At 63.0% G+C, this 46,102-nt stretch carries 41 protein-coding genes and 1 pseudogene; 14 read left to right on the plus strand and 28 right to left on the minus strand.

The features are described 5' to 3' along the window. Positions 1-120: 120 nt before the first annotated feature. From M0D67_RS37690 to M0D67_RS37710, 5 genes are all read right to left on the minus strand, one after another. Positions 121-1,074, minus strand: coding sequence for a patatin-like phospholipase family protein (locus M0D67_RS37690; protein ID WP_171929487.1), 954 nt, complete (start codon positions 1,072-1,074; stop codon positions 121-123). A 21-nt stretch (positions 1,075-1,095) separates the two neighbouring features. After that, positions 1,096-1,647, minus strand: coding sequence for a hypothetical protein (locus M0D67_RS37695; RefSeq protein ID WP_168435927.1), 552 nt, complete (start codon positions 1,645-1,647; stop codon positions 1,096-1,098). 125 nt (positions 1,648-1,772) lie between these two features. Next, entirely contained in the window at positions 1,773-2,033 is a 261-nt protein-coding gene (locus tag M0D67_RS37700; RefSeq protein ID WP_154565694.1) for a hypothetical protein, read from the minus strand. 253 nt (positions 2,034-2,286) lie between these two features. Beyond that, complete coding sequence (locus tag M0D67_RS37705) at positions 2,287-3,477, minus strand: acyl-CoA dehydrogenase family protein (protein WP_154565693.1); 1,191 nt, start codon at positions 3,475-3,477, stop codon at positions 2,287-2,289. Between the two features lie 22 nt (positions 3,478-3,499). Then, positions 3,500-4,486, minus strand: a complete 987-nt coding sequence (locus M0D67_RS37710) for an ABC transporter substrate-binding protein (RefSeq protein ID WP_154565692.1) — start codon at positions 4,484-4,486, stop codon at positions 3,500-3,502. Between the two features lie 197 nt (positions 4,487-4,683). Here M0D67_RS37710 and M0D67_RS37715 point away from each other — a divergent pair, with 197 nt between their 5' ends. Next, the gene (locus M0D67_RS37715) at positions 4,684-5,595 is read left to right on the plus strand and encodes a LysR family transcriptional regulator (protein WP_154565698.1); all 912 of its coding nucleotides are present in this window, start codon (positions 4,684-4,686) and stop codon (positions 5,593-5,595) included. Between the two features lie 19 nt (positions 5,596-5,614). Here the strand turns inward: M0D67_RS37715 and M0D67_RS37720 are convergent, their stop codons facing one another. From M0D67_RS37720 to M0D67_RS37740, 5 genes are all read right to left on the minus strand, one after another. Further along, positions 5,615-7,216, minus strand: coding sequence for a rhodanese-related sulfurtransferase (locus M0D67_RS37720; RefSeq protein ID WP_171929486.1), 1,602 nt, complete (start codon positions 7,214-7,216; stop codon positions 5,615-5,617). Continuing rightward, the gene (locus M0D67_RS37725; protein ID WP_171929485.1) at positions 7,213-7,821 is read right to left on the minus strand and encodes a cysteine dioxygenase; all 609 of its coding nucleotides are present in this window, start codon (positions 7,819-7,821) and stop codon (positions 7,213-7,215) included. Before M0D67_RS37725 ends, M0D67_RS37720 begins: the two co-directional genes overlap by 4 nt. Before the next feature lie 33 nt (positions 7,822-7,854). Further along, complete coding sequence (locus M0D67_RS37730; RefSeq protein ID WP_171929484.1) at positions 7,855-8,916, minus strand: ABC transporter substrate-binding protein; 1,062 nt, start codon at positions 8,914-8,916, stop codon at positions 7,855-7,857. Positions 8,917-8,928: 12 nt separating this feature from the next. Beyond that, on the minus strand, positions 8,929-9,735 hold the full coding sequence (locus M0D67_RS37735; protein ID WP_171929488.1) for a class II aldolase/adducin family protein: 807 nt from the start codon (positions 9,733-9,735) through the stop codon (positions 8,929-8,931). A 212-nt stretch (positions 9,736-9,947) separates the two neighbouring features. Next, on the minus strand, positions 9,948-11,027 hold the full coding sequence (locus M0D67_RS37740) for an LLM class flavin-dependent oxidoreductase (protein ID WP_171929606.1): 1,080 nt from the start codon (positions 11,025-11,027) through the stop codon (positions 9,948-9,950). A gap of 1,173 nt (positions 11,028-12,200) precedes the next feature. Between M0D67_RS37740 and M0D67_RS37745 the strand changes: the two genes are divergently transcribed. Beyond that, on the plus strand, positions 12,201-13,196 hold the full coding sequence (locus tag M0D67_RS37745; RefSeq protein WP_154565688.1) for an LLM class flavin-dependent oxidoreductase: 996 nt from the start codon (positions 12,201-12,203) through the stop codon (positions 13,194-13,196). A gap of 115 nt (positions 13,197-13,311) precedes the next feature. Here the strand turns inward: M0D67_RS37745 and M0D67_RS37750 are convergent, their stop codons facing one another. Beyond that, complete coding sequence (locus M0D67_RS37750) at positions 13,312-14,466, minus strand: alpha/beta fold hydrolase (protein WP_171929241.1); 1,155 nt, start codon at positions 14,464-14,466, stop codon at positions 13,312-13,314. A gap of 462 nt (positions 14,467-14,928) precedes the next feature. Between M0D67_RS37750 and glgC the strand changes: the two genes are divergently transcribed. The 5 genes from glgC (at position 14,929) to M0D67_RS37775 (ending at position 21,229) form a co-directional block, all read left to right on the plus strand. Beyond that, positions 14,929-16,194, plus strand: a complete 1,266-nt coding sequence (gene glgC / locus M0D67_RS37755; protein WP_154565687.1) for a glucose-1-phosphate adenylyltransferase — start codon at positions 14,929-14,931, stop codon at positions 16,192-16,194. A gap of 106 nt (positions 16,195-16,300) precedes the next feature. Next, positions 16,301-17,761 carry a glycogen synthase GlgA gene (glgA, locus tag M0D67_RS37760; protein WP_266242384.1) on the plus strand — a complete coding sequence of 487 codons (1,461 nt, stop codon included), beginning with the start codon at positions 16,301-16,303 and terminating at the stop codon, positions 17,759-17,761. A gap of 218 nt (positions 17,762-17,979) precedes the next feature. After that, positions 17,980-18,849 carry a pyridoxal kinase PdxY gene (pdxY, locus tag M0D67_RS37765; RefSeq protein WP_154565685.1) on the plus strand — a complete coding sequence of 290 codons (870 nt, stop codon included), beginning with the start codon at positions 17,980-17,982 and terminating at the stop codon, positions 18,847-18,849. 219 nt (positions 18,850-19,068) lie between these two features. Further along, positions 19,069-19,530 carry a hypothetical protein gene (locus M0D67_RS37770; protein ID WP_154565684.1) on the plus strand — a complete coding sequence of 154 codons (462 nt, stop codon included), beginning with the start codon at positions 19,069-19,071 and terminating at the stop codon, positions 19,528-19,530. 547 nt (positions 19,531-20,077) lie between these two features. Further along, positions 20,078-21,229, plus strand: a complete 1,152-nt coding sequence (locus M0D67_RS37775) for a branched-chain amino acid ABC transporter substrate-binding protein (RefSeq protein ID WP_266242388.1) — start codon at positions 20,078-20,080, stop codon at positions 21,227-21,229. Positions 21,230-21,325: 96 nt separating this feature from the next. On the opposite strand, the gene M0D67_RS37780 is transcribed toward M0D67_RS37775, so the two are convergent. Both M0D67_RS37780 and M0D67_RS37785 read right to left on the minus strand, forming a co-directional pair. Further along, on the minus strand, positions 21,326-23,230 hold the full coding sequence (locus M0D67_RS37780; RefSeq protein WP_266242390.1) for a DUF3857 and transglutaminase domain-containing protein: 1,905 nt from the start codon (positions 23,228-23,230) through the stop codon (positions 21,326-21,328). Continuing rightward, positions 23,227-24,126 (minus strand): helix-turn-helix transcriptional regulator, encoded by a 900-nt coding sequence (locus tag M0D67_RS37785; protein WP_266242392.1) that lies wholly within the window; start codon positions 24,124-24,126, stop codon positions 23,227-23,229. The genes M0D67_RS37780 and M0D67_RS37785 overlap by 4 nt, the downstream gene beginning before the upstream one ends. Before the next feature lie 115 nt (positions 24,127-24,241). Between M0D67_RS37785 and M0D67_RS37790 the strand changes: the two genes are divergently transcribed. Continuing rightward, entirely contained in the window at positions 24,242-24,781 is a 540-nt protein-coding gene (locus tag M0D67_RS37790; RefSeq protein WP_266242394.1) for a hypothetical protein, read from the plus strand. Positions 24,782-24,843: 62 nt separating this feature from the next. Here the strand turns inward: M0D67_RS37790 and M0D67_RS37795 are convergent, their stop codons facing one another. Next, positions 24,844-25,509, minus strand: a complete 666-nt coding sequence (locus M0D67_RS37795; RefSeq protein ID WP_154565679.1) for a hypothetical protein — start codon at positions 25,507-25,509, stop codon at positions 24,844-24,846. 318 nt (positions 25,510-25,827) lie between these two features. On the opposite strand from M0D67_RS37795, the gene M0D67_RS37800 reads away from it, so the two are divergent. Then, the gene (locus M0D67_RS37800) at positions 25,828-25,962 is read left to right on the plus strand and encodes a hypothetical protein (protein WP_266242397.1); all 135 of its coding nucleotides are present in this window, start codon (positions 25,828-25,830) and stop codon (positions 25,960-25,962) included. A gap of 330 nt (positions 25,963-26,292) precedes the next feature. Here M0D67_RS37800 and hutG read toward each other — a convergent pair whose 3' ends face one another. The 8 genes and pseudogenes from hutG to M0D67_RS37840 form a co-directional block, all read right to left on the minus strand. Continuing rightward, positions 26,293-27,111, minus strand: a complete 819-nt coding sequence (hutG, locus tag M0D67_RS37805; protein WP_154565678.1) for an N-formylglutamate deformylase — start codon at positions 27,109-27,111, stop codon at positions 26,293-26,295. Positions 27,112-27,219: 108 nt separating this feature from the next. Continuing rightward, the gene (locus M0D67_RS37810) at positions 27,220-28,605 is read right to left on the minus strand and encodes a formimidoylglutamate deiminase (RefSeq protein WP_154565677.1); all 1,386 of its coding nucleotides are present in this window, start codon (positions 28,603-28,605) and stop codon (positions 27,220-27,222) included. A gap of 10 nt (positions 28,606-28,615) precedes the next feature. Continuing rightward, positions 28,616-29,839 carry an imidazolonepropionase gene (hutI, locus tag M0D67_RS37815; RefSeq protein WP_171929239.1) on the minus strand — a complete coding sequence of 408 codons (1,224 nt, stop codon included), beginning with the start codon at positions 29,837-29,839 and terminating at the stop codon, positions 28,616-28,618. Positions 29,840-29,948: 109 nt separating this feature from the next. Then, entirely contained in the window at positions 29,949-30,551 is a 603-nt protein-coding gene (locus M0D67_RS37820; protein ID WP_266242400.1) for a HutD family protein, read from the minus strand. A 20-nt stretch (positions 30,552-30,571) separates the two neighbouring features. Next, complete coding sequence (hutU, locus tag M0D67_RS37825; protein ID WP_154565674.1) at positions 30,572-32,260, minus strand: urocanate hydratase; 1,689 nt, start codon at positions 32,258-32,260, stop codon at positions 30,572-30,574. A 79-nt stretch (positions 32,261-32,339) separates the two neighbouring features. Next, complete coding sequence (gene hutC / locus M0D67_RS37830) at positions 32,340-33,035, minus strand: histidine utilization repressor (RefSeq protein ID WP_054040559.1); 696 nt, start codon at positions 33,033-33,035, stop codon at positions 32,340-32,342. A gap of 37 nt (positions 33,036-33,072) precedes the next feature. Further along, entirely contained in the window at positions 33,073-34,596 is a 1,524-nt protein-coding gene (gene hutH / locus M0D67_RS37835; RefSeq protein ID WP_171929237.1) for a histidine ammonia-lyase, read from the minus strand. 414 nt (positions 34,597-35,010) lie between these two features. Next, positions 35,011-35,130 (minus strand): annotated as a pseudogene (locus M0D67_RS37840) (LysR family transcriptional regulator); the annotation flags it as partial. Between the two features lie 115 nt (positions 35,131-35,245). On the opposite strand from M0D67_RS37840, the gene M0D67_RS37845 reads away from it, so the two are divergent. Together M0D67_RS37845 and M0D67_RS37850 are read left to right on the plus strand one after the other, a co-directional pair. Then, entirely contained in the window at positions 35,246-36,151 is a 906-nt protein-coding gene (locus tag M0D67_RS37845) for an NAD-dependent epimerase/dehydratase family protein (protein WP_266242403.1), read from the plus strand. Between the two features lie 206 nt (positions 36,152-36,357). After that, positions 36,358-36,540, plus strand: a complete 183-nt coding sequence (locus M0D67_RS37850) for a hypothetical protein (protein ID WP_154565672.1) — start codon at positions 36,358-36,360, stop codon at positions 36,538-36,540. Between the two features lie 93 nt (positions 36,541-36,633). Here the strand turns inward: M0D67_RS37850 and M0D67_RS37855 are convergent, their stop codons facing one another. Beyond that, a complete protein-coding gene (locus M0D67_RS37855) occupies positions 36,634-38,001 on the minus strand; it encodes an APC family permease (RefSeq protein WP_266242405.1) in 1,368 nt (455 codons plus the stop codon). Positions 38,002-38,199: 198 nt separating this feature from the next. After that, on the minus strand, positions 38,200-39,036 hold the full coding sequence (locus tag M0D67_RS37860) for a carbon-nitrogen hydrolase family protein (RefSeq protein ID WP_154565670.1): 837 nt from the start codon (positions 39,034-39,036) through the stop codon (positions 38,200-38,202). Positions 39,037-39,213: 177 nt separating this feature from the next. On the opposite strand from M0D67_RS37860, the gene M0D67_RS37865 reads away from it, so the two are divergent. Continuing rightward, entirely contained in the window at positions 39,214-40,059 is an 846-nt protein-coding gene (locus M0D67_RS37865; RefSeq protein WP_266242407.1) for a helix-turn-helix transcriptional regulator, read from the plus strand. Between the two features lie 28 nt (positions 40,060-40,087). On the opposite strand, the gene M0D67_RS37870 is transcribed toward M0D67_RS37865, so the two are convergent. From M0D67_RS37870 to M0D67_RS37885, 4 genes are all read right to left on the minus strand, one after another. Continuing rightward, positions 40,088-40,822, minus strand: coding sequence for a thioredoxin family protein (locus M0D67_RS37870; protein ID WP_154565668.1), 735 nt, complete (start codon positions 40,820-40,822; stop codon positions 40,088-40,090). A 53-nt stretch (positions 40,823-40,875) separates the two neighbouring features. Further along, entirely contained in the window at positions 40,876-41,214 is a 339-nt protein-coding gene (locus M0D67_RS37875; RefSeq protein WP_233465048.1) for an SRPBCC domain-containing protein, read from the minus strand. Continuing rightward, entirely contained in the window at positions 41,211-41,636 is a 426-nt protein-coding gene (locus tag M0D67_RS37880) for a helix-turn-helix transcriptional regulator (RefSeq protein ID WP_154565666.1), read from the minus strand. The genes M0D67_RS37875 and M0D67_RS37880 overlap by 4 nt, the downstream gene beginning before the upstream one ends. A 244-nt stretch (positions 41,637-41,880) precedes the next feature. Then, entirely contained in the window at positions 41,881-43,263 is a 1,383-nt protein-coding gene (locus tag M0D67_RS37885) for an NCS2 family permease (RefSeq protein ID WP_154565665.1), read from the minus strand. A 518-nt stretch (positions 43,264-43,781) separates the two neighbouring features. Here M0D67_RS37885 and M0D67_RS37890 point away from each other — a divergent pair. Together M0D67_RS37890 and M0D67_RS37895 are read left to right on the plus strand one after the other, a co-directional pair. Then, complete coding sequence (locus M0D67_RS37890) at positions 43,782-44,750, plus strand: PRC-barrel domain-containing protein (protein ID WP_266242412.1); 969 nt, start codon at positions 43,782-43,784, stop codon at positions 44,748-44,750. Next, on the plus strand, positions 44,747-46,000 hold the full coding sequence (locus M0D67_RS37895; protein ID WP_171929430.1) for an MFS transporter: 1,254 nt from the start codon (positions 44,747-44,749) through the stop codon (positions 45,998-46,000). The genes M0D67_RS37890 and M0D67_RS37895 overlap by 4 nt, the downstream gene beginning before the upstream one ends. Positions 46,001-46,102 lie beyond the last annotated feature (102 nt).

The following is a 46,102-nucleotide window of genomic DNA, read 5'->3' on the forward strand; positions in this document are numbered from 1 at the left end:
CCGGCAAAGAGAAGTAGGTGCCGCCCCGCACAGGGGCAACACTAATAGACCACTAGCAATTCAAGGAAAGGCCAAAGCCATAAGAACACTGACAAAAAGCGCCACGCAGGCAAAAACCCATTATTCAATCCCCAGCCGAGCCCGAATCGCCGGCAACATATACTCAACCGCCGCGCGCCCCTCTTCTATAGCCGGCCCCGCCCGGTGAAAATCAAAAATCCCCATCCCGCCCAGCCGCGGCTGAATCAGAATATCCGCTGGCTCACCCGCCAGCCGGCTCCGCGAAATCCGCACCTGCATGATGTCGATGCTCTGCGCGATCGAACTCAGCATCGACGGCACGCGCGCACTCGGCGCCGGCGCCACGCGCACGTCATCGGAAGCGCGCCCTTCGGCGGGTGCCAGCCAGCGTGGCCAGGGCTTCCCATTACGCCGCAGCGCGACCGGCGGCGGCGCATCCGGATCGAGCGCCGGCGTGTCGACCGCCGCACCACCGAAATCGCGGCCATTCAGAATATCGTTGTTCAGATCGACCGCAATCACGCAGTCCGCCCGCATGCCGCGCGCCACCGAGACCGGCACCGGGTTGCTCAAACCGCCGTCCACCAGCCACACGCCGTTGTGAAACACCGGCGTGAAAATCCCCGGAATCGCAATCGAGGCGCGCACCGCGTCCACCACGCTGCCGTCCTGCAACCAGCTCTCGCGGCCCGAATCGAGTTCGGTGGCCACCGCCGCAAACGGCATGTTCAATTGCGCGATCGAGCGGCCGGCGAATTTGTCCGCGAATATCTGGATCACCTTGCGCCCGCCCAGCAGGCCGCCCGAAAAACGCAGATCGAGCAGCCTCACCACAGTTTGCCAGGTGAGCTTCGAAACCCATTCTTCGAGCCAGTCGAGATCGCCGTTGGCATACACGGCACCCACCAGCGCACCGATCGACGTGCCGCACACCACATCCGGCTTGATGCCCGCGTCGTGCAACGCGCGGATCGCACCGATATGCGCCCAGCCACGTGCTGCACCGCCCCCCAACACCAGCCCGATCCGGCTGTATCGACGTCGATTTATCATGTGTTCCCCGCCTTTTATCGGCTAGCGCCCGCGTATCACGTCCGAGCGCGATGTCGTGTACACCTTCTGATATTGGTCGAAGTGCACGTTGAAAATGCCTTCTTCGGTCACGCCGCCCTCGCGCCACTTCCAGCTCCACACGGTTTCCGGTTTGAGCGGAAACACGGCGGTCTGGCCTGGCTTGCCGAGCAGGCGGCGCACTTCGTCTTCAGTCATGCCGATGCGAACCTTCCCGAAGTTGTCGGCGGTCAGCACCTGCGTGATGGATTGCAATTTGCCGTCACGGTCGATGTCGACCATGTACGTGTTGAGCCCCTGCGGGCCACGCGGATATTCGAAACGCTTGGATCCGTCGGTAAACGTGCGCTCGGTTTCCGGCTTGCCCATCTGATCGCGGATCTGCGCTTCGGTGGTAATGCCCGGCGTCATATTCTTGAGTAGCAACGCGTCCGGCTTGACGGCGTTGAAGAATTCCTTGAGTTTTTGCACGGCGCGGTCGCTCTGTTGGTCGTCGCAACCGGTCAGTGCAACGCACGCGGCCAGCATGGCGATAGTAAGCAGTTTGAGGCTCACAGCGAGTTTCCTGTACGGACACGAAGCGGCAATTCGCCCGCATCCTTTTGTGTAGCGCGTACTACAGGATAACCGCGTGCGGAAAAAACCGCGAGCGAAGGCAACAAGGCGGCTGTGGGCCGTCGTCATGCAGCGTGGTTTGCGGTGGAATGCGATTGCGCGACGAGGTTGCGAAAAAAACCGGGGAAAGCCACAGGAAAAACCACCAGCGAAGACGTCGCACATCGCGCCGCAACAGGCGCGGCAAGAGGGCGGAAAATCCGCAGTGAACCCGAGAAAGCCGTCGCCACAAGCAAAAAGGCGACGCTGTGCAAAGCGTCGCCAAGTCGGTCGATGGTCAAACCGGAAAACAGACAGCGGCTGAACAGCCGCTTGAAACGCAGCATCACGGACGACGCGCAGCGGTCCGGTCCCGGGCGAAGCGGTGAGAGACCTTGACCTCTGACCTTGCGCCGTCGCCGGAATGGCGGACCGCTGCTTGTTTGGCCGCCCTGGTCCCTCGATAAGCCTTCCAAGTGCAGCTAATCTAAACGGATTGGCCGATTTAAACGAGAGCGCGTTTACACCGAATCGGCAGAGGATTTGCAGTGTGCTGCGCAGGCGCTGCACCCGGTTTGCGTGGCGGTCGCGCAGTTCTCCCTACGCGCGGACAAACGCGGCAAAACCCGCACGCCCTGCCCCCTGCAGCACCGAGTCGTTCTGCGGCGTATGAATCCGCGCGCACAGCACATCGCGATAGTGGCGCTCGAGCGCATTGTCACGACTCAGACCGGGATTGCCGCTCGCCTCGACGGCCAGTTGCACCGCCTCGATGGCCTGATTCGCCACCATGTATTTGACGAGCGGCGCTTCGTTGAGTGTCACGCGTTCAGCATGCACGCTTGCGTCGAGCAGCACGCGATTGCTGAACAGCAGCGCGTCGATGCGGCCGAGCGTCTGCTGAAACGCGGGCAGGCTCGCGAGCGGCGCGCCGAGATTGCCAGGTGTGCGTTCAGCGGCCCATTGCGCGAACCAGTCGCGCGCCGCCCGTGCGACGCCGTCGTACACCGCCGACAACAGCACGCTCATCCAGGCGAAGCCGAGTGCATCGAGTCCCGCACCCGGCTCGCCGGGCGGATGGACGTCAACCGCATGAGCGGCCGGTACGAACACGTTGTCGAACACGAGCTCGTGACTGCCCGTGGCGCGCATGCCAAGATGATTCCACTCGCTGCCGACTCGCACGCCCGGGGTGTCCCGATGTACCAGCCACACGCCGACGCGCGGCGGCGTCTCGTCGCTGCGCGCCCATACCGCAAGCCAGGTGAGGCCGGGGCTGCCGGTCGAGTACAGCTTGCTGCCGTCGATGATCCAGCCATCGGCACTGCGCCTCGCAAGCGTCGACGGCAAGCCGCCGCGTGCCGGCGTGCCCAGCTCGGGTTCGACGCGCAGCGAGTTGATCAATGCGCCATCGCGTACCGCTTCACGCGCCACACGTTCACGCAGTTCGACAGGCCAATGCGGGTTGCCCTGCAAGCGATGATGAAACAGGTATTGCATCACCAGCACCAGTGCCGTGGACGGCTCGCCGCGCGCCACTGCGCGCACCACCTTCAAGGCCTGCGGCAAGCTCGCACCCGCGCCGCCAAGCAATGCGGGCACCGTCAGCGAGAGCAGATCGAATTCGTGCAGGCGCGCCAGGTTGGCGTGAGGAAATTCGGCCGTGCGGTCGTAGTGAGCCGCACCGGCAGCGAACTCGCTCGTGAGCCGCCCGAGCAGTGCGTCGAACGCAGCGCTATCGAGCGGTGGATGACGGCGTGTCACCGCGCTATCGGCAATCGGGGCATTCATGCGAGGACTCCGGCAGGCCGCATCAAGGCAGCGGGAAGCTGCGATCGAAGCTCGTCCGCACGTCGAGATGCGCACGGATCACGTTGGCGGCTTCGTAGGTATCGGCAGTGCGCTGCTGCGCGCTGACGACGCTGTCGTCGATCGCAACCGGATGCACCTGGCCGCGCTGATAGACGGTTTTCAGCACATCGGTCGGCAGACCGGTGACTTTTGATTGCATCGCCGCCACTTCATCGGGATGCGAAAGCGCCCAACGCTGGCCGATCGCCACGCGTCGCAGGAAGTCGGCGAGTTGCGCGCGCTTGTCCGCGATCGCACGTTCGGTCGCAACCTGATAGCTAAGCCCTTCGGACAGGCCCACGCCGTTGGCGATGATGCGATCGTGATCGCGCGCTTCGCCGAGTGCCGTGTACGGGTCCCACACCGACCATGCGTCGACACTGCCCGACGCCAGCGCCGCCTTCGCATCGGCGGGTGCGAGGAACACGAACGTGACGTCGCTGACCGGCACATTGGCCTTCTTCAATGCGGCGAGTGCGAGATAGTGGCCGATCGAGCCACGCGTCGTGGCGATACGTTTACCCTTCAGGCTCGCTGCATCGTTCAACGGCGATTGCGCGCCGACGACGATCGCCAGATCCAGCGGATTCGACCGAGTCGCTGCGACCGCACGTACCCGCGCGCCGGCTGCGAGCGCGAACACGAGCGGCGCATCGCCCAGTCCGCCGACATCCACCGCGCCGGCGTTCAGCGCTTCGCCAAGCGGTTGCGCGGCAGGAAAGTTGAACCACTCGATCTTGTACGGCAGGTCTTTGAGTTGTCCGGATGCTTCGAGAATGCCGCGTGTTTGCAAGGACTGGTCGCCGACTTTGAGCACGGGTAGATCCGCTGCATAAGACTGCGTTGCGCAAAGCGTCGCGCACAGTGCGAGCACCGCCGCGCCGAGTGGTTTGAGCAACGCGCGTTGCAAGACGGATGAAGCGGAGAACGAAGAACTAGAAGTCGTCATGGCGGCGATTACGTCGAGGCATTCAGATAATGTGCTATCGACGATAAGGCACGCATCTGTATAAGACAAACGCATTATTCTGCTAAGCAAATATGCGAATTTTCTTGCCCGGTGAGGCGTGCGCGCACATCGATACGGGTATCATCGAACGCACGAATCTTGCGCCTCGCTGCGCACTCATCAAGTCACCGCTCATCATGAAGATCGACGAAATCGACGCCTACGTCACCGTCATTCGCTGTCAGTCATTGCAACAGGCGGCGCTCTCACTCGGCCTCACGCAGCCGGCGATCACGCGCCGTCTGCAGAATTTCGAAGAGGCGCTCGGCGTCGAATTGCTCGACCGCAATACACGTCCGCTCAAGGCGACGGCAACGGGCCGCATCGTCTACGAACAATGCCGCGTGATCCAGCGTGAACTCGACGTGCTGCGCGAGATCGTCGCCACCGACACGCCGCCCGTGGGCACGCTGCGCCTCGGCGTCGCTCAGACAATTGCCGATATCGCGCTGACCGATGCGATGCGCGGCCTCAAGTCGGCTTATCCGGATCTGCAGGCGCGTGCGTCGACCGGTTGGGGCAGCCAGCTTCTGCAACGCGTCGAACAGGGCGAACTCGACGCCGCCGCAATCCTGCTGCCGAGCAACAAGACCTTCGACGAGATCTTGTTGGCGCGCTCGCTTGGCCGCATCAAACTGGCCGTGGTCGCGCAGAAAGGCATGTTGAAAAAACGCACGCACGCGCTGGCGGAATGCCAGTCGATCGGGTGGGTGTTGAATCCGGATGGATGCGGCTTTCGCGATGGCCTGCAACGCACGCTGACAGGTCTCGGACTCGCGCTCAAGCTCAATCTGGAAACGCTCGGCACCGAACTGCAATTGCAACTGGTCGCCGACGGCAACGGTCTCGGCCTCGTGCCCTTACCGCTGCTGCACGCCAGCGCTCACGCGGACGCACTCGATATCGTGTCGATCAGCGACTTCAAGCCACTCATCGACATCTGGCTCGTGCATCCGCGCGTGCTGGGTAAATTGCAACAGCCGGTCGAGCGCTTCGGCGCGGCGATCGAGCGGCAATTCAAGGAAGCGCGAGCGCAGCGCGCGGCTTGAGCCACGCGCCGCTTGCCCATCAGATCACGCGAAAACCGTGTGTACCATCGCGCCCAAGCTGAGCAACGAGGCCGTACTCCCACTCCAGATAGGCGTTCATCGCTTCGCGCGCGTTGTCGGTTCCCTCATACGGACGACGATACCGATCGATGCGCGGAGACGCCAGCCGCGTCTCACCGCTCTCCACGGCAAAGCCCGCTTCGATCCACGCGTTCGTGCCGCCGGCCAGCACCTGCACCGGCTTGCCCGTCAGTGCCGCCAACTCAGGCGCGGCAAAGCGCGCAAGCAGACTGCTGCCGCAGGTCACCACATAACGCTGCGCATCCGGCAGCTTGCGCAACGCTTCGTCGAGTTGCCCACGAATCGCGAACCATGCGCCCGGAATATGGCGCTTCACATAGTTCGCGCTGGTCGTGAAATCCAGCACGACGGTGCCCGGTGATTGCAGCAGCGTCACCAGTCCGGCCGGTGTGATCTCATCGGCAGCAGGCGGCGTGGGCGCAAAGCGCGCGGCGGGCGCGGCGCCCTTTTCGCTGAAGTCCGCGTTGCCCAGGCCGTCCACCACATACACCTCGACGTTCATCTGCGCGAGCCACGACGCGGTCATGTTCGCGCGCACGCCGTCGTTATCGGCGAGGATCACGCGCGCGCCGCGCACCGGCGCAAACATGTCGGTCTCCTGCACGAGCTGACCGCCCGGCGCATTGCGAAAACCGGGCACGTGGCCCGCTTCGTATTCTTCCGGCGTACGTACGTCGAAACGATAAACGGTGCGCACCGCTTCATCGGCCCAGCGACGCGCTTCGTCACGCGAAGTGCGGCCTACCCTGGCGCGATCCGCCACCGCGCGCGCGGAATCAGCGGCGGCGAGGCGAAGCGTGTCGTCGACAATCGGCTCGAAGCGACGCGAGCTGCCATGCGCGAGCGCCTGACCGGCAAGCGTCCAGCCGATGGTGCCATTGCGAAGCGCCGCGACCGGATTCGGCACGCCCGCATTGATCAACGACTGCGCACCGATGATGCTGCGCGTGCGCCCCGCGCAATTGACGATGATCCGCGTGGCGGGATTCGGCGCGAGCTGCCGCGCACGCAGCACCAGTTCCGCGCCCGGCACGCTGATGCTGCCGGGAATATTCATGGTCTGGTATTCGTCGAAACGGCGTGCGTCGAGCACCACCACATCGGCTTCATGATCGAGCAGCGCGAGCACTTGCGGCGCGCCGAGCGACGGCGTATGGCGTTCGCTTTCGACCAGTTCGCCGAACGCCTTGCTCGGTACATTGACGTCCTGGAACAGCTCGCCGCCCGCCTCACGCCAGCCTTGCAAACCGCCATCGAGCAGCGCGACATCGGTATAGCCCAGCTCGTTCAAGCGGCGTGCGGCGCGTTCGGCAAGCCCGTCGCCATCGTCGAACACGACGACCGGCACGTCGCGGCGCGGCAAGCGCACCGGCGCTTCCAGTTCGAGCCGCGAGAGCGGCAGGTTGGCCGCGAACAGCGGATGACTGCGTGCGTGCGGATCCTCCTCACGCACGTCGACGAGCGCGATTTCCTCGCGCTCGAGCAGTGCGCGGCGCACGTCTTTGAATGATCGGGTACGGAATTCTGTAGCGAAACTCATGAGATCAGGGACTCCTTCGAAACATTCCAGATATTCGGCAACACATCGTTCGAGTAGCCGGAGCTAAAGGTTTTTCGGCCTCCGCCGGCCGGATAGACGGAACGCGTCACCGCGCCAATATTTCCACCGTACACGTGAATGCTGATCGACGTACGATCGTCAAAAGCATTACTGACACGATGGATATCGCCAATGCGCGGCGACACGGCATCCACCGCGCCGGCATCGAGGCGCTTTGCCGCCCCCTTTTCTTCCAGCGCGCCGTCTGGCGTGATGCGATATCCCTGAGCAATTTCCGCACCACGCAACACACCGATCAAACCCCATACGGTGTGGTCATGAACCGGCGTCGACTGGCCCGGTCCCCATACAAAACTTACGATTGAAAAACGCTGCTGCGAATCCGCGTGCAGCAGGAATTGTTGATAGCGCTCGGGATCGGGCTGCGCGAAGGCGTCGGGCAACCAGTCGTCGTGGGCGATCAGTTCGCGCAGCGCGGCGCCGCCGGCTTCGAGCAGATGCACCTCGGGCGCGCGTTCGTCGACGAGCGACGCAATCCGGCCAACAAACGCGCGCAGCCGGTCCGGTCTCAAGGCTTGAGTCATCGAATGTTCAGAATGTAGGTTGACTTGAATTTGTCACGCACCGCGGGCGAGCGCGGCGTTGAAGGTGTCGGTCCATAACGGTGCGACGTCGACATGCCGGTCGATGACCGCGGCGCGCGCGAACGTGTCGGCAACCTGCTGCTCGCTGGCAATGTCCGCCGCCGTGACGCCGGCCACGCGGCGCGCCTGGCTCTGGTTGCGATACAAGGAACGGATCGCCTCCTCGGGCACCCGCAACTCCGCTGACAATACCTTCGCGTAGGCGTCCTGATGCTGTCCGAACCACGTGCAGGCGCGTTGCAGCCGCACCAGCAGATCCGCGGACGCGGCCCGCCGTTGCGGATCGGCGAGTACCGACGGATGACCGTAGTACAGGTAATTGCCGGACAAATAGCCGTTGGCGTTTTTCAGCACGCGCGCGCCAGCTTGAGAGATCGCAAGCGGCACGTTGTAGCCGTAGATCGCCCAGGCATCGAGCGAACCGGCGTTGAAAGCGGCGAAACCGTCGCGCGGCGCGAGCGAGGTGGCCTGAATATCGCTGAACGATAGCCCCGCCTCTTCGAGCATGCGCAGCAGGTAGTAGTGCGTCGTGGTGGCGCGCAGATAGCCGACGCGTTTGCCCTTCAGATCGGCGATCGAGCGGATCGTCGAGCCCTTCGGGACCAGCACCACCTGATTGTTGACGTCGTCCTTGTAGACGGCGATCACGCGCAACTGGGCGTTCTGCAGCCGCGCGAAGATCGGCGGGATTTCGCTGCCGGAGGCGATATCGAGCGAGCCGCCGTTCATCGCCTCGACCATCGCGTTGCCGGACTGGAATTCGGACCAGTCGATGGTGTATGGCGTATCGGCGAGGCCTGCGGTTTTCAGTAGCGTCGCGTCGCCGCCTTTGTAGGTTGCGACGCGCAAACGGACTTTGCTGAGATCGACAGGCGGATCGGTTTTCTCGCTTGCTGCCGGTGTGGCTGCTGCGGCGGCTGTCGAAATCAAACCTGTGCCTGCTGCGCCGAGAAATGAGGCTGAAAGCGCGGCTGACAGCGCGGACACGAGCCGGCGGCGCCGGAGCGAAACCGGCGAATCGAAACGTTGGGTCATCTTATGGGGTGCTCAGGTAAGGACGTCAGGCTCGGCTTCAACCAGCCCTTCCAGCAGGCTCTGGAACGCAAACAGCGCACCGCCAGGGCGGCCGACCTGCTCGTGCGTGAGCGTGGCGACGTCGTGCGGGATGGCTTTTGGCGTGCCGGCGGCTTCGGCGAGCAATTGCGCATGGCAGGCGTTATCGAGCGCGATATACCACCAGGCCGCCGCTTCGACGCTCGGACCCGCCGTCAGGATGCCGTGATTCTTCAGGATCACCGCCTTTCGTTCACCCAGCGCTGCGGCGATGCGCGCGCCTTCATCGGTATCGAGCACCACGCCGCGGAAATCGTCGAACAAGGCGTGGTCCTGATAGAACGCGCACGAGTCCTGCGTCAACGGATCGAGCGTGCGGCCGAGCGTCGACCATGCCTTGCCGTAGAGCGAATGCGTGTGCGCGGCGGCGATTACATCGGGGCGCGCCTCGTGAATCGCCGCGTGAATCGCGAAGGCCGCCTGATTCACCGGACCCTCGCCGACCACGATCTCCCCTTCTGCATTCACCAGCAGCAGATCGGACACGCGAATGCGGCTGAAGTGCTTGCCGAACGGATTGACCCAGAAGTGATCGGGCCACTCCGGATCGCGCGCGGTGATATGGCCGGCGAGACCCTGATCGAAACCATAGCGGGCGAACAGGCGAAACGCCACGGCGAGCCGTTCCTGCCGATAGCGACGTTCGGCCGCGATGCTGGCGCGCGGCGGGACGTCGTCGAACCAGAATTTGCGCAGCGGCGCGTGACGCTGGAGCGGAGGCGTATCTGCGGTGTTTTGCAGCGTGGGGGCACTTTGTCGAGCTGGAGCGTCTTGCAGCGCGTGCTTGCTTAGCGGCTCTGGGGTGCCTTGCAACGCGCTGGTGCTTAGCGGCACCGGGGTGTCTTGCGGCGCGTTAGTGCTTTGCGGCTCTGGGGTGCCTTGCAACGCGTTAGTACTTTGCGGCTCGGGGGTGTTTTGCAACGCGGCGGACAGATCGGTCATCGTGGCTCCGTTCAGGCGGCTACGCGTTCGACGCGCGCGATCCGTTCGCGAGTGGCCGGAATCAGCTCGCGGCCATAGTCGACGGCGTCTTCGAGCGGATCGAAGCCGCGCACGAGGAAGGTCGACACGCCGAGCGCGTAATACTCCGCCAGCGTTTCGGCGACCTGCTCCGGCGCGCCGACCAGCGCGGTCGAATTCGAGCGTCCGCCGATTTCCTTGGCGACGCCGGTCCACAGACGTTCATCGACGCGATCCGACTCACCCGATGCCGCGAGCAGCCGCCGCGCGCCTTCGCTTTGCGCCGGGCCGCCGACGCCGAGTCCTTGCGCCGCGCGCAGCCGCCGGGTTTCCTCGAGGATGTGCTCCGCGCGTTCCCACGCGGCTGCTTCGGTAGCCGCGAGGATGGGCCGGAACGATACGGAAAAGCGCACGTTACGGCCGTGTTTAGCGGCTTCGGCACGCACGCGGGTGACCTGTTCGCGCACTTGCGCCTTCGATTCGCCCCAAAGCGCGTAGACATCGGCATGACGTCCGGCGATTTCGAGCGCGGGCGCGGATGCGCCGCCGAAGTACACGGGGATATGGGGTTGCTGCACCGGCTTCACTTCGGAGAAGCCTTGTTCGAAGCGGTAGTACTGACCGCTGTGATCGAAGGGTTTCGCTTCGGTCCAGATGCGGCGCAGGATGTGCAGGTATTCGTCGGTGCGGGCATAGCGTTCGTCATGCGACAGGTAGTCCCCGTCGCGGCGTTGTTCCGCGTCATCGCCACCGGAGATGATGTGGACGGCGAGACGGCCGCCGGAATAGTGATCGAGGGTTGCCAGTTGGCGCGCGGCGAGCGTGGGCGAGACGAAGCCCGGGCGATGGGCGAGCATGAAATGCACTTTGCTCGTGACGCTGGCCGCGTGGGCGACGGTGAGGAGCGCGTCGGGACTCGTCGAATGATGCGGCACGAGGATGCGGTCGAAGCCCGCGGCTTCGTGAGCGCGGGCGAATTGCTCCACGTAGTCGATGTCGATGATTGGCCCTTGCGGGGCGTGGGTCTCGGACACCTTGCGGGTCTGGATCATGCCGATGAATTCGATGGACACGGTGGTGTCTCCCAAGGTGGTTTTTTGCCCGGCGGGGCGGTGGCTTTCTTGATTGGATGCGGTGCTCTGTTCGAGGGGATTAAGGTAGCAGCGCTACATGCGGATGTTAAATATTGATCGGACATATCTATATCGGGATTGCATGTAAAGATGGGGGGTTTGGCTACGCCGGGATTTTTTTTGTGTGTGCTTAGTGCTTTGGGATTTTCTTGATCTTGTTTGCCTGCTCGGCGCTTTTGTCAGTGTTCTTAGGGCTTTGGCCTTTCCTTGTTTTGTTAGTGGTCTATTAGCGTTGCCCCTGTGCGGGGCGGCACCTACTTCTCTTTGCCGGCTGCAAAGAGAAGTAGGCAAGAGAAAGCAGCTCAAACCGCTACTACTAAGTGAGCACCGTGGTCTGCTGCGGGTAGTGGTGCATCTGGAATCCGTGTTCTCTCACATTCCGCGTTAGTGACAAAGGACTCATCAGCTCCCACTCCGCACTACGTGCGTCGCGGACGGGTCTGCATGGGAAACCAGGGGCTTCGGCTGAGCTCTGTGAGGGCCGTCGGCTTCGCCTCGGCGACACGCCTCTGCATTCACCCGGGAACCCCTACCTCAAATGATTTGTCGGTGCCCCGCAATCACCGTCACCGTCACCGTCACCGTCACCGTCACGGTCACGGTCACGGTCACGGCTGCGGTGGCGGTGGCGGTGGCGGTGGCGGTGGCGATGCAATGACGAGCCACGGTCCGGTGGCGAGACGTGGGCGTCAAAACGCAGGGATCGGTTTTTGAACTGCTCTTCGGCGCGCGCAGCGCCGCCGGAAGTATGACGCCCTTGTCACTGGCGCATGCAGGGGCACGAACACAGATTCCAGATGCACCACTACCCGCAGCAGACCACGGGCCCCACTTAGCAGTAGCGGTTTGAGCTGCTTTCTCTTGCCTACTTCTCTTTGCAGCCGGCAAAGAGAAGTAGGTGCCGCCCCGCACAGGGGCAACGCCAATAGACCACTAACAATTCAAGGAAAGGCCAAAGCCCTAAGAACACAGACAAACAACCCCCGCCGGAGGCAACAAACCGATAACCCCCTTCCACGAACGTGGACATCCCAGGACGATCAGCAGAAAACCAAAACCTTTGCCACAATGCCCCATCGCGCGAAAGCGCCCGAAACATCACATGAACAGAAAATGATCCCCTTCTCGGTCCTCGACCTATCGCCGGTCATCGCAGGTGCCACCCCCGCGGACGCGTTCAAAAACACATTGGATCTCGCCCAGCACGCGGAAAACTGGAACTACCGCCGCTTCTGGCTCGCAGAACACCACAACATGACCGGTATCGCCAGCGCAGCCACCGCTGTCGTGATCGGCCACGTCGCCGGTGGGACGAAGAAAATCCGCGTCGGCTCCGGCGGCGTCATGCTGCCCAACCACGCTCCGCTCGTCATCGCGGAACAGTTCGGTACCCTCGCGTCGCTCTATCCGGATCGCATCGACCTGGGCCTCGGCCGCGCACCCGGTACCGATCAAAGCACCGCCCGCGCGCTGCGCCGCGATCTGCAAAATAGCGCAGAGTCGTTTCCCGACGACGTCGTCGAGTTGCAACGCTATTTCGCCGACCCCGTGCCGGGTCAGCGTATTCGCGCAGTCCCCGGCGCAGGCCTTCATGTGCCGCTCTGGCTGCTCGGCTCGTCGCTGTACAGCGCGCAACTGGCTGCGGCACTCGGTCTGCCGTTCGCGTTCGCGTCGCACTTCGCACCCGATCACATGTTCACCGCGCTGAAGGTCTATCGCGAGCAATTCCGTCCGTCGGCGACGCTCGATAAACCGTACGCCATGGTCGGCGTCAATCTGTTCGCCGCCGATAGCAACGAGGAAGCGCGACGTCTGTTCTCCTCGCTGCAGCAGCAGTTCGTCAACCTGCGGCGCGGCACGCCCGGTCAGTTGCAGCCGCCGGTCGAACGGATCGAAGCGTCCGAGATGGAGTTGAACGGCGTCGCGCATTCGCTCGCCTGCTCCGTGATCGGCGATCGCGATACGGTCCGCGAAGGACTGCGGTCGGTCATCGATCAGACCGGTGCGGATGAATTGATGCTGACCGCGCAAATCTACGATCACAAAGCACGGCTGCGCTCGTTTGAGATCGGCGCGCAAGTGCGTGAAGAGTTAGGCGCCGGCAAGTAACAACGCAGGCAGTAATAAAAAAGGGCGGCGTGTATCAGCACAGGCCGCCCTTCTTTTTTCGTCGATTGGCTGGCTGCCCTGAGTACACGAACATCAGGTTGCCCAGCCGCAATGCTCACCGATTTGCCGGCACCGCCGCCAGGCCATCGAGCAGCGCCTTATGAAACGCCTGCGGGTCCTGCATCTGCGGCGCGTGCCCCAAGTCGGCGAATTCGACGAGCGTAGCGTGCGGAATCGCCTTCGCAGCGGCCTTGCCCAGTTCGGGGTAGTGGCCGATCTTCGCGCGCACCTCAGGCGGCGCCGCATCCTTGCCAATCGCGGTCGTGTCCTTCTGACCAATCAGCAGCAGCGTCGGCATGCTCAGATGGCCCAGTTCGTACACCACCGGTTGCGTGTAAATCATGTCGTACAGCAACGCGGAATTCCACGCCACGATCTGTTTGCCGGGGCCCCGGTACATCCCCGCCAGCATCTGTACCCACGGCTCATAGTCGGCGCGCCACTGGCCGGCGTAATAGGTCGTCTGCTCGTAACGGCGAATGCCGTCCGCAGTCGTCTTCAGTTCGCGCTCGTACCATTGGTCGACCGATAGCGAAGGCACGCCCTTCGCCTTCCAGTCCTCTAGCCCGATCGGATTGACCAACACCAGTTGCTGCGTTTCATGTGGATACATCAGCGCATAGCGGATCGCGAGCATGCCGCCGGTCGAATGGCCGATCACGGTCGCGTCAGTCACGCCAAGCGATTCGAGCAGCGCATGCGTATTGCGCGCCAGTTGCTGAAAACTGTACTGGTAGTGCTCGGGCTTGCTCGATTTACAAAAACCGATCTGATCCGGCGCGATCACCCGGTAGCCGGCGTCGCTCAGACGATGAATGGTCGCGTCCCACGTCGCCGCACAAAAGTTCTTGCCGTGCAGCAATACGGCCGTGCGGCCGTTCGCATGGTCCGGCGTGATATCCATGTACGCCATGTGCAGCGCCACGCCTTGCGAGGTGAAGTCGTATTGCTCGACCGGTGCCGGATAGTTGAAGCCCTGCAACTCGGGGCCGTACGCCGGACCGCTGTTATCGACAGCCGCAGCCGGAGTGGCGCTGGTAGCCGCGGAACCGGGCTGGGTGAGAGAGCCACCCGAACCACCCGAACGCCCCGAACTGGCCGCACTCCCCGCAACGGCCCCACTGGCCGGCGTGGCAGCGAAAGCTCCAGGCGCAGCGACTAGCGCGCAGGCGCTCAAGATGGCGAACAAAGACTCGCGGCGAAAATTCATCGATCGTTTTCTTGCAAAGGGAAATCGGCGTGAAGCATGTAGGCTGCGGGCGCTGGAAAGCAACGCCCGCACCCCGTTCGGAGCGGACGATTCTACGACGCGCCGCGGGACTCTGCTGCCGCGCGCGCAGGCTCAGGGCGGCGCCGGCCGGTGTGGCACGCATATTGCCGCGGCTCGCCTTGCGCCCTATGTGTCCTCGCGCACGGATGCGTCCTGCGCAAGGGTTGATCGTTCGCAAGGCGGCCGCGCGACTTGCATCCGCACAATTCAGACTATTCGCCCGCGGCAAATCAGTGCTAGAACTAGCAGACGGGCCCGCGAAGACGAAAGCCGCCTGGCAGCACGAATCAATAACGCAGAGCGAGAGAACAAGACCACCCGGGGCATACTAATCAGCAACTATCTTGCATGGGACCGGAGTAAGCGTGAAAGCGCTAACTCCTGTCGACAAAGGAGACAGACATGGAAACTCCGGCACGGCTGAACGATCTGCAACGCACCACCCTCGCCATCGTCCTCGCGGGCGGACGGGGCACGCGGCTCGGGCCGCTCACGAACAAGCGCGTCAAACCAGCGGTGCACTTCGGCGGCAAATACCGGATCATCGACTTCGCGCTCTCCAATTGCCTGAACTCCGGCATCCGCCGCATCGCGGTGGTCACGCAATACAAGGCGCACTCGCTACTGCGCCACCTGCAGCGCGGCTGGGGCTTCCTGCGTGGTGAATTCGGCGAATTCATCGACCTCTGGCCAGCCCAGCAGCGGGTGGAAGGCGCCCACTGGTACCGCGGCACCGCGGACGCCGTGTTCCAGAATCTCGACATCATCCGCTCGATCCGGCCGAAATACGTGGTGGTGCTGGCGGGCGACCACATCTACAAGATGGATTACACGCGCATGATCGCGGATCACGCGGAAAGCGGCGCGGATTGCACGGTCGGCTGCATCGAGGTGCCGCGCATGGACGCCGTGGCCTTCGGCGTGATGGCCGTCGACGAAAACCGCCGCGTGACCGGCTTCGTCGAAAAACCCGCCGATCCGCCCGCCATGCCGGGCCGTCCGGATTCGGCGCTCGCCAGCATGGGCATCTACGTGTTCAGCGCCGATTACCTGTATTCGCTGCTCGAAGAGAACATCTCGAGCGTCGACACCGATCACGACTTCGGCAAGGACATCCTGCCGCGCGTCGTCACGCAAGGCACGGCGATCGCGCATCCGTTCAGCATGTCGTGCGTGTCGTCAGACCCGAGCGTGGAGCCGTACTGGCGCGACGTCGGCACGATCGACGCCTACTGGGCAGCCAACCTCGATCTTGCCTCCACCATCCCGACGCTCGACCTGTACGACCGCAACTGGCCGATCTGGACGTATCAGGAACAGTTGCCGCCCGCCAAGTTCGTACGCGACCTGAAAGGCCTGCAAGGCACCGGCAACAATCTGATCGTGTGCGGCGGCTGTGTGATTTCCGGCTCGCAGATTTCGCGCTCGGTGTTGTCGTCGAACGTCAAAGTGAGTTCGTTCTGTAATATCAATGAGGCAGTCTTGTTGCCGCAGGTCACCGTCGGCGCGAGCTGCCGGCTGCAGAAAGTGGTGATAGACCGTGGCTGCACCATTCCGGACGGCACGGTGATCGGCGAAGATCCCGTGGCCGACGCCGAACGCTTCTATCGCACTGACGACGGTGTCGTGCTGGTCACACCCGAGGCGCTGCAGCAGAAGGGGACGTGATCCGCGCCGGAGCGGCAAAGCGAACGGGCTGGCGGAGCCTGCCGCCCGTCCTGCCGCTCAATTGGACCTGCCGCAAACCCGCACTAACAGGAACGAGACCGAGCCTATGACGATTCGCGCCCTGCACGTCGCAAGCGAGCTGTATCCCCTCCTCAAAACGGGCGGTCTCGCCGACGTCGCGGGCGCGTTGCCGCCCGCGCTGATCGAGCGCGGCGCTGACGTGCGGGTGCTGCTGCCCGGCTTTCCGGCGGTGGTCGCCGGCTTGGCCGACCTGCGTCCGGTGGCGCAGCTAGGCCGCCGTTTCGACTCGCCGGGTGTCACGCTCGAACAGGGCACGCTGCCGTCGAGCGGCCTGATCGTCTACGTCATCCGCGCCGGCTCGCTGTACGACCGGCCCGGCAACCCCTATCTGAACGACGAACACGTACCGTACGGCGACAATGCGCAACGCTTCGCCCTGCTGGGTTGGGTCGCGGCCCAACTGGCTCAGCACCTCGACCCGGCGTGGGCGCCGCAGATCGTCCACGCGCACGACTGGCATGCCGGACTCGCGCCCGCCTACCTCAAGGCGGCTGAACGGCAGCACGGCCGCTCGTTCGCGCGCAGCGTCTTCACGGTGCACAACCTCGCGTATCAGGGCGTTTTTCCGGCGCATCAGTTCGGCCAGTTGGCGCTGCCGGACGACTTCTTCAACATGCGCGGCGTCGAATTCTATGGGCAGTTGTCGTTTCTCAAGGCAGGTCTCTACTACAGCGACCGCATCACCACAGTCAGCCCGACCTACGCCCGCGAAATCCAGACACTGGCCCAAGGCGGCGGGCTCGACGGGTTGCTGCGTCATCGCTCGCACGATCTGAGCGGCATCCTGAACGGCGTCGACTATTCCGTGTGGAATCCCGCCACCGACGCACTGCTCGAAGATCACTACACAGCCACCCGTCTGGCCGGCAAACTGGCCTGCAAGGAGGCGCTGCAAAAGCGCTTCGGCCTCGCGCAGAAAAGCGACGCTTTGCTATTCGGCGTGGTGAGCCGGCTGACCGAACAGAAAGGCCTTGACCTGCTGCTCGAGGCGGCGCCGGAAATTGTCAAACGCGGCGGCCAACTAGTGGTGTTCGGCACCGGCGACCCGGCGCTCGAAAATGGTTTGAAACGCGTCGCGCATACGCATCCGGAATCGGTGGCAGTCGAACTGGGTTTTGACGAGACACTCGCGCATACGATCGTCGCGGGCAGCGACGTGATCGCGGTGCCGTCGCGCTTCGAGCCCTGCGGACTCACGCAACTGTATGCGCTGGCTTACGGGTCGCTGCCGCTCGTGCATTGCGTCGGCGGCCTCGCGGACACGGTCGTGGACGCGTCGCTCGAAAATCTCGCCGACGACCTCGCTACGGGCTTTGTATTCGAACGATTCGAGCCGAAGGGCCTTGCGGCGGCGATCCGCCGCGCGTTTGCGCTCTATGACCGCCGCACCGAGTGGAAAGCCACGCAACGTCGCGCGATGCATCAGGATTTCGGCTGGGGCGCCTCGGCCGAGCGCTATCTGGCGCTGTATCGGGAACTCGCCTGATCCCTCACCCGTTTGATGGTTCGACGCAACAACACGGGGACGGATCGACTCGCGCGTGACAAACTCATGTATTGTTAGTTGACTATGCAGACCGCGCATTTTTCTTGCACTATCTGAAACAGTCACGCCGCTTCAGGCGCCCGGTCAAAGCCGGTTCGTTACCGCGGCTATCCGTCCGTTCTCATTGATCGCGCAAAACATCTTGCGCGGGCCACACCATGACGAAAAACGTTCTGAGCATCCAGTCACATGTCGTCTTCGGGCACGCCGGCAATAGCGCGGCCGAATTCCCGATGCGGCGGCTCGGCGTCAATGTCTGGCCGCTCAATACTGTGCAGTTTTCGAACCACACGCAATACGGTCATTGGACCGGCGGCGCGATCGAAGCATCGCAGATGGAAGAACTCGTCGAAGGGATCGGCGCGATCGGCATGCTGCCGCGCTGCGACGCCGTGCTGTCCGGCTATCTGGGCACACCCGAGCAGGCGCAGGCGGTGCTGGAGATCGTCAAGGCCGTGAAGGCCGCCAATCCGCGCGCGTGGTACTTCTGCGATCCGGTGATGGGTGCCGCGAGCGGCTGCAAGGTCGAGCCGGGCATCCAGGAATTTCTGGTCCGCACCATGCCGACGGTTGCTGACGCCATGGCGCCGAACCATACCGAGTTGCAACGCCTCGTGGGCCGTGAGATCGAGACGCTCGAAGAAGCGGTGGCCGCGTGCCGCGAGGTCATCGCCCGTGGGCCGAAGCTCATGCTGGTCAAACATCTACTCGATCGCAACAGCCCTGCCGACCGTTTCAACATGCTGGTCGTCACCGAGCGCGAAGCGTGGATGGGGCAACGTCCGCTCTACCCGTTCGCGCGGCAGCCGGTGGGCGTCGGCGATCTGACGAGCGCGGTGTTTGTCGCGCGCACGCTGCTGGGCGATTCGATCCGCGCCGCCTTCGAGCACACGCTGGCCGCGGTGAACGCGGTGGTCAAAGCGACGTGGCAGGCCGGGCGCTATGAACTGGAACTGGTGGCCGCACAGAACGAAATCGCGCAGCCCCGTGAATGGTTCGATGCCTGGGTGGCGGAGGAGACGGCGTAGGCGCGGGGCACCTTGGCGCGGCTCAACACGTAACCGTGCGCCCCGCATCAGTTGCTAGCCGAGCCCACACCCGGCACGCGACCCGCGCTTGTCAGCCGGTCGCCCTATAATGCGTGCCGCGTGGGCGAGGCAATCGCCCGCCCACAGCGCATTTTTTGGGGCGTCCGGGCGTCCGGGCATCCGGCATTCAGCATTCAGCATTCAGCAGACGAGGCATCGATGGACGGTTATATCCGCAGCGAGCGGGAAGAATTTTTTGAGCAGTTGTGCATCAGTGTCGACGCGGACGAAGCGCACGAGCAGGAAGCGATCGAGTACTTCGAGAACCAGTTCGACCAGGCCGACTTCGATCCCGCACAGTGGCTCGACATCGCGCTTTTCTATTCGCCGGCGGTGGCGCGCGGCATCGTCGAAATGGTGACACCCGACGACAAGGCGCGCAGCAACATCGCCGAAATCATCGCCGACAACCTCGACATTTCGTACGGCGAGGACGAGTGCCAGCAGTTCGCCGAGACTATCGAATTCGCGCTGAACAACGGCGTGCCGGTGGATCTCGACCTGGTGCTCGACGGCTGCCAGCGCGCAATAGACGATCTCGACACCTGGGCCGACGAAGAAACCAAGGCGCCCATCCTGCGTCTGCGTGAAGAGTTGCTGCGCCAGCAAGGCGAGCAGTGAGGGCGTCGTTTTAGCCCGCCGTCAGTTGCTTCTTTTGCTTCTGTCGTTTTTCCGGCGAGCCCGCGCAGGTTTGTTTCCGCGACTGTGCAACGGTAGTAAGGCCGGCGCGCTCGCGCCGGTTTCTCGAGCGCCATCTCCAGGCCGCATCCCCGCCGTTTGTTCGGCCGCATATCGCGCCCTGTTTCTTAAGCATATGCCGCAATCCGCACCCGCGCGCCGCCGCTGACAGGCCGCCAGCCCAAGCGCTGTGCGGGCTATGCCGAAATGCTCATTCAAAGCGCCGCGAACTGCCAAGACGGTCGCAAATTGGCTTTCTATATTCGCGCCAGATTGACGGGCATATGAACGCCACTGCGCGTCCCCAAGAGGACTTCCATGGACGCCCCCAAGGGGATTTCCTATGGGCGTATTCCAGCATTGTTAATGGTGACAGATCATCCGTACCTTTGATGACGCGCCATGCGAAGTCAAACCAATGCTTGCGCGTCGATCCAGTGTTACAGCCTTACCGCTTTCACACCTGAAACTGTCGATGGAGAGAAAGACCATGAGTCTTCGCAACACGCTGAAACCGCTTGCTCTGTTCGTTGGCGCTACCTTCGCGATCGCGCCGCTGGCCAGTTTCGCCGACGACCTGCCGGTGAAGATCGGCTTCGCCGCGCCGCTGACGGGTGCCAACGCCGGCTACGGGAAGGATCTGGAGAACGGTGTCCGGCTTGCCATCGAGGAAGCCAACGCGCAGAAGATCAAGATCGGCGACAAGGTCGCGCAATTCCAGCTCGTCTCCGAGGACGACCAGGCCGACCCGCGCGTCGGCGTGCAGGCCGCGCAGAAGCTGGTCGACGCGGGGGTATCCGTGGTCGTGGGCCACTTCAATTCGGGCACGACGATTCCTGCCTCGCAGGTGTACGAACAGGCCGGTGTTCCGGTGATTGACCCGGCCGCCACCAATCCGATCATTACCGGGCGAGGCTTCGCGAACACCTTCATGGTGATTTCCACCGATGCGCAAAACGCCGGCAACGCGGGCGTCTACGCCGTCGAGGTGACGAAGGCCAAACGCATTGCGATCATCGACGACCGCACCGCCTTCGGCCAGGGCGAGGCCGACGAGTTCGAGAAAGCGGTGAAAGCGCATGGCGGCAACATCGTGACGCGCGAATACACCGACAATCACGCGGTGGACTTCAGCACGCAGATCACCAAGATCAAGGCGACCAATGCGGATCTGATTTTCTTCGGCGGCCTGGATACGCAGGCGGCCGGCTTCGCGAAGCGGATGAAGCAACTGGGGATGAACGCGCAGTTGGTGGGGGGTGGCGGCGTGATGGACCAGGACTTCATCAAGCTCGCCGGCGATCCGTCCGAAGGCGCGATGGCCTGGGAATACGGCAGACCGTTGGCCCAATTGCCGGGCGGCAAGGACTTCTCCGCGAAGTTCAAGAAGCGCTTCGGAGTGGATATCCTGTCGTACGCGCCGTTTGGGTATGACGGGGCATGGGCCGCAATCAAGGCGATGCAGCAGGCAAAATCCACCTCGCCGGCGGTCTACCGGCCGGTGCTCAAGACACTCGATTACGACGGCGTGACCGGGAAGATTTCCTTCGATAGCACCGGGGCGTTGAAAAGCGGCGCTTCCACGCTGTATCAGGTCAAGAGCGGAACCTGGGTGCCTATCGTGACCAAGAGCGGAAGTTAAGCGTCTCTTTTTGCCCATGACGGCGTGGTTGTTCATGCGGCAGTGGCGGTACTTCTTTACCGCCACTGCCGTGGGCACTGCCGATGCCGTACGTGCCTACCTGACTGCCTTCAACACCACCTCGGCGTCGAGATCCCGCTCGATCCGGATCAGATCATCCTTCACGCCGGCAAATTCATCGGCAGAGCACATCTGATGGCCAAACGCGGCTCGCAGGTGTCGCCTGACCTGCAAGACCCGCGCGGCAGGATCGAACACGTAGCGAGAAGAAAACTCGAAGAAACGATCCTTCACCGCGGCATCCGGCGGCACATCCGTCACGCGGGCGAACCTCGGCAGTGTCATCGCCAGCGTTTCATCGAATTCCCCGCCGATGCACGCCCAGGGCTGCGTCCTCGCAGGCTCCGCCAGCCATGCCTGCACCTGCCCGGCCATTCCGCCGGACAAGCTCGTCAGGGCCGGCCCAGCGGTCGTCCCATCGGTCCAGACAAAATGTGCCACCCGTCCCTGCATCGACGTGGAAAAAGGTCCATCGGTCGAGACCAGATCGCCCGTGCGCAACTGCGCTGTGCCATGCAGGCCCGTCAGCAATAGACGATTCGCCGCAATCTGTTGCGTGCGCTGCCGCGTTGCCCGTCGAAACATATTGCGTTCGAGCTCCGCAGTATAGCCGGCATCTTCCACGCGATAAGCGTAGTTCGCCGCCCCGCTCTCGTCGACGTCGATCTGCAGGCGCGCCGTGCGCTCGCGCAACTGGGTGGCCGGCGTGCGCGCCAACACGCCCTCGTCGACCAGCAAAACGGGCCGATCCATCGCGCTCGGCGGCAAATAGCCAAAACTCATGCCGCCTGCCGTGGTGTCGGCAAATAGCGATAGATCAGGAATCCAGACGATTGCATGATTGATCGCGCTTTCGCCGTAGCCGGGCACCGCTGGCAAACTGTAGTACGGCCCGAGATTGAGCAGGACGGCCTCGCTGCGGATGCCGACCGCGGCGAGAAACGCGCCGTACAACGCGACGTGGTCCTTGCAGTCGCCATAGCGGTTGTGCAGGATGTCGATCGCCTTATGCGGGATCGCCGCCGTCTCGCCGAGAAACAGCGCAACGTAGCGAATATTCAGGCGCATCCAGTCGAACAGGACCTGTGCCTTCGCACGCGGATCGCTCACCTCTGCGGTCAGGCTCCGTGCGAGTTGAACGATGGCCGGGTCGCTCATCGTCGCGTCGGCCGCAGGGCCGCGATAACGCGCGGCGAAACTCGCGAAGTCCGGCACGGTCGACACCATCAGCCGGTCGCCCCAGTTCGCATAGCCCACCGCGCCCGCTTCGAGCGGCGCATACGGGCCGTGCTGGTAATCGAACTCGTAGCGGGTGCGACCGTTTGCCGTGACCGGCGGCAGCGCGACGTAGCCGCGCGCATCGGCATAAAGCGGCACGTCGGTGGGCAGGTCGAAGATCAGGCGCTGCATCTCGACAGGCTCGCGCGTCGGTTCGACCAGGTACGCGAACGTGCCGGCCTGCAGAGGCTTCGTGCGCGTCTTGCGAAACGCCAGATGCACGCGCGAGCCGGGTTCGACGCCCGGAAAGATCACCGTGCGCAACACGCCGTCTTCGAAACTCGGTGCGCCCGCCGAGCGGGGTTCCTGCACGTCGCGGATCGCTTCAGGCCCGACCGGATGCGCGACGCCGTTCGGGTCGATCGTTTCCGCGGTCAACAGTTGCACCTGCTCGATGTCCTTGTTGAACCACACGTAGCGTTGCGCGATATCGTCGACGCCGCTCGTCGTGTTGGCCCGCAGGACCGTGTCGTCATGTTCTTCGACGGAGCCGTCTTTCTGGATCACGAAGAGGTGGACGTCGCGCTCTGTCGTCGAGGGGGAGAGGTCGTCGTTCGAGGTGCTGGAGGTGTTCAAAACACTGCCCTCAGCAAGCGCGTTGGTTGCACACGCAACCAACGCCAACGCGGCGGTCAGCGCCACGAACGCGAACCACCGCGTCATGCGCGGCGCGCCCTGCCTCGCGCGCGCCACGCACGCGGACTCGACGCAAACTCCGCGCGAAATGCGTGATTGAAATTCGACAGATCGTTGAAGCCGCAATCGAGCGCGATATCGACAACCTTTGCGCTGTCGTCGTCAAGGCGCAGCGCCGCTGCTCGCAAGCGCGCCCGCAGCACATATTGATGCGGCGTCACGCCAGTTACGCGCTGGAACGTGCGCAGGAAGTAGAACTCGCTCAGGCCCGCCGCGGCAGCGAGGCTCGTCAGCGTATGCGTGGCGCCTGGCGTGTCGTCGATCAGGCGCACCGTCTGCGCCACGCGCGACCAGGCCGCGGCGCTTGCGGGTGGTTCCGCGCGCTTCAATGCACCCGCCGCCTTGAGCGTCGCGACGGCCACTTCGACCGCGAGTTCGTCCCACACCGCGCCGCCCGTATCCAGGGCGCCGGCACAGGCCCGCGCGATCAGCGGCGACAACGAAGGTAGCGACGGAATGCGCGCGCGCCTGAAGTTCAGATCGCCGCTCGCGATGCCCGCGTCCGCAGCAAGCTGCTCGAAGTACGCCGGCGCATAGCGGAAGGCAATGCAGCGATCGCCGGGCGCATGCCGATGGCCGCATTCGAAGCAGTCACCCGTATTGCCAAGCAACAGCGCGCCGGGGGTGAGCAACGCGCGTCCCGTCGCGGTCCGGTAGCCGAACGAACCGGCGACCACCATCGCGATGCACACGCCCGCGTGCCGTTCCTCGAACGGCTGGTCGCGCGGGCCGAAGGTGCAAAGGATGTCCGCGACATCCCAGCTCGCGCCTTGGGCCAGCGGACGCGCGCTTGTGCTGCCGCGCGTGCCTTCCCGCGCGCGCTGCGCGAGCGCCTGCTGCAAAGTGACGGCAATTTTCCCCAAGATGCACCTCGGCTGAGTCCGTATCGTCGTTTTAGCACATCGGCGGCCGGCGCGGTTTTGCCCGTTCCGGCGATGGCGCTTTCACTGAACGCTCGAAGGAGCACATACGATGAACATGCTGGACGACACCGTCGAGCGCGGCTTTCACGCCGCATTGACCGCCCCGGCGCGGGCCGCCGACATCGATGCCACCGACGACCTCTACGGCTGGCTGATTGGCAGTTGGGACATGGACGTGCTGCATTACCGCGTCGACCTGGGCAACTCGCGCCGCCGCGGCGAGATTCATTTCGGCTGGGTCCTGGAGGGGCGTGCCGTACAGGACGTGTGGATCATGCCGCCACGCAGCGAACATCATGCGGGGCTCGCTGCCGCCGACACCATGTACGGCACCACGCTGCGGGTGTGGGACCCGGCGCTGCGCGCGTGGCGCGTGACTTACATGAATCCGCTGACCGGCCAGCGCGATGAGCTGATCGGCCGGCGCGTCGGCAATGATCTCGTGCAGATCGGCACGCACGCCGACGGCACACCGATTCGATGGAATTTCACCGATATCACAAGGGATTCGTTCCGCTGGACCGGCGTCGCGCTGGCGCAGGATGGCGTGACGTGGACGCTCGAGGCGGAATTTCACGCACGGCGCAGGCGTTAGGTTGCGGCCGGACGACCAGGAGATTCAAGCCTGCATGCAACAAAGACGCCGAGTTGCAGGCGTCAATCCCCTCCCCCAATGTGCGCGAGCAAGGCCTGCAAGCGCTCCACATGCCTGAGCAGCAAATGCCGATGCTTTTCGATCTGCTCCAGCCGGCCAGCCAGGTCCGCCTGAATCGGGTGGTCGAGATCGGCGGCGGCGATCACGTCCTCCACTTTCGATCGCATCGATGCAAGATCCACCGGCATCTGGCTCAAATGCCGCTCGAAGCGCCGCACGTCCTGCATCGCCAGATCGCGGACCTTGCGGAAGTGGGCCTGACGCCGATGCGCTTCGGCGTCGAGCGTCTCTTCTTCCACGCGTTTGGCCGGACCCGTCTGGCCGAAAATCGGCTCGGGCGGGCGCAGCACCGTCTTCTTGCGCACCGGATGCGCCGTGCCGCGAAAACGCGCAAGCGGCTGTTCGTTGTCGATTGCTTCGCGCGCCTTGGCCGGTATGTCCTCCCCGGTATGCGACACGTTCATCCAGCCATTCGGCAAGCCCGTCACCGCCTCGATACCGCGTACGAACTCCTCGCTGAATTCGCGCTGGCCGGACAGGATCAATTTCAGGTAGCTGGCGGAAAAGGTCATCATGCGCGCCAGACGCGTCGCGGCGCCGACCTCGCGGGTCAGCAGCACCAGGTTCGCTCGCCAGACCGGGAGCAGCAATTCGTCGGAATCTTCCATCGCTGGGTCTTCCATCTTTTTGCCCGATGTATGGATGACGCGATGTGCACACGTCATCGTTCTGAAAGGGTAGTCGCTTCAGCGCATGGCGCGCAATGCCCGCGCGCGCATTCCGCGACGCTCGATGTGCCGAAACGACACGCTGCCGCGCGCCGCTGTCCAGGGATAAAACGCCTCACAGCTCGGCGTTTTGAGTTGACCCATGCATTCGGTCGGCGTTCCTCCGCTGCGTGCGCAATGTGTGGCATTCTTTTGACCCGTTGCGGCACGCCGCGTGCTGCAGCGTTAGCACCACCACCATGATTTAAGGATTTTGTAATGAAGAAACTCGTTCTCGCTATCGCAGCAACCGTCGTCACCCTGAGCGCGATCGCTCCCGCCCAGGCTTATGAACACCACCGCGAATGCCACAAGGTGCGCGTCCACCATCACTGGGAACGTCACTGCCACTGATCGTTATGCGGCGCCCCATACTGCGCGCATCGGAAAGCCTCGCCAAAAGCGAGGCTTTTTTTGCGGCCGCTCCGTTTCAACGAGGCTCGGGTCAAAACCCCGCGAGTCCACAACCCCGCGGTTCACCCTTAAACCAATCCTGCGACGCTCTATACGTTCGGCGCGAACGCCGCAGCATGCAATCACGGACACATGCTGTTACACCTTTGCGGTGTGAGCCGACGCGGTCGCGGCCTCGCGGAATGCGAAGCGCGGCGAACCGCGTGGAGGAGATGAAATGGATACCACTGACAGCAGCAACGTCAAGCCGCCGCTGTCAAACTGCTGCCGTCAAGCTGCCCTAACGCGCTCCAACGCCGTCGTCACAAGTTCTTCCAGCAAAGGCTCGACCTTCGCAGCCAGCGCTTCGTCATACGCATACGGCATCTGCTCCTCCATATACGTAATCTGCGACAACTCGAGTTGTACCGCGTGCACACCCTGCGACGGCTGCCCGTACTGCCGCGTGATATAGCCGCCCTTAAACCGCCCGTTGGCGACAGCAGAGTACCCGCCATGCCGCCCGACCACAGCAGCCAATTCCTCGCCCAATCCAGCCACCGCGCTGGCGCCGTTCGACGTGCCGAAGTTGAAATCGGGCAGACGTCCTTCGAAAAAACGCGGCACGTGCGAGCGAATCGAATGCGCTTCCCACAGCAGCACCTTGCCGTGCTTCGCCTTCAGCGCGGCCAGCTCGCCCGTCAGCGCGTCGTGATAGGGCTTCCAGTAAGCATCGCGCCGACGCGCGACTTCGGCCTCGCTCGGCAGATGGCCGTCGAGGTACAAGGGTTCCTTGTCGAAGGTATCGACCGGCAGCAAGCCGGTGGTGTCCTGCCCCGGATACAGATTCGCGCCGTCGGGCGGACGGTTCAGGTCGATCACATAACGCGCGTAGGTCGGCGACAGGATCGACGCGCCCATGCGTTTCGCAAACGCGTAGAGACGGTCGAGATGCCAGTCGCAGTCGTCGGTGCGCTGCGCGACCAGCGTCATCGTTGCGGCGATATCGGCGGGGATTTGCGTGCCCAGATGCGGGATCGAAATCAGCAACGGCAAGCTTCCCTGATGCAGCGATAGAACCGGCGGAGTAGTAGTAGACGAAGCAGTCATGTCAGTCCGGAATCGATGGGATCGATAAAAATCGAAGGCTCAGCGTGTTCAGCCATTCATGCGAGCATTTCGCTTCAGCAAGTGGTTTCAGCCAGCGGCGTCAGCAGTTTACTTGAGCAAATCGGCGAGCGCCCCGCGATAACGCGCGTACGCACCCTCTTCATCGCGATGGCGGCGGTTGTCGACAACCTTGTCGCCGCCCGCATAGACGTCGCGAATCGGTGTCTCGCCATGTTCGCAGAATACAACGCCCGAGAGCCACGCGTTCGGCGCGTGCTCGGCGATGCTCGAATGATCCGGGTCGAGCACCAGCCAGTCGGCGCGGTGGCCGGCCTGCAATGCACCCACTGCACGACCGGTGGCATGCGCGCCGCCTTCGAGCGCCGCGTCGAACAGACGATCGGCCACGTGCGTGGCCTGCGCCGATGCCAGCACATTGCGCTGACGGCGAGTCAGACGCTGGCCGTATTCGAGCAAACGCAATTCCGCTCGCCAGTCGACGCCGATATGGCTATCCGATCCGACCCCGATGCGCCCTTGCGCGTCGAGATACTCTTGCGCCGGAAAAATGCCGTCGCCGAGATTCGCTTCGGTCGTCAGACACAAACCCGCGACCGCACCGCTTTTCGCGAGCGCCAGGGTTTCGTTGGCATCGACATGCGTGGCGTGCACGAGGCACCAGCGGCTGTCGACGTCGAAGCGATCGAGCAGCCACTGCACCGGCCGCGCACCTTCGGTTTCGAGGCAGGCGTCGACTTCGGCGGTTTGCTCGGCGATATGGATGTGAACCGGCGCGCTTCGATCGATACCATTCAGCAATGCATGCAACGAATCAGCCGATACCGCACGCAACGAATGCGGCGCGACACCATAACGTAACGCCGCGCTCTCGGGACGCGCCGCGCGCACCGTGCCGAGCAGATCGAGCAGACTCTCCGGCGTGTTGATGAAGCGTTGCTGATCTTCGCGCGGGGCGCGCGAGCCGAAGCCGCTGTACTGATACAGCACGGGCAGCATCGTCATACCGATGCCGCTCGCCGACGCGGCATCCACCACACGCTGCGCCAGTTCCGCCTGATTCGAATAGCGGCTGCCATCCGGCGTGTGGTGCACGTAATGGAATTCGCAGACCGACGTGTAGCCCGCCTTCAACATCTCGATGTACAGCCACTGCGCGACGGCAGCGAGCCCTTCCGGCGTGATCCGTGCGGCGAAGCGGTACATCAGATCGCGCCAGCTCCAGAAGTTGTCCGTGGCGTTCGCACGATACTCGGTCAGACCGGCCATCGCGCGTTGAAACGCATGCGAGTGAAGATTCGGCATGCCAGGCAACACGGGGCCCGCGGTTTTTTGCACACCGTCAGGAACCGCCGCCGTATCCGGCGTCACGGATGTCAGCGTGCCGTTAGCGTCCCATTCCAGCAGCACATTGCGGCGCCAGCCGTCGGGTAGATAGGCGTGGTCGGCAAATAGTGATCGTTTTGATTGCATCATCTCTCAGGCCCTAGCTCAAATCACGCCGTGTATAAACAGTCTCGCCTGCGCGCACGACTCGCGCGCACAACGGACGCCCAATCCAGTAAGCCAGCTCGGCAAGCGTTTCCACCGACCACACCGCGAAGTCCGCCGCACGCCCGGCTTGCAGCGAGCCATGCTGGTCCGCCTTGCCGAGTGCACGCGCCGCATGCGTGGTCACGCCTTGCAGCACTTCGGGCACCGTCATGCGGAACAACGTGGTCGCCATGTTCATCATCAACAACAGCGAGGTGGTGGGCGACGTGCCGGGATTGCTGTCGGTGGAAATCGCGATCGGCACCTGGTAGCGCCGCAGCAAATCCAAAGGCGGCAATTGCGTCTCGCGGATGAAGTAGTACGCGCCAGGCAGCAGCACGGCAACGGTGCCGGACGCTTTCATCGCGGCGACGCCCGCTTCATCGAGGAATTCAAGGTGATCCGCGGACAGCGCATGGTGACGCGCAGCCAACGCCGTGCCGCCGCCGTTCGATAACTGCTCGGCGTGCATTTTCACCGGCAATTTATGGCGCTCGGCGGCCTGGAACACGCGCTCGCTTTGTTCCAGAGAAAAACCGATGCGCTCGCAGAACACGTCGACGGCGTCGACCAGTCCTTCGTCGGCGAGCACGGGCAGCATCGTGTTGCAGACTTCGTCGATATACGCGTCGGCTCTTCCAGCGAATTCAGGCGGCAAGGCGTGCGCCCCGAGAAACGTCGTATAGACCGTCACCGGATAGCGCTCGCCCAAACGGCGTGCGACGCGCAGCATCTTGCGTTCGCTGGCGAGATCGAGGCCGTAGCCGGATTTGATTTCGACGGCGGTCACGCCTTCGGCTAGCAGCGGTTCGAGGCGCGCGGCCGATTGGCGGAACAGCGAGTCTTCGTCAGCGGCACGCGTGGCGCGCACCGTCGAGACGATGCCCCCGCCCTGCCGCGCGATTTCTTCATAACTGACGCCCGCGAGGCGCTGCGCGAATTCATCCGCGCGCTGGCCGCCGTACACGAGGTGGGTATGGCAATCGACGAGGCCTGGTGTCACCCACGCGCCGTGCAGATCTTCGCGCGGCCATGCGGCGTAGTGGGCGGGTAAATCGGAAGCCGCGCCAAGCCACACGATCTTGCCGTTTTCAACGGCAATCGCGGCATCGGGCAGCGTGTGTTGGGGATCGCCCTCAGGGCAGAGTTTCAGGTGATGCCAGACGGTTTGCTTCATCGCGTGCTCGTTGCAGCTCGTTGCGTGTCTGTGGTGGTTCGCGGCGCGCTTTGCCAGGCGTTTGCCAGGATTCAAGCGCGCACGCGAATCGTCGTCATAGTTGCGGTGATCACGTGTAGCGGATGCTGATCGCGAGCAATGCGCCCGCGCCCTCGACCACGCATGACAGCGCACTCGGCGTGTCGATGCGCAGTGTGTCGTCGGCTTCAAGCACTTGCGGTTGGGCTTCGCCACCGAGCGTGACCGAAATCGAACCGCTGGCGCAAAACAGCAACACAACGTCGGCGGACAAAGTGCGTTGCGTAGCGCCGCGCCATACGTCAGTTTCGCCTACCGCCGCACCACGGCGGACCATCAGGTTGAAGTCGCGCGTGGCGCCGTCGACTAGGCGTGCATCGATTCGCGCTTCGCCCGCAAACCGCGCGATATCGAGTGGTTGAGTCAACGCGTACGTCTTCACGGCGTGAGCACCGGTGTCGTCTGTTTCGTCGAGCAACATGCCCGCGCCCGACAACAACACCAACGTGCGGTCGATACCCGCGAAACGCGAGAACGGCCCTGCTTGCGCCACGTCGGCGATGCTTACGCGCCACGTGAATGCATCGAGCCCTGCGCCTGCGGGAAACGCCCCCACTTCACGCGTAACGCCGCCGCCGTTCTTCCACGGCGCCGCCACGAGGTCGGCGCCGCGAATGAGCGTCGTGGTTGCCACGTTAGGGACAACCGTCACGATTAACGGCCCAGCATCGGCAGATTCAGACCTGCCTCGCGCGCCGTTTCCTGCGCGAGTTCATAGCCTGCATCCGCGTGACGCATCACGCCCGTCGCCGGATCGTTGAACAGCACGCGGCCGAGGCGCTCCTTCGCAGCGTCCGTACCATCAGCGACGATCACGACGCCCGAGTGCTGGCTGAAGCCCATGCCAACGCCGCCGCCATGATGCAGCGAGACCCACGAAGCGCCGCCTGCCGTGTTCAGCAGTGCGTTGAGCAGCGGCCAGTCGCTGACCGCGTCCGAGCCGTCCTTCATCGACTCGGTTTCGCGATTCGGGCTTGCCACCGAACCGGTGTCGAGGTGATCGCGGCCGATCACGATCGGCGCCTTCAACTCGCCATTCCGGACCATTTCGTTGAACGCCTGGCCCAGACGATAACGGTCCTTCACGCCGACCCAGCAGATCCGCGCGGGCAAACCCTGGAACGCGATGCGTTCGCGCGCCATGTCGAGCCAGTTGTGCAGATGCGGATCGTCAGGAATCAGTTCCTTGACCTTCGCATCGGTCTTGTAGATGTCTTCCGGATCACCCGAGAGCGCGACCCAGCGGAACGGGCCCTTGCCTTCGCAGAACAGCGGGCGGATATACGCCGGCACGAAGCCCGGGAAATCGAACGCGTTTTCAACGCCCATTTCCAACGCCATCTGACGAATGTTGTTGCCGTAGTCGAGCGTAGCGGCGCCACGTTCCTGCAGCGTCAGCATCGCCTGAACCTGCTTGGCCATCGACTGCTTGGCGGGCAGCACGATGCTGTCCGGCACCGTCTTCTGACGCTCGCGCCAGTCTTCGACATTCCAGCCTTGCGGCAGGTAGCCGTGAATCGGATCGTGCGCGCTGGTCTGATCGGTCACGCAATCCGGCGTGATGCCACGCGTCACGCATTCAGCGAACACATCCGCTGCGTTGCCGAGCAGGCCGATCGACACCGGCTTGCCCGCCTTCTTCGCTTCTTCAAGCATGGCGAGCGCTTCGTCGAGCGTCGCCGCTTTCTTGTCGACGTAACGCGTCTTCAGACGGAAGTCGATACGTGTCTCATCGCACTCCACTGCAATCATCGAGAAGCCGGCCATGGTTGCTGCGAGCGGCTGCGCGCCGCCCATGCCGCCGAGACCACCCGTCAGAATCCAGCGGCCCGAAGGATCGCCGTTGAAATGCTGGTTCGCCACCGAGAAGAACGTCTCATAGGTGCCCTGCACGATGCCTTGGCTGCCGATGTAGATCCAGCTGCCCGCGGTCATCTGCCCGTACATCATCAGGCCCTTGCGATCGAGTTCGTGGAAGTGTTCCCACGTCGCCCAATGCGGCACCAGGTTCGAATTCGCCAGCAGCACGCGCGGTGCGTCCGCATGGGTCTTGAACACGCCGACCGGCTTACCCGATTGAATCAGCAGCGTCTCGTTCTCTTCGAGGTCTTTCAGCGACGTGAGGATCTGATCGAAGCAATCCCAGTTACGCGCGGCACGGCCAATGCCGCCGTACACGACCAGTGCGTGCGGATGCTCAGCGACTTCCGGGTCCAGATTGTTCTGGATCATCCGGTACGCGGCTTCCGCGATCCAGGTCTTGCAGGTCTTTTCCGCGCCGCGCGGTGCGCGGATCGTGCGGGTCGGGTCCAGACGCGGGTCGATGTGTTTCGGGTTGTTCATGGTGGCCCTCGGGATGCTTGAAAATGTGCGGGAGAAGTTCAGGGAAATGAGTCGGAAACGGTCTTTAAAAGCGGTGAAATCAGAAATGTCCGGTGAAGCGATAGCGGCTGCCGGGATGCCAGAGATTGGCGATCGAGGCGACCTGGCTTTGCGACCACGTGCGCCGATGCAGCACGAGGCACGGTTCGAGTTCATCCATCGTCAGCAGCTCGCGGGTATCCGCATCCGCAGCCAGGGCTTCGATGCGGTACTCGACACGCTGCAACGGCGCCACCCGCACCAGATACTGATTCGGCGTGGTGTTCGTGAAGTCCTGCAATGCGTACTCGGGCGCGACCGCCGGGTTGACCCAGCGCTCTTCGAGTTGCACCGGCTCGTCGTTTTCGAAATGCAGCACGCGTGAATGAAACACCGGACTGCCCGCGCTCACCTGCATTTCTTCGGCAAGCGCTTCGTCGGCGATGCTCGCGCCGATGTGCAGCACGTTCGCCTGATGACGATGACCGCGCGCGACGATTTCGTCGGAAATACTGCGGATCGCCACCAGTGTCGATTCGTACTTGGGCCGGGCGACAAACGTGCCCGAGCCCTGCACGCGCGTCAGCACCTGCTCCGAAGTCAGCTCGCGCAACGCGCGGTTGACCGTCATGCGCGCCACGTTGAATTCACGCGCGAGCTCGTTTTCGGAGGGCACCTGGTCGCCTTCAGCCCATTCGCCCGCATGGATGCGGCCGAGGATGAAGTCCTTGATGCCCTGATAGGCCGGTGCGTTCATTGGCTTGATTGGCGTGCTTGAAACGTGATGTTCGAGCTTACTGCTCGGACGCGAACGAGAACGGGCTCAGCTTCGCGATCGTGCCGTTCTGCACGAGACGCGTGACGGCCGCGATATCCGGTGCGAAATAGTGGTCGAGTTCGTAATGCGCGACGTCCTTGCGCACTGCGTCCATCACTTTCTGCAGGCTCGGGCTGGTCTTGTGCGGCGCGCGCAGATCGACGCCTTGCGCAGCAGCGAGCAACTCGATCGACAGAATGTTCGCGACGTTTTCAGCAATGTCGCCAAGCTTGCGCGCAGCGAACGTCGCCATCGAAACGTGATCTTCCTGGTTCGCGGACGTCGGCAGCGAATCCACCGATGCCGGATGCGCAAGCGTCTTGTTCTCCGACGCGAGTGCCGCAGCCGTCACGTGAGCGATCATGAAGCCCGAGTTCACCCCACCGTCGCGCACGAGGAACGGCGGCAGACCCGACAGCGTCGCGTCGATCAGCAGCGCGATGCGGCGTTCGGCCAACGCGCCGATTTCCGCGACGGCGAGCGCGAGGTTGTCAGCGGCAAATGCGACCGGCTCGGCGTGGAAGTTGCCGCCCGACAGCACTTCGCCCGTGTCCGGGAAAATCAGCGGATTGTCGGAGACGGCGTTCGCTTCGATCAGCAGCACGTCGGCCGAATGACGCATCTGGTCCAGACACGCGCCCATCACTTGCGGCTGGCAGCGCAGGCTGTACGGGTCCTGAACCTTGTCGCAATCGGCGTGCGAGACATTAATGCCCGAGCCTTCCAACAGCGAACGGTAAGCCGTTGCCGCGTCCGTCTGGCCTTGATGACCACGCAGTTCGTGAATGCGCGCGTCGAACGGCTTGACCGAACCTGCTGCTGCATCCACCGACAACGCGCCCGCCACCAGTGCGGTGCGGAACAGGTCTTCGATGGCGAACATGTTGTAGAGCGCGAGCGCGGTCGAGGCTTGCGTGCCGTTCAGCAGCGCCAGACCTTCCTTCGCTTGCAGCGTGAGCGGCTTCAGGCCCGCCAGCGCGAGGCCTTCGGTAGCCGGCATGCGCTCGCCCTTGGCGAACACTTCGCCGACGCCAATCAAGGTCGCCGACATATGCGCGAGCGGCGCGAGGTCGCCCGATGCGCCGACCGAACCCTTGACCGGAATCACCGGCAGCACGTCGGCGTTGTACAGCGTGATCAGCGCTTCCATCACCTCGCGGCGAATGCCCGAGTGGCCGCGGCCGAGACTCGACAGCTTCAGCGCGATCAGCAGGCGCACCACCGGACGCGACATCGGCTCACCCACGCCGACCGCGTGCGACAGCACCAGATTACGCTGCAGCAGCTCGAGCTGGTCATGCGGAATGTGCGTGCTGGCGAGGCGCCCGAAACCCGTGTTGATGCCATACGCCGGCTCGCCCTTTGCGGCGATATCGGCGACGGCTTTGGCGCAGGCGTCGATGGCGGCGTGACTGGCGGGATCGAGCTGCAGCGCGACGTGCTCGCGGGCGATCTGGCGCAGTTGCGGGAGGGTCAGGTAGCCGGGCTTCAGAATCATCATGGTGTTGTGTCCTGTCTTGTCTATACAATTCAAGAGGAAGTCTAGCGGCGTCGACTTGTATATACAACTTGTTTTTGCAGTTTCGGGCCTGGGGGTTTCCATTAGAGATGGAAGCTTACGTGGTATGCATATCGCTTGAGCCGGGGGTTTCGGGTGTCGGCGCGCGCCGCATCGCATTTGTTCGTCGCGACAACCAACTTGTATATACACGTTAAAAATACAGGGCGGCAAGCGGACAAAAAAACTCATGACGCCGGGCTGGCGCGGCCGGGTCAGTCGGAACGGCCAATCCACCGATTCCGCTCTGCGTCGTTGCCCCTCGGCCTCGATGCGCGTCTTCCAGAGTTATAGGAGAGCGCACCGAAGACGCAAAAAAGCCCGCACTCATAGGAGCCGCGGGCTTTTTTAGACGTACCGCGTGAGGGCACGGCTCACGCCGGAGACGGTCTGCTGCAATTTCTCTGCCGCCGCGGTGATCGAACCGCAGTCGATCACCGTCGCGAACACCAGTAATTCGCCGGCGAACGTCTTCATTGTTGATTTAAAATCAAGATTGATTTGAGACTAACACGCTTTTTGCGAGAATCAAGACGGCGGATACTGCGTCCATGTCATCGTATTTCCGGTGTTTCCACCTTAGGAGAACGTCTTGAAGATTTTCATTACTGGCGCAAGCGGCTTTATCGGCGGTTCGATTGCGGCGCACCTCGTGCGCGCCGGCCACCATGTACGCGGTTTGATTCGCAAGCCCGAACACAGCGCCGAGTTGCAACGCCTCGGTATCGAACCCGCCATCGGCACGCTCGACGACCGTGAACTGCTGATCGCCGAAGCCAAAGCCGCCGACGCGGTCATCAACGCCGCGAGCAGCGACCATGAAGGCGCAGTGAAAGCGTTGATCGACGGCCTCGCCGGCTCCGGCAAGCCGTTTCTGCATACGAGCGGCTCGAGCATCGTCGGCGATGCCTCGGGCGGTGAAGCGGGCGAAGCACGCATCTATCACGAAGACGCCCTGCCCGAGCCGACCGCGGACAAAGCGGCACGCGTCGCCATCGATCAGCTCGTACTCGATGCGGCGCAGCAGAACATCCGCTCGGCGGTGTTGTGCAACACGCTGATCTATGGCCACGGCGCGGTGCCGGGCAGCGCAAGCGTGCAGTTGCCACGGCTTGTGCGTCAGGCGCAAAAGAGCGGCGTGGTGCGGCATGTGGGCAGCGGCGGCAACATCTGGTCGAACGTGCATATCGACGACGTCGCCGAACTCTATCGCCTTGCGTTGGAGAAGACGCCGGCGGGCACCTTCTACTTCGTCGAAAGCGGCGAGGCGTCGTTTCGTGACATGAGCGCCGCAATCGCCCGCGTGATGAAACTGGGCGAGCCGCAAGACTGGCCGCTCGCAGAAGCGCAGAAGGAGTGGGGTTACGAAATGGCTTCGTACGGGCTCGGTTCGAACAGCCGCGTGCGCGGTGAGCGCGCACGCAAACTGCTCGGCTGGCAGCCTGAACGCACGTCGGTGATCGACTGGATTGAGCACGACATGATGGCCGCCAAGTGAGTTCCTTCGTGGCTTAACCCAAGGGGGCTTCCTTCCGGGTGCAAGCCGAGGGGACGTCCTCCGGGGCGTCCCCAAGGGGACTTCCTTCGGGGCGTAATCCATGTAAGCCCAGGCGTAGCAAATCCGTAAGCTCACCTCGCTAGAATCCGGCTCACGTAATAGCGCGATTCGACGATACGAGTCGCGCGTAAGCCCGGATTTGATCGATGACCTTGGCGTTGAATTTCGACTGGCTGACCAACCTGCTAGCGATTATTTTCGTCGTAGCATGCCTGTACGACGCACGCTACGACGAGTACGGCACGTTGACGCTGTCCGCGGCCGTGATGAGCCTTGTCGTGATGGCGATCGAACTGTTCCTCAAACCCGCCTTCGACATGGCGTTGTGAGTTCGGCGCTGCGCGATGCAGCGCCATCAGCTTTAACTTGCGTCTCACCTCGCCGCCGACGGACAACCACGAGTAGAGGCGCGAGCGGCTACGTCAGACCGCGACTTCCGGCGGCGCGCGACGGAAACAGCGCGTGATCCAGCCGAGATAGCACAACCCCAGCACGAACCACACCGCGCCGAGTACCAGTGCGGTTTTCTCGAGACTCACCAGCAGCCAGATATCCGCAATCGCGCCGGCCGGCGGCAACAGCAAGCCGCCGATCACACCCATGGCATTCGCGCTGCCCTTCGCGTTGAAGAACTGCCGGATCACACACAGATTGACCGCGGTGAACGCGAGAAATGCGCCGAAATTGATGAACGAGGTCGAGGTCGCCACGTCGAGCTTCAGTGCGACAAGACCGATTGCACCCGCGATCGCGATGTTCAGCGCCGGCGTCTTGAACTTCGGATGCACGAAACCGAAGATGCGCTTGGGCAAGACTTCGTCGCGTCCCATTGCATACAGCAGACGCCCCACGCTTGCCTGTGCCGAGATGCCCGACGCGAACTGCGCGAGAATCAGCCCGGCCAGAAACACCGTCACGAAGATATCGCCGCCTACTTTGCGCGCGACTTCGAAGGCGGCCGAATCCGGATCCTTGAATACCGCACCCGGATGCGCGAGCTGCACCGTGTACGCGGCGATCACGAAGATCGCGCCGCCGATCAGCGCAATCAGTACAATCGCGCGCGGCATGGTCTTTTCAGGGGCGATGGTTTCTTCAGTCAACGTCGACACTGCGTCGAAGCCGAGATACGAGTAGGCGGCAATCGCGGCGCCTGCCATCGTCGCCGAGAACGGCACATGCGGCTTGAAGAACGGCTCGGCCGAAATCAGACCGCCGGGACCGACCGCCGCGGTCACATAGTGACAGCACAACACGACGAACAATGCGACGATCGCGAGTTGCACGACCATCAGCACGATGTTGAAACGGTTCGCGAGTTCGAGGCCGAGAATATTCAGCCCGCTCGTCAACACAATGAACGCGACGATCCAGATCCAGCTTGGAATGTGCGGAAACGCGGCGCTGAGATACGCGGCGCCGATCAGCCAGATCACCATCGGCAGGAAAAAGTAATCGAGCAAGGTGGCCCAGCCGATCATGAAGCCCAGATGCGGATTGAAGCTTTTGCGCGTGTATGTGTACGCTGAACCCGCTACCGGGAAAAGCCGCGCGAGCTTGCCGTAACTGAGCGCGGTAAACACGATCGCGATCAGGGCAATCAGATACGCGAGCGCGGCGGTGTCATTACTGGCGGTCGCCAGCACGCCGTAGGTGCCGTAGACGATCAGCGGCGCCATATAGGCGAGGCCGAACAGCAAAACCGAAGGCAGGCCGAGGGTGCGTTTCAGATGCGCGCTTTGGGGCGCGGCAGGTGCGCCGGCGCGCTCCGTGGGTGATGTTGGGGTCATGCGGTGTCTCCTCTTGCGAATGGGCGAGCGTCGTCGAGGGCAACGTTGAACGCGCCCCGGTCGGGTTTTGTCGATCAGTCTTGCTGGATGCGCGGATGTCGCGCCGATGATGCTTTGTCTAACGTGGTGCGCGTAGGTGCACGCAGGTGCGTATAGGCGCTTATGTGCGCCTGCACCTGCGCGGCCCGCGCACGCGCCTTAGCGCGCGCGGATCACACGCGCACGTTGCCCTTGCTCGCCGTCCAGCGTCGCGAGGTCGAGCGCAATGCGCGCGTCATGCAGATAACGATAGTGCTCGCGCGCGCCTTCGAGACGCGCGGGATCGAGCGTGGCGCGCAGAACCGTTTCTTCGTGACCGGCGTCGCACACCACGTCGCCTAACGGATCGATCAGCGCCGATTCACCGGGGAACGTGAGATTGTCGTCGCCCGAACCAATGCGATTCACAAGCGCCGCGAACATCTGATTTTCCATCGCACGCGCCACGATTGCGCGGCGATGCACTGGCCCGAACGGGTCCATATTGCCGTTCGTCACGATCAGCAGATCGGCGCCGAGCGAGGCGACCGCGCGCGCCGTTTCCGGAAATTCGATGTCGTAGCAGACCAGGATGCCAACGGTCAGACCCTTGAAGCTGCATACTTCGTAACGGTCGCCGGGTTCGAACACACCGACATCCGACGCCCACAGATGCGTCTTGCGATAGCGCAGCGCGATCTCGCCGCGTTCGTCGACCAGCACCGTGGTGTTAAAAAAGCGGCTGCCGTCACGCTCGGCGAGACCTACCGCCACGGCTACGCGTGCTTCGCGCGCCGCATGGCGGACTGCGGTCAGCGACGGCCCGTCGATCGGTTCGGCCACGTCGCCGATGGTGTCTCGCGTCGGAAAACCCGACAGCGTGGTCTCCGGAAACACGATCAGATCGGTTCCGGCCGCGCGTTGACCGATGGTTTGCAGCACGCGTTGCACGTTTACCCCGCCTACGCCCACGGCGCCATCCACGATGGGGATCTGTGCCAATTCGAGTTGAAGCATTTTGTCTCCTGTGTCGGCCAGAGTTGGCGCTTTAGCACTTACTCTGGTCCCATTACCAGTCTGCTTCGCGTTAAATAGCGGCTGTTGTCAGGCGCCCGCGTTTCAGGTTGGGCCTATTATTACCAGACATATTTTTGTCCGTAATCACCCGGCTGGGTTACCCTCAACGGAGCACGCATGGAACTCGAATGGCGCGATCTGGCCTTTCATCGCGAGATCGGCGCGGTTATCGAAGCACTCGACAGCGCACAATTCTGGACTCGCCTCACACGCGCGCTCGAACGCTATGTCGTGTTCGACAACTGGGTCGCCCTGCGCTTCACGCCTGGCATGGCGCCGCTCGTCTGCGCAGAATCGCCGACACCGGACGGCACGGTGGATGTGATGTTCCAGGACTATCTCGCCGCGCTCTATCAACTCGACCCGTTTTATATTGCCGCGACCGAGAAGCCCGCATCAGGCTTCGTCACGCTGGCGGACGTCGCGCCTGACAACTTCTCGATGACCGACTACTACCAGCGGTACTTCAGGAAAAACATCGTCGGCGATGAAGTGCACTTCAACTACATGATAGACGCGAGGCATACGCTGGCGTTCTCGCTGGGCGCAACGCAGCGCTATGGCGAGCGCGATCTGGCGGTGCTCGCGCTCTGCGCGCCATGGGTGATCGCGCTACTGCGGCAGCGCTTGCCGTATGAGGCATTCGACGCGCCGGAACCGGCCTCGAGCGAGGCGGTGGCGCAAACAGCGATCGACACGGGCGCTCCAGCGGACACGCCCACCTATGCCGCGCGTTTCGAGCAGGTGTCGTCGGCGGGCGGCCGCTCGTCACTTACCGCGCGAGAAGTGGAGGTGGCGATGCTGACCTTGAGCGGATTTTCAACGCGCGCCATTGCGGAGAAACTGACGATCTCGTTCGAGACGGTCCGCGCGCACAAGAAGCACATCTATACGAAACTCAACGTCAACTCGCAATCGGAGTTGTTCGCGCTGTTTTATGAAGCGGGACGCAAAGGGGCATGACGTCCCGCTTATTCTTTGCCGGCGCGCGTCAGGCGCTGCACGCGGCGCAACCGCTCGCCTTCTCCTCATAACGATCGTGATGCTTGAGCCACTCGCCCATATTCTTCTTCTCCTCGCGGCCTTTCGGCGTTACGTCGAGATGCGCGTACGCGCTGAGGAACTGCTCGCCGCCGCGTCCGTAGGTGGAATACGTGTGATAGACGTCGCCCGCTGCGTCCTTGTAGAACACGCTGTGACCGGGTAGCTCGTCGATGCCGACATCCTGCTCGGTGAAGTTGTAGTACCCCTTCTTACTGGCGATCTCCTCCGGCGTGAACGACACGTGATAGTCGAAATTGAAGTCGCTCTCATTCGATGACACCCACGGAAACTTCCAGCCCATGCGTTTTTTGAAAGCCTCGATCTTCGCGAGCGGCCCACGCGAGACCGCCACGTAGGATACGTCGTGATGTTCAAGATGCGTCAGGATGCCGTCCATGTGATCCGACACGAACGAGCAGCCAAAACAGCCCTCTTCCCAATCCGGGCCGAGCATGAAGTGATAAACGATCAACTGGCTACGGCCGCCGAACAGATCGGCAAGTGTCCTGGGGCCTTGCGGCGTTTCGAATACATAGGTCTTCTCGACCTTCACCCAGGGCAGCGCCCGCCGTTTGCGGGCGAGTTCATCGCCGGCACGTGTGTACGCTTTCTCTTCGACCAATAGCGCCTTGCTGGCGGCCAGCCATTCTTCCCTGGTGCCGATACGGTGTTGCGGGTCCATGTGCGTCTCCTTCTCTGCGTCGTGCAGATTCGATAGAGCAAAATCAGACGAATTCAGGCGAAGTAACGTTCCAGCGAATCGAGGCCGCCGTTCCAGCCGAATTGGTGGTGGTCGCGCGTTTCTTCGTCGACGAACTGTTCATGCGTGAGCGTCAGCAAGGTAGCGTTGCCGTCCGGGCGCAGCAGCACCGTGACGAGCGACTCCTGCTCCGGACTCGAACGCCATGCCCATGTGAACACCAGTTTGGCGTCGGGCACCACCTCCAGATACTGACCATTGACCTCGAGTTCCCGGCCGTCCGTCTTGAGATACCTTATCAAATAGCGTCCGTCCACGCGCGCATCCAGTTCCGCCCGAATCACCTCGGCATCACCCGGATGCATCCACTTCATGAGTTGCGCCGCTTCCGTCCAGGCGCGGAAGACTTTGGCGGGCGCGGCGTTGATTCGGCGCTGGAGGGTAAGACTGGGTTTGGCGGGCATGGCGGTTCCTCTTCGACGAAAGCAGCAAGACGATCGAGTGATTCGGACCAGAAGCGCTGATAGCGAGTGAGCCATTCCATGGCTTCCTCCATCGGTCCGGCGGACAGGCGGCACGCCACCGTGCGGCCGGTTTTTCGGCGCGTGATAAGACCAGCCTCGGACAGCACGTCGAGGTGTTTCATCACCGCAGGCAAGGACATCGCAAACGGCTCGGCGAGTTCGCTGACCGACAGATCGTTCAGTTGGGACAAACGCGCGAGCAACGCACGCCGCGTCGGATCGGACAGCGCGGCAAAGGTGCGATCGAGTAACGCTTCATTAAACTTAACCATGAGGTTAAGTATAGAAACACGCGTAAGAATGTCAAGGACAGGTGCGCACTTTTCTCAAAGCGCGCAGGAAGAGGAAGGTGCGAAGGGGATGCTGAAAAAAGATACGCGGCGCATCGCAGATCAAACTCTGCAACACGCCGCGTCAAGGTGGAGAACAACCGACTACACGTTTGAGCGAAGCGGCAAGGAAAGCCCGCCCCACTCTCGCGTTACAGCAAACCGCACAAAACTCAATGCGGCAGAATCAGATCGCCCAACCGCCGAGATAGAAGCCGACCAGCACGACAGCGATAACAACCGTGCCCACGTTCAGCTTGCGATACTCGCCGCTCACCACGCGGCCGATCACCAGCGTCGCGAAGCCGAGCATGATGCCCGTCACGATGTTGGCGGTCAGCACGATGAACACGGCGCACATCAGGCCCGACATCGCGTCGACCATATCGTCCATGTGCAGCTTGCTCACGTTCGAGAGCATCAGCAGACCGACATACATCAGCGCCGGGGCCGTTGCATACGAGGGCACCAGACTGGCCAACGGCGAGAAGAACATCACCACCAGGAACAGCAGACCGACCACCGCTGCTGCCATGCCCGTCTTCGCGCCGGCTGCAACACCGACCGTCGATTCGATGTAGGCAGCCGCCGGTGCACCACCGAGCAGGCCCGAGAAAATCGAGCTCAGCGAATCCGCCGTCAACGCACGGCCGCCGTTGATGATGCGGCCGTTTTCGTCAAGTTGACCGGCCTGTCCGGCAACGGCGCGAATCGTGCCGGTTGCGTCGAACACAGCGGTCATCACGAGTGCCAGCACGCTAGGCAGGACCGCCATCGACAGCGCGCCCTTGATGTCCATCGCACCGATCAGCGACGAATGGCCCGGCGCGCTCAGCGACGGCAGTGCGAACACGCCGTGGAACGCCACCGCCGGATCGATCAGGAGCGCAATCGCCGAGATCGCGACGATCACGATCAGGATCGAACCCGGCACGCGACGGCGCACCAGACCGAAGATCGCAGCCAAACCCGCCACCGACATGATCGCGGGCAACGCCGTGATATTGCCCAGCGACACCGGCAGACCGGCGCCCGGATTCTTGACGACCAGACCCACGTCATTCGCGGCGATCAGCAGCAGGAACAGGCCGATGCCGATCCCCGTGCCGTGCGCGATGCCGGTCGGCAGGTTGCGAAGGATCCACGAACGCACGCCCGTCACCGAGATCCCGGTGAAGACGACACCCATCAGGAACACGGCGCCGAGCGCAACGTTCGGCTGCAGACCTTTACCGAGCACGAGGCCAAACGCCGTGAACGCAGTCAGCGAAATCGCGCAGCCGATCGCGATCGGCAGGCGCGCCCACACGCCCATCAGCAGCGAGCCGAACGCGGTGGTCAGGCACACGGCGACGAACACCGCGCTGGTATCGAAGCCCGCTTTGCCGAACATGCCCGGCACGACGAACACGGAATAGACCATCGCGAGGAAGGTCGTGATGCCCGCGACAATTTCCGTACGCTGCGAACTGCCGCGTGAAGAGATTTCGAAGTAGCGGTCAAGAAAGCCCTTTCCGTCGAATGATTCGGCGCCGACTTCAGAAATCGGTTGGGCGTGGGGTTCCATCATGATGAGTGCCTCCTTTATCAGCGGGCTGAAACGGCTCGTATTCCGGCCGCCATCAGGTTCGTCTCGTTGCGTTGATCTAATGTGGTGTGGCAAGGTTTGAACGTCGGCTTGCGATGCGTCAGACAACCCGCATGCTCCGTTCTTCTTTTGCTGTCCCGAAATGTAGGCCAACACAAATATGTCTCCCATCGCATGAATGGCATGCTCGACATGTCGCGATGCTTATATCGTTTAAGGGACGGCAAACCATGGGGACGCTCCGCGCGTTTACACCTACGATTTGTCATCGAGTTGTGAAAGGGTTTTGAGGGGTTCGACGCGCAAAAACGGGCCTACGTCGGGGCAAGGAGCGCGCAACGCGGTATGAATCGTGCGCCGGGGACACCTGTCAGAAAGCCTGCAAAACCGGGCCGCCCCGGCGCCGCGGGTTACACTCTGGCCCTTACCTGACGCAACTGAGTGTCTTAACGGCGGCGGCCCACAGCGCCCGTCCGCACTGGTCCATGGAGTCCTTCTTGATGAGCGGCGGTTTTTCGCGTCCTGCCTGGCGTCTTCTGCTTGTTGCTGTGTTCGCGCTGTTCGCGCTGTCCGGTTGCAGCCTGCTGTGGGGCCCGCAACAGGCGCCGATTGTCGATGCCACGGTGATGCCCGTCGAACCCGCGAGCGCGCCCGTAGCCGCCTCCGCGCCGGAGCCGGCCGAGACTGAAGCGGCCGAGCCCGAACAGCCGAAGAAGCCCAAGAAGCCGGTCGTCAAGCCACGCAAGGTCGAACCTCCGCCGCCGGTCGCCACGCCCGCGCCGCCTCCCCCCGCGCCCCCGCCGCTGATCGTGCTGCGCACGATCGAGCGCAGCGAGGCGCGCGCCTTGCTCGATAGCGAAGTGCAGAAGCCCGACGGCAAGGTAGTGGGCCGCGCGGTCGATCTGATCGCCGATGCGAGCGGCAAGCCGCGCGAAATCGTGGTCAATCTGCAAGGCTTCCTCGGCGTCGGCGATCGCAAGGTCAATTTCCCGTGGAACGCGTTCCGCTTCACGCCGACCGCGAAGACCGCGCCGATCACACTTAACGCGACGGCCACGCCGACTCCCGCGGCGAAGTCCGCCGCCGTGCAATTGCCGCTGATCGACACCGACGTCGAGCGCTCGAACGGCGCCAAGGTCGGCCGCGTGATCGATGTGCTGATCGACGCCAACGCGCAGCCGCAGGCGGTCGTGCTCGACGTCAACGGCATGGTCAGCACCGAGCGGCGCACGATTGCCGCCAACTGGTCCGCGCTGCGTTTCGTCACGAAAGACAAGGAGCTGCATCCGCTGATCGATCTGAGCGATGCGCAGATCAACGCGACGCCGCCGTACGCCAGCGACAAGCCGATCCGCGCGGTGTCGCCCGCGCCGCCGCCCGCTCCCGCTTCCGCGCCAGCGCCCGCCACTGCGGCTTCTGCCGCGCCGGCCACAGTCACGGCGGGTTCCAACACACGGGCGGCCCGATGACAGGCCGCACTTTAGTCACCGCGCGCAGTTTGCGCGCACTCGATTGGCTGAATTTTTTCGTCGCCAACGTGCAGACGGGTTTCGGGCCGTTCATTGCGTCGTACCTTGCCTCGCACAAGTGGACTCAGGGCGAGATCGGCATGGCGCTGTCCGTCGGCACTATAAGTGCGATGGTGAGCCAGGTGCCGGGCGGCGCTGCCGTCGACGCGTTGCGCAACAAGAAAGGCGCTGCCGCATGGGCGATCTTCGCGATCATCTTCAGTGCGGTGCTACTGGCTGCGAGCCCGACGGTGTTGCCGGTGATTGCCGCCGAGGTGTTCCACGGCTTTGCCAGTTGCATGCTGACGCCAGCGTTGGCCGCGATCTCGTTCGCGCTGGTGGGGCGCGCGAATCTGGGCGACCGGTTGGGACGCAATGCGCGCTGGGCGTCGATCGGCAGCGCCGTCGCGGCCGGATTGATGGGCGTATTCGGCGAATACTATTCGCCTCGCGCGGTGTTCTGGCTGACCGCGGCGCTGGCGGTCCCTGCGCTGTTTGCGCTGACGATGATCCAGCGTACCGACACGATCGAGCTGCCGAAAACCGGGCCGACACCGGCGCAGATCGAACGGCGCGAGAGTTTGCGCGAGTTGTTGCGTGACAAGCGGATGCTGCTGTTTGCGGCTTGTATCGTGCTGTTCCACTTGTCGAATGCGGCGATGTTGAACCTTGCCGCTGGCGAAGTGACGGCCGGCATGGGCGACAACGTGCAGCTTGTGATTGCCGCGTGCATCATCGTGCCGCAGGCGATTGTGGCGATGATGTCGCCATGGGTTGGACGCTCTGCCGAGCGGTGGGGACGCAGGCCGATTCTGCTGCTTGGGTTTTCGGCGTTGCCGATACGGGCGTTGTTGTTCGCTGGAATCAGCAGCCCTTATTTGCTGGTGCCGGTGCAGATGCTCGACGGCCTGAGCGCGGCCGTGTTCGGTGTGATGCTGCCGTTGATTGCCGCCGATGTTGCCGGCGGGAAGGGGCGGTATAACCTTTGTATCGGGTTGTTTGGGTTGGCTGCCGGGATTGGGGCTACTTTGAGCACGACGGCTGCTGGGTTTGTGGCGGATCATTTTGGTAATGCGGTGAGCTTTTTTGGGCTTGCTGCGGCGGGCGCACTTGCCGTGCTGCTCGTTTGGGCCGCGATGCCTGAGACGCGGGATGCAGGGGCTGGGGATGAGGCGGAGCCTTTGGGGGATGGGAAGTCGGCTGTTAGATGAGGTTGTTTTTTGCCTTTGGCGGCGGCATTGGCCGTGTTCCTATGGTGTTGGCCTTTCCTTGCATTGTTAGTGGTCTATTAGCGTTGCCCCTGTGCGGGGCGG

Source organism: Paraburkholderia sp. SECH4, assembly GCF_030511745.1.
Taxonomy (GTDB): Bacteria; Pseudomonadota; Gammaproteobacteria; order Burkholderiales; family Burkholderiaceae; genus Paraburkholderia; species Paraburkholderia madseniana.

Excerpts from the sequence above, each read along its gene's own strand:
- M0D67_RS37715 (WP_154565698.1), top strand. The coding sequence starts at position 4,684 with ATGAAGATCGACGAAATCGACGCCTACGTCACCGTCATTCGCTGTCAG.
- glgA (WP_266242384.1), top strand. The coding sequence starts at position 16,301 with ATGACGATTCGCGCCCTGCACGTCGCAAGCGAGCTGTATCCCCTCCTC.
- M0D67_RS37795 (WP_154565679.1), bottom strand. The coding sequence starts at position 25,509 with ATGGAAGATTCCGACGAATTGCTGCTCCCGGTCTGGCGAGCGAACCTG.
- hutH (WP_171929237.1), bottom strand. The coding sequence starts at position 34,596 with ATGATGATTCTGAAGCCCGGCTACCTGACCCTCCCGCAACTGCGCCAG.
- M0D67_RS37850 (WP_154565672.1), top strand. The coding sequence starts at position 36,358 with ATGACCTTGGCGTTGAATTTCGACTGGCTGACCAACCTGCTAGCGATT.
- pdxY (WP_154565685.1), top strand. The coding sequence starts at position 17,980 with ATGACGAAAAACGTTCTGAGCATCCAGTCACATGTCGTCTTCGGGCAC.
- M0D67_RS37890 (WP_266242412.1), top strand. The coding sequence starts at position 43,782 with ATGAGCGGCGGTTTTTCGCGTCCTGCCTGGCGTCTTCTGCTTGTTGCT.
- M0D67_RS37790 (WP_266242394.1), top strand. The coding sequence starts at position 24,242 with ATGCTGGACGACACCGTCGAGCGCGGCTTTCACGCCGCATTGACCGCC.
- M0D67_RS37860 (WP_154565670.1), bottom strand. The coding sequence starts at position 39,036 with ATGCTTCAACTCGAATTGGCACAGATCCCCATCGTGGATGGCGCCGTG.
- M0D67_RS37705 (WP_154565693.1), bottom strand. The coding sequence starts at position 3,477 with ATGAATGCCCCGATTGCCGATAGCGCGGTGACACGCCGTCATCCACCG.
- hutC (WP_054040559.1), bottom strand. The coding sequence starts at position 33,035 with ATGAACGCACCGGCCTATCAGGGCATCAAGGACTTCATCCTCGGCCGC.
- hutG (WP_154565678.1), bottom strand. The coding sequence starts at position 27,111 with ATGACTGCTTCGTCTACTACTACTCCGCCGGTTCTATCGCTGCATCAG.
- M0D67_RS37780 (WP_266242390.1), bottom strand. The coding sequence starts at position 23,230 with ATGACGCGGTGGTTCGCGTTCGTGGCGCTGACCGCCGCGTTGGCGTTG.
- M0D67_RS37700 (WP_154565694.1), bottom strand. The coding sequence starts at position 2,033 with ATGCTGCGTTTCAAGCGGCTGTTCAGCCGCTGTCTGTTTTCCGGTTTG.
- M0D67_RS37730 (WP_171929484.1), bottom strand. The coding sequence starts at position 8,916 with ATGACCCAACGTTTCGATTCGCCGGTTTCGCTCCGGCGCCGCCGGCTC.
- M0D67_RS37895 (WP_171929430.1), top strand. The coding sequence starts at position 44,747 with ATGACAGGCCGCACTTTAGTCACCGCGCGCAGTTTGCGCGCACTCGAT.
- M0D67_RS37865 (WP_266242407.1), top strand. The coding sequence starts at position 39,214 with ATGGAACTCGAATGGCGCGATCTGGCCTTTCATCGCGAGATCGGCGCG.
- hutU (WP_154565674.1), bottom strand. The coding sequence starts at position 32,260 with ATGAACAACCCGAAACACATCGACCCGCGTCTGGACCCGACCCGCACG.
- M0D67_RS37875 (WP_233465048.1), bottom strand. The coding sequence starts at position 41,214 with ATGAAGTGGATGCATCCGGGTGATGCCGAGGTGATTCGGGCGGAACTG.
- M0D67_RS37775 (WP_266242388.1), top strand. The coding sequence starts at position 20,078 with ATGAGTCTTCGCAACACGCTGAAACCGCTTGCTCTGTTCGTTGGCGCT.
- M0D67_RS37690 (WP_171929487.1), bottom strand. The coding sequence starts at position 1,074 with ATGATAAATCGACGTCGATACAGCCGGATCGGGCTGGTGTTGGGGGGC.
- M0D67_RS37880 (WP_154565666.1), bottom strand. The coding sequence starts at position 41,636 with ATGGTTAAGTTTAATGAAGCGTTACTCGATCGCACCTTTGCCGCGCTG.
- M0D67_RS37800 (WP_266242397.1), top strand. The coding sequence starts at position 25,828 with ATGAAGAAACTCGTTCTCGCTATCGCAGCAACCGTCGTCACCCTGAGC.
- M0D67_RS37810 (WP_154565677.1), bottom strand. The coding sequence starts at position 28,605 with ATGATGCAATCAAAACGATCACTATTTGCCGACCACGCCTATCTACCC.
- M0D67_RS37855 (WP_266242405.1), bottom strand. The coding sequence starts at position 38,001 with ATGACCCCAACATCACCCACGGAGCGCGCCGGCGCACCTGCCGCGCCC.
- M0D67_RS37710 (WP_154565692.1), bottom strand. The coding sequence starts at position 4,486 with ATGACGACTTCTAGTTCTTCGTTCTCCGCTTCATCCGTCTTGCAACGC.
- M0D67_RS37870 (WP_154565668.1), bottom strand. The coding sequence starts at position 40,822 with ATGGACCCGCAACACCGTATCGGCACCAGGGAAGAATGGCTGGCCGCC.
- M0D67_RS37750 (WP_171929241.1), bottom strand. The coding sequence starts at position 14,466 with ATGAATTTTCGCCGCGAGTCTTTGTTCGCCATCTTGAGCGCCTGCGCG.
- M0D67_RS37885 (WP_154565665.1), bottom strand. The coding sequence starts at position 43,263 with ATGATGGAACCCCACGCCCAACCGATTTCTGAAGTCGGCGCCGAATCA.
- hutI (WP_171929239.1), bottom strand. The coding sequence starts at position 29,839 with ATGAAGCAAACCGTCTGGCATCACCTGAAACTCTGCCCTGAGGGCGAT.
- M0D67_RS37770 (WP_154565684.1), top strand. The coding sequence starts at position 19,069 with ATGGACGGTTATATCCGCAGCGAGCGGGAAGAATTTTTTGAGCAGTTG.
- M0D67_RS37720 (WP_171929486.1), bottom strand. The coding sequence starts at position 7,216 with ATGAGTTTCGCTACAGAATTCCGTACCCGATCATTCAAAGACGTGCGC.
- M0D67_RS37725 (WP_171929485.1), bottom strand. The coding sequence starts at position 7,821 with ATGACTCAAGCCTTGAGACCGGACCGGCTGCGCGCGTTTGTTGGCCGG.
- M0D67_RS37745 (WP_154565688.1), top strand. The coding sequence starts at position 12,201 with ATGATCCCCTTCTCGGTCCTCGACCTATCGCCGGTCATCGCAGGTGCC.
- glgC (WP_154565687.1), top strand. The coding sequence starts at position 14,929 with ATGGAAACTCCGGCACGGCTGAACGATCTGCAACGCACCACCCTCGCC.